Origin of the sequence: Nonomuraea sp. NPDC050790, assembly GCF_044456745.1 — a bacterium.
Lineage (GTDB): Bacteria > Actinomycetota > Actinomycetes > Streptosporangiales > Streptosporangiaceae > Nonomuraea.
The window spans coordinates 114796-169594 of record NZ_JBITGF010000017.1 but is presented as its reverse complement, the minus strand read 5'-3'; the positions used below and the strand labels follow the sequence as shown (position 1 = coordinate 169594).

Genomic DNA, 54799 nt, shown 5'->3' with positions numbered 1-54799 from the left:
CGCCCGGCCGGGCGGCGAAGGCGGCCAGCACGTCGCCCGGCGGCGGCAGCACCGCGGGATGGACCAGCGGGACCGCCGCCGTCACCAGCCACCACGCGGCGAGCGCGACCAGCAGCCCGAGCGCCGGCCAGGTCGCGGCGCGCACGGTGGTCAGGACCCCTTCACCAGGTTCGCGTCGACGACCTGCTCGGGGGTCAGCCCGGCGGGGATCGCCCCGGCGTCGCGCAGCGTGGCGATGCAGCGGGCCAGCCTGGCGGTGTCGATCGCGCCGACGTTCCCCGCGGCGGGTCGTACGAACGCGGCCATCAGCCTGATCTCGGCGGCGGCCGGGGCCGCGGCGGCGGAGGGCACGTTCTTGTTCAGGATCTGGGCGGCCTCGTCGGGGTGGTCGATGGTGTAAACGAGCGCCTTGGTCAGCGCCTGGCTGAAGCGGCGGACCGTGTCCGGGCCCTCCTTCGCGATCTTGGTGGAGGTGACGAGCACGTTGCCGTAGAGGTCGCTGATCACGTCGCTGTAGGGCAGGACCACCGCCTTACGGCCCTTGGCCGCCGACTCCACGGTCGGCCGGCCCACCACGAACTGGCCGATGCCCGCCACCGTCCCGCTGGCCAGCAGGCCGATGAGGTTGGCCGGAGCGCCGTTGACCCAGGTGACCTTCGCGGCGTCGATCCCGGCGAGCTTGGCGTAGGTGGGGAACAGGTTGCGCACCGCCGAGCCCGGCGTGTCGGCCAGCGTCTTGCCCTCCAGGTCGCGGGGCGTGGCGATCCCGTTGCCCTCCAGGGCGACGATCGCGGCCATCGTGCGCTGCTGGATGGCGGCGACGGCGACGGTGCCGCGCGCGCCGCCCTTGCCCCGGGCCAGCAGCAGGCCCGTCATGTCGACCGGGGCGAACATCGCGGTGCCCGCCTCGATCTTCGCGATGCTGTCGCCCGTGCCGCCGCCGGGCTTGATGTCCACTTCGAGGCCGGCCTCGCGGAAATAGCCTTTGTCCTTGGCGACCCACGCGTACGCGTCCCTGCCGAAGTTTCCGAAGGACGTTAAGTAGGTCACCATTGTGGACCCACCGGAATCACCGCATGCGGTCAAGGAAAGCGCCAGGACAAGAACGGCGAGAACTCTCATCTGGATCACCGCCTTTTGACCTAGGAAACACGAGAGTAACGTCGAGGACAACACCGAGTCCGGGAGACCGTTCGATGATCCGACTGGCCGGCGTCAGCCGTACCTTCACCGGACGGTCGGGCACCGTCGAGGCGCTGCGCGAGATCGACCTGGAGGTGGCAGAAGGGGAGTTCGTCGCGGTGATCGGCCGCTCGGGCTGCGGGAAGTCGACGCTGCTCAGGATCATCGCCGGGCTGCTGCCGGCCACGCGAGGCGAGGTCACGGTGGGTGGGGAGCGCGTCACCAAGGCCAGGCGCGACATCGCGATGCTCTTCCAGCGGCCCGCGCTGCTGCCCTGGCGCACGGTGCTCGACAACGTGCTGCTGCCCGTGGAGATCTACGGCCGGCGGCCCGCCGAGCACCGCGAGCACGCGCGGAAACTCCTCGACATGACCGGCCTGACCGGTTCTGAAAAACGCCTGCCGCACGAACTGTCCGGCGGCATGCGGCAACGGGTGGCGTTGTGCAGGGCGCTCATCGGAAATCCGCGCGTGATGCTGATGGACGAGCCTTTCTCCGCGCTCGACGCGCTCACCCGGGAGGAATTGTCGGTCGAACTCCAGCGCCTCCACATGGAGAACTCCGCCACGGTCGTCTTCGTCACCCATTCGATCGACGAGGCGGTCCTGCTGGCCGACCGGGTCGCCGTGCTCACGCCGCGCCCCGGCAGGATCCGCGAGGTGGTCAAGGTCGGCATCCCCCGGCCGCGCTCGCTGGGCCGTAACGCCCACCTGGCCGACGTCGCCCGGTGCAGCGCCGACCTGCACGAACTGCTGGTACGCCGATGAGCACGCGGATCGGCCTGTTCGCCGAGCCGCACCGCGGCGCGACCTACGACGACCAGTCGCGCATGGTCAGGGCGGCCGAGCGGTGCGGGTTCGAGAGCTGGTTACGCGCCGACCACTACCAGACCACCGACGTCGGCGTCCGCGGCGAGCCCGGCCCCACGGACGCGTGGGTGACGCTGGCGGGCCTGGCGAGGGAGACCTCGCGGATCAGGATCGGCACCCTGGTCTCGTGCGTGACGTTCCGCCCCGCGAGGGCGCTGGCGATGCTCGCCGCCCAGGTGGACCGGATGAGCGGGGGCCGCGTCGACCTGGGGATCGGCGCCGGATGGTACGAGCGCGAGCACCGCGCGTACGGCATCCCCTTCCCGCCCAGAGCGGCCCGCTTCGACATGCTGGAGGAGCAGTTGGCCACGATCACCCGGATCTGGCCCTCGGCCACGCGTCCGCCGATCATCGTGGGCGGGCGCGGCGCGCGGCGCACCCCCGAACTGGCCGCCCGCTACGCCGACGAGTTCAACATGCCGTTCGCGAGCGTGCCGCAGACCGCGCGCGCCTTCCGGCGGGTGGAGGAGGCGCGCGGCGGGCGGCCCCCGCTGGTGCTGTCGGCCGGGATCGTGGCGGCGGTCGGGCGGGACGCCGCGCAGATCAGCCGCCGGGCGGCGCCGCTGCACGCGCCGAGCGCGCTGCCGCCCGAGGACCCGGTGATCGGCCCGCCCGGCCTGCTCGTGGAGCGGATCGGCGAGCTGGCCGCCGCCGGCGCCACCCGCGTGTACGTCCGGCTGAGCGACCCGGCCGACCTCGGCCACCTGGAGCTGATCGCGGCCGAGGTCCTTCCCCAGGTGAGCTAGCTGTCACAACCGGCCCCGCCGTCCCGTCCTTGGGATGTTCACCTAGGAAAGGGCGGGGTTCGATGAAGGTTCTCCTGGCGGGCGCGACCGGTGCGATCGGGCTGCCGCTGCTGTCGGCGCTGGCCGCGTCGGGGCACGAGGTGATCGCGCTGGTCCGCGATCCCGCCAAGCTGCACCTGGTCACGGAGCGCGGCGCGGTCGCGGTGCGGGCCGACGTGCTCGACCGGGAGGGGCTGCTGCGCGCGGTCGACGGCCTGGCCGCCGACGCGGTCATGCACCAGGCCACCGCGCTGCGCGACGCCCCGCGCCGGCTGACCCCCGCCGACCGCACCCTCGCGCTGCGGGTCAGCGGGACCGAGCACCTGCTCGCCGCCGCGCGGGCGGTCGGCGCGCGCCGCTTCGTCACCCAGTCGCTGATCACCGGGTACGGCTACCGCGACCACGGCGGAAGGATCCTGACCGAGGCCGACCCCTTCGGCGTGCGCGTGGGCAGCGTGGCCGACCTGGTCACCGACGCGAGCGCGGCGACGGAGGAGCAGGTGTTCTCCGCCGCCGGGATCGAGGGCATCGCCCTGCGCTACGGCATGTTCTACGGCAGGAACGCCTTCAGCGACATGTTCGCCGCCCTGATGAGGAAGCGGGCGCCGATCCTGCCGCGCGGCACGACCGGCACGACCTCGTTCGTCCACGTGGACGACGCGGCGGCGGCCGCCGTCGCCGCCATGGAGAGGGGGCGGGGCGGCGAGGCGTACAACATCGTGGACGACGAGCCGGTGAGCTGGCGGGAGTTCCTGTTCGAGGTGGCCAGGGCGCACGGGACGCCGCGTCCGGTGGTGGCGCCGCAGTGGGTGGTCCGGCTGGCGGTGCCGTACCTGGGACATCTGCTGATCGACACGACGCTGCGGGTCTCCCACGCCAAGGCCACGGACGAGCTCGGGTGGTCGCCGAGCCACCGCACGCTCAAGGACGGGCTCGCTACGGCTTGCGGGCCACGGCCCCGTGGGCGTCGATGAACGGGCCGTCGGCGTCGCGCCACTGCGAGATGGGGGCCAGGCCGGGCTCGACCATCTCCAGCCCCTCGAAGCAACTGGCCATCTCCTCGAGCGAGCGCAGGTAGTAGGGGACCGCGCCGGTCTCGGCCAGCTTGTCGCTGCCCTCCGCGACGGCGTCGCCGGTGGCCGTGCCGTCCCAGAGCACGAGGTAGCTGCCCGAGGGGACGCTGTCCATGACGCGGTCCACGATCGAGCGCATGAGCGCGAAGTCCTCGACGTAGCCCAGCACGCCCATGAACATCACCGCGATGGGCTTGGTGAAGTCGAGGACGTTGTGGGCGTCGGAGACGATCAGCTCGGGCTCGTGGTAGTCGCCGTCCACGTACGCGGTGACGCCCTCGGGCGTGGTGTTGCGCAGCAGGGCGCGGGCGTGGACGAGCACCAGCGGGTCGTTGTCGACGTAGACGATGCGCGAGGCCGGGTTGACCGACTGGGCGACCTCGTGGGTGTTCTGCATGGTCGGCAGGCCGGTGCCGATGTCGAGGAACTGGGAGATCCCGGCCTCGGCGGCCAGGTGGGTGACGGCGCGCACCAGGAAGCCGCGCGACTGCACGGCCATCTTCACGATGTCGGGGTAGACCTGGGCCACCGCGTCGCCGGCGGCGCGGTCGGCCTCGAAGTTGTCCTTGCCGCCCATCCAGTAGTTCCAGATGCGGGCGGCGTGCGGAACCTCGGGCTGGATCTTCGCGGCGAGGTCGGAACGCTCGTGGGTCATGGCAGTGCTTCCTGTGAGGGGTCGCGTGGGAAGATCGTACGGCGGCGCCGTTCAGCGGTACACGGCGACCGCCGCCTCCCCGATCATTGTCTCGACCAGGCCGACGAGTTCCTTCACCTGCGGCGAGTGCTCGTCGACGAGGGTCCGCAGGGTCGTGGTGAGCTGGGCGGGCGACTGGCCGATGTAGAGCTCGGTGTGCACCTGGAGGGCCAGGACGAGGCCGCAGAGCGCGGCACCGCGGGCGTCCATCTCCCGCCAGCCGCTCACGGCGGAGCGCACGTCGGTCGAGGCGCGCACGATCGAGGCCATGTCCGCTCGGTAGCGACGGTACGGCAGCATGCCCAGCCGCCGCCCGGTCACCTCGACGAGCAGGCCGATGCGGACGAGCTGGCGCCTGGCCCGGTCGTAGCTGTCGGCCGCGACCGTCTTGGCCCAGGTCACGGCGTCCAGGTTGGTCTGGCTGCGCAGGAACGCCGCCGCGTACGCGTCGACGACCGGGTCGCCGGTGGGCGTGCGGTCGGTGACCGCCACGGCCCTGCCGCCGACGAGCCGGACGCGCCCGTACAGGGCCAGGTCGATCAGCACCGCCCCGGCCAGCCCGAGGGAGATGGAGGAGCGGTGGATGAGCGGCTTGCCGTTCTCCTGGTGGCACACGACGAACAGGTCCTGGTAGAGCGGGGGCGGCACGTCCGCGCTCACACCGGCTCCTTCACCAGCGGGGTGGGCCGCAGGGAGGGAGGCCGGCCGAGCAGGTAGAGCGCGCCGAGTACGACAGCGCCCACGCCGAGCCAGATCAGTCCGACGACCTGGGCCATCACGTTGGCGTGGATCACCACGAAGACGAGCACGCCGAGCCCGATCAGCGGCGCGAGCAGGTGCGACCACGCGTTGCCGGAGCGGCCGCGGATCGTGTAGTGCACGATCACCGACAGGTGCAGGACGATGAAGGCGACCAGCGCGCCCATGTTGATGAGGCTGCTGAGGAGGTCGACGCCGTCGGGGCGGGTGGCCATCCACAGTCCGAGGCCGACCGAGAGCGCCGAGACGAGGAGGATGGCGTTGGCGGGCACGGCGTTCCTGACCGAGATCCTGGCCAGGAACGAGGGGAGCTGGCGGTCGCGGGCCATGGCATACAGCAGGCGGGAGACCGCGACCTGGGCGACCAGCGTGTTGGCGATGCCCCAGGAGACGGCGGTGGCGGTCGAGGTGACCTGCCTGAGCCACTCGCCGCCGGCCACGGCGGCGGCGTCGTAGAAGGCGGTGCCACTGGCGCTGGTCAGCAGACCCTGCGGATCGGGTACGAGCAGCGCCGCCACCCAGACCTGCGCGATGAACAGCACACCGGCCAGCAGGAGCGCGATCCGCATCGCCTTGCCCACCTGCGCGGAGCCGCCGGTGGACTCCTCGACGAGCATGCTGATCCCGTCGAAGCCGAGGAACGACAGCACCGCCACCGACACCGCGGCGAACACGATCGGCCAGGAGAAGGTGTCCGGGTTGAACAGCGGCGCCAGGCTGAACCCGCGCCCGTACCCCTGCGTCAGCGCCCACACCCCGGCCGTCATGAACAGGGCGAGCACGGCCAGCTCGGCGACGATCATCACCTTGGTGAGCGAGATCGTCATGCGGATGCCGCGCAGGTTGATCACGGTGTTGAGCGCGACGAAGAAGACGAGCCAGGCCCAGACCGGGATACCGGGCAGGCTGGCGTTCATGGCGATCGAGGCGACCAGGTAGAGCAGGCTCGGCACCAGCAGGTAGTCGAGGAGGATCGCCCAGCCGGTCATGAACCCGACGGGCGGGGCGATGCCGCGGCCCGCGTAGTTGTAGACCGATCCGGACAGCGGGAACGCCCGTACCATCTGGGCGTAGGAGGCGGCGGTGAACATCAGCGCCACCACGCCCACCAGGTACGCCATGACCGGCATGCCGCCCGAGCGCGAGTAGACGAGGCCGAAGATGGCGAAGGGCGCGATGGGCACCATCATCACCAGCCCGTAGAAGACCAGGTCGGCGAGCCCTACCCCGCGGCGTAACTCCTGCTGGTAACCGAAACGGTCGATGCCGGCCTGGGGCTCCACAACAGCCTCCTCGCTGCTGGTCTTACGTAGTTGTGTGATCCTTCCGTAGCTCTGGGTCGCATCGCAAGACGTATCGGCCCGCTTCGCCCTCACAGAACCTCGACAACCTGGGTCATCCGGACACCTGTGCGGTACGCCGAAGCCGGGCGTCAAGCTTCGGCCACCGCGACAAAGCCCGCCGCCCGCCCGGAGTGACACGCTGCGACAGGGCCAACGGAAGGAGAACGTTCAGTGCGGGTTTACATCTCCATCGACATGGAGGGCATCTCCGGCATCGCGACCATGGACCAGATCGTCCGCGGCGGGCACGGGTATCCGCGCTCGCAGCGGCTGATGACCGCCGAGGCCAACGCCGCGATCGAGGGCGCGTTCGAGGCGGGCGCCGACAGCGTCCTGATCAACGACAGCCACGGCACCATGGACAACCTGCTGCACGAGGAGCTCGACCCCCGCGCCCGGCTGATCTTCGGCAGCCCGAAGCTGGACTGCATGGCCGAGGGCGTCTCGGCCGAGCACGACGTGGCCATGTTCCTCGGCTACCACGCCGCCGCCGGCTCGCCGGGCGTGCTCTCCCACACCTTCTCCTCGCACTTCTACGAGGTGCGGCTCAACGGCAGCCCGGTCTCGGAGGCCGAGGTCAACGCGTTGCAGGCGGCCGCGGTCGGCGTCCCGATCGGGTTGCTCACCGGTGACGACGTCATCTGCGGGGTCGCGGAGAAGGTCTTCCCCGGCGTGCGCACGGTCGCGGTCAAGGTGGCGCACGGGCACACCGCGGCCGACAGCCTGTCCCCGTCGGAGGCCAGGCGGCAGATCAGGGAGGCGGCGGCGGCGACCGTGCGCGGGGCCGGGGAACTGGCGCCGCTGCGGCTGCCCGAGACGCTGGAGCTGGAGATCGACATGCCGAGCACGCCCGCGGCGGAGCTGGGCGCGCTGATCCCGGGCGTGCGCAGGATCGCCGACAAGACGCTGGCCGGCACCTTCGCCACGCCCGCCGAGGTGCTCGGCTGCGTGACCGTCTGCTACCACCTCGCCGCCGACGCCATGATCAGCCGGATGGCGTTGTTCGGCCGTCGAGGGTAGGCACGACCATCGGCGTGCCGGTCACCGGGTCGGGCACGACGACGGCGGGCAGGTCGAAGACCTCCTTGATCAGCGCGGCGTCCACGACGTCGGCCGCCGCGCCCTCGGCGACGACCCGCCCGTCCTTCATCGCGATCAGATGGTCGGCGAACCGGCACGCCTGGTTGATGTCGTGCAGCACGGCGACGACCGTGCGCCCCTGCTCGCGCAGCCGCGCGAGCAGCGCCAGCAGCCGGTACTGGTGCGCGAGGTCCAGGAACGAGGTCGGCTCGTCGAGCAGCAGGTACGGCGTGCGCTGCGCGAGCACCATCGCCACCCACACCCGCTGCCGCTGCCCGCCGGACAGCTCGTTCACCGGCCGGTCGGCCAGTCCTTCCACGCCGGCGGTCGCCATGGCCTCGCCGACCGCCTCCTCGTCCTCGGCCGACCACAGCGACAGCAGCGGCTGGTGCGGGAAGCGCCCGCGCCCGACGAGCTGCCTGACCCTGACGTCCTCGGGCGCCAGCGGGTCCTGGGGCAGGAACCCGAGCGAGCGCGCCAGCGCCTTGGCCGGGTAGGAGCCGACGTCGCGCCGGTCGAGCAGCACGCTGCCGCCGGCCGGGCGCAGCAGCCGCACGAGCGCGCGCAGCAGCGTCGACTTCCCGCACGCGTTGGCGCCCACGATCGCGGTGAACGCGCCGTCGGGCACGTCCAGGCTCAGCCGGGTCGAGACCACCCGGTCGCCGTAGCGCAGCTCCAGGTCCTGGGCGCGCAGCCGTACCTCGCTCACGTACGCCTCACCTCCTTGGCCAGCAGCCAGATCAGATAACAGCCGCCGATCGCGGTCGTGACGACGCCGACCGGCAGGGATTCCGGGGCCAGCAGCATCTGCGCGGCCAGGTCGGCGGCCTGCAGCAGCACGGCGCCGGTGAGCGCGGCCGGCAGGAGCGGAACCCCGGCCGCTCCCGCCAGCCGGCGCCCGATCTGGGGGGCCGCCAGCGCGATGAACGCGATCGGCCCCGCCACCGAGGTGACGGTCGCGGTGCAGCCGACGCCGACCAGCACCATGAGCAGCCGCAGCCGGCGCAGCTCGACGCCGGTGGCGCCCGCGACCGCCTCGCCCAGCGCCGCCTGGTGCATGGCGTGCGACCAGGCCGCCATCACGACCAGCAGCAGCGCGATGATCGTGAAGGGGAGCGGCAGGTCGGCCCAGTCGACGCCGTTGAGCGAGCCCGCGTTCCAGCCCACGGCCGCGATCGCCACCTCCAGCTCGGCGCGCAGCACGATCCAGGAGTTCAGGGCGGTCACGATCGCGCTGACCGCGATCCCGATCACGACCAGGCGCAGCCCGGACAGCCCGCCGCCCGAGGACAGCAGGTAGATCACCGCGGCCACGGCCAGCCCGCCGGCCACCGAGCTGGTGGCCAGCACGACCGATCCGCCGGAGAAGACGGTGAGCGCGACCAGCGCGCCGGTGTACGCGCCCGCGTCGAGGCCGATCACGTCGGGGCTGCCCATGGGGTTGCGGGTGAGGTTCTGGAAGATCGCCCCCGCCACGCCGAGCGCGAGGCCGAAGACCATCCCGGCCAGCACCCTGGGCAGCCGCCAGTCCCTGATCACCACCACGGACTCGCCCCGCCCCGCCAGCGCCGCCAGCGCCTCGCCCGGCGTCGCCCACGAGGCGCCGTGGCACAGGCCGAGCAGCCCGGCCCCGAGCATCGCCGCGACCAGCGCCGCCGTCAGCACCAGCGTGCGGCGCTCGACCCTGACCCACCGGCCCGCGGCCCGCAGCACGACGACGCTCACAGCGTCCCCGCCCCGTAGCGCCGCACGGCCCAGATGAGCACCGGGCCGCCGAGGAAGGCGGTGACGATCGCCACCGGCACCTCGCCCGTCGGCAGCAGCACCCGCGAGCCCATGTCGGAGACGAGCAGCAGGATCGGGCCGAGCACCGCCGCGTACGCGGTGAGCCACGGGACCGAGCCCCGGGCCAGCGGGCGCACCACGTGCGGCACGATCAGGCCGACGAACAGGATCGGCCCCGCCGCCGCGGTGGCCGCTCCCGCCAGCGCGGTGATGCACAGGAGGGCGGCCAGCCGTACCCGGGTGACGCTCGCGCCGAGCGTGCGCGCGACCGTCTCGCCGAGCGCGACCGCGGCGAGCGGACGGCTGAGCAGCAGCGCGCCGGCCACGGCCAGGACGATCAGCACCAGCGCGAGCGCGAACGGGTCCTTCTCCCGACCGGCCAGCGAGCCGATCGACCAGAAGCGGAAGCGGTCGAAGACGTCGGGCAGCATCAGCCGCAGCCCCAGCGACAGCCCGGCCAGCACCGCGCTCAGCGCGACGCCGGTCAGCACGAGGCGCAGCGGCGAGGCGCGGCCCACCGAGTACACCAGCAGCGCGGCCAGCGCCGCGCCCCCGCCGGCCAGCAGCAGTTCGGCGACGGGCGCGGCGGCCAGGCCGAGCGCGGCGCCCACGGTCATGGCGAAGCCGGCGCCGGCGGTGACGCCGAGCACGCCGGGCTCGGCCAGCGGGTTGCGCGACAGGGTCTGGATGAGCACGCCGGCGACCGCCAGCGCGGCGCCGACGCCGATGCCGAGCACCGCGCGCGGCAGCCGTACGTCGCGCACGATCGAGTGGTCGGGCGAGCCGTCGAAGGACAGCAGCGCGCGCACCACCTCCTGCGGCGCGACGGCGTGGGCGCCGACGCCCACGCTGACGACGGCGACCAGCGCGAGCAGGGCCACCCCGGCGACGAGCACCGCGCCGCGCCCGGTGCGCAGGGCGAGCGTCACTGCGCGGCCAGCGGCGCCAGCGACTTGTCGAGCGCGTCCAGGGTGAGCAGCGCCTGCCCGTAGGTGGCGGCCTCGGTGTAGCGGATCGCGAAGGACTTGCCCGCCTTCACCGCGGGCAGGCCCTTCCACAGCGCGGAGTCGAGCACGTACTGGACGGCCTGCAGCGGCGCGCCGTCCGGGCCGACGGAGTAGGTGATCGCGTCGGCATCGCCGAGCGCCGTGGGCAGCTCCTCGATCGACGGGTACTCGCTCACGTCCTTGCTGCCGCCGCCCTTGACCTTCACCTGGCCGTAGTAGGTGGCGCCGATGTCGTTGGCGATGTTGGTGCCCCACGAGCGGTCGAACTCGCGCTGGAAGGTGCCCTTCCCGACCTCCCCGTACGCGCCGACGTGGGCGAGCTTCAGCCCCGGCAGCACCTTCTCGTACTTCTTCCTCAGCTCGGCCGCCCTGGTCTCGTAGGCGGTCTTGGCGGTGTCGAAGCCTTCCAGCGCGCCCGCGGCGTCGGCCTGGCGCTGGGACAGCTCCCGCCACGCCGAGGGGACCGTCGGCCCGATCGCCACGACCGGGGCGATCGCCTGGAGCCGCTTGAGGTCGATGTCGGCCAGCACCGGCGTCGGCACGCCGATGACGATGAGGTCGGGCTTGGCGTTGGCGATGGCCTCGTAGTTGGTCTCGGCGGCGGTGTCGCCGGCGACCTTGGGCAGCTTGTCGTAGGCGGCGCGGGTCTTGGCGTCCATGAGCGGCACGCCCCGCTTCCACGTCGAGATCCCGGTCAGCGGCGCACCCGCCTCGATCAGCACGGGGACGGCGTAGCCGGTCGCGACCACGCGCCGGGGGTCGGCGGGGATGGTGATGTCGCCGTTGGCGGCCTTGAAGACGCGGGTGGCGCTCCTGCCTTCGGCCGGGGCGTCGCTCCCGGCGTCCGCGGCGCAGCCCGCCGTGGCCAGGGCGAGTGCGAGCATGGCGAAGCCGAGCATGCGGCCAGTGGACATGGGTGGTTCCTTACCGTGGGTGGATCAGTGTTCGTGGTCGTCGTAGTCGGCGGCGCCGCGTTTCCAGTAGCCGGTGATGTCGTGGTCGTCGGCGCCGAGCCCGAGGTGGTCGCGGACCCAGCGGCGCAGCGGCCTGAGCGTCTCGGCCTCGCCCGCCATCCAGGCGAAGATCCGTTCCCCCTCGGGGACCGTGATCTCCTGGACGGCGGGGGCGAGTTCGCCGTTGCGCAGCCAGCGGACCTCGACCCCGGCGGGGGCGTCCAGCTCGATCCGCTCGCCGTCGTCGGCCACCTCTACGAAGGCCCATCCGGCGGCGGTCCGCGGCAACTCCTCCAGCCAGCGGGCGATCGCGGGCAGCGCGGTGAGGTCGCCGGCCAGCAGGTAGCGGTCGTAGGAGTGCGGCACGATGAGCCCGCCGGGCGGGCCGGCGACGTGCGCGGTCGCGCCGGGGGCGGCGTTCCTGGCCCAGTCGGCGGCGACGCCCTTGCCGTGCAGGGCGAAGTCGATGTCCAGTTCGCCGGCGGCCGGGTCGTAGCGGCGCACGGTGTACTTGCGCGTGGTGGGGAACGGCCGGGGCCAGCTCAGCATGAGCCCGTCCGGCTCGGGCAGGCGCAGGCCGCCGTCGGTCTCGGGGAAGATCAGGCGGACGTGCTCGTCGGGGGAGTGGGCCTCGAACCCGGCCAGGCCGGGGCCGCCCAGCGTCACCCGGATCAGGCCGCTGCCGACCATGGCGGTGCGCAGGACCTCGACCTCGCGGATCCGGATCGGGTAGGCCACCTTGCGGGCGACCGTCCCGGCTCTGACCTCCGCGATCCGTTCCAGATACCGCTCACGGTCGTCGATCCGCTTCACGAAGTACATCCCTTCTGGGTGAATTAGGCAAGGCTAACCTAATCACACATCATGGGAACGGCCGCGCCCGGGGCAGGCCGGGCGCGGCCGTCGTGCGGAGGACCGGTCAGGGGGCGTCGTAGCCGAGGGTGTAGGCGCCGGCGCCGCTGTAGGCGTGGACGCGGTAGCGGTAGTAGCCGGCGGTGCCGGAGTAGGTGAGCGTCTCGTCGGCGCCGGCGGTGGCGCCCTGGGCGACGTTCGCCCAACTGGAGCCGTTCCACTTCTGCAGGTACAGGTCGTAGTCGGTGCCCGCGGGCCCGTCCAGGCAGGCGCGGTGCGGCCCGGTCACGGTCGTCTGGAAGTACTGGCCGTCAGGCTGGTACTGGCTGGCGCCGCTGGTGAGCGAGCCGGTCTTGGTCGTCTCGAATCCCGGGCAGCCCTGCGGCGGGCCGCTGCCGAGGGTCAGGGTGAAGGTGGCCGAGCGGGTCACCGACGCGCCCGTGCCCACGACGGTGACCGTGTAGCTGCCGGTCGCCGCCTGCGCGGTGGTCGAGAGCGTCATCGTCGAGGACGCCCCGGCCTGGATGACCGGCGGCGCGAACGAGGCGGTGACACCCGAGGGCAGGCCCGCCGCCGCGAGCGTGATCTGCTGCGCGCTCCCGCCGGTCACGGCGCTGGACACGGTCGAGGTGGCCGACTGCCCCGGCTGCACGGTGGCGGAGGTGGGGGACAGGGCCAGCGAGAAGTCGTTGCCGCCGGTGGGCGGGTTATTGTCGATCATGCTGGAGATCTCGTTGTAGACCTCGGTGATCCGCGTGCCCCAGTTGGGGCAGCCGCCCAGGTGGTGCAGGGCGATCACCTTGTGGCTGGAGCCGGCCAGCACCGGCGAGCCCGAGTTGCCGCCCGAGGTGTCGCAGCGGTAGCCGGTGTTGACGCCGGAGGACACCACGTCGATCTTGCAGGTGGCGCCGCCCTGGGTCTCCTCGAACAACGACAGCCGCTTGGGCCGCGCGTCGCCGTGGCCGGGGATGTAGATCCGCTCGCCGGCGACGGGCGGGCGCGGGTCGAGGTACAGCGTGCCGTACTGCTGGATGGCGGCGAAGTCGGAGACGCTGAACAGCGTGTAGTCGAGGGCGTTGAGCCCGCTGGTCTTGAGGAACTGCCCGCCGCCCACCTTGGTGCCGGCGCGCGGGTCGTTGCCGCCGCAGGTGGCGCACTGGTAGTCGAACTGGAACTCGCTGCTGGCCAGGTCGGCGGCGTTCTCCATGCAGTGGTTGTTGGTCAGCATGCGGTTGGTGTTGCCGACCCGCCACGCGGTGCAGTGGCCCAGGCCGTCGAGGAGCTGGCGGGCGACCGCGTTGCCCCTGGCGTACTCGGTGGGGTGGCTGTCGCGGTAGCACACCACGTCGCGCCGGGCGTCGGTGCCGCAGACGGAGAAGCTCTTCGGCGCGCGGGCGGCGGCCTCGTCGCCGGTGAATCCTCGGTAGTAGCGGTCGATGACGGCGCCGTAGCCCTGCCGGGTGAGCCGGTCGGCCGCGCGCGCTCCTGTCGCGTGCAGGGTGACCACGGCGGTGTCGCCGTCGACCGACAGGGCGGCGAAGCCCGGCGTGCCGTGGACGGTGTGCCCGGAGCCGCGCGCGCCGCGGGTGGGATCGCCGTAGTAGGTGTGGACCTCGCGTCCGTCGGGGCCGGCGACGGTCACGTAGTCGCCGGGGACGAGCTTGAGGGCGGCGAAGTGCACCTTGATGTAGCTGGAGCCGGGTCGCCTGATCTCGGTCGTGCGCTGGGCCGCGCCGTAGCGCAGCGTGAGGTCGGCAGCGTGCTGCTCGCCGGCGGGGGTGACCGGGTCCGCCTGCTGCTGTGCCGGTGGTGGGGTCGCTGACTGCTGCTGGGGTACGGCTGCCGCGGCCGGAACGACCACGGACGCCGCAGCCGGAACGGCTACGACTGCCGCGGCCGGGACGGCCGTCGCGAGGATCGTGGCTAAGGCCGCGATCGCAGTCCAGGGCTTGTGACTCATGCCGATGACACCTCCGCCTGGGGGGAAGACGGTTGGCCGAGGCTAACCCCGGAGGTGCTACGTACCGGTATCCGTCATCGCTACTGAAACGTGGCTCTCACCAGTTGGCGGGCAGGCCGGGGACGTTGGCGGGCAGCCGGTGGCCGGGCGGGCGGATCACGTAGGCGATGCCCGCGCTGCTGGAACTGCGCAGCCACACGTTCTCGAACGCGGCCCTCGGGTAGACCCGGCGCGCGTCGTCGTTCGTCGGCGCGTTGGCGGGGTCGTTGACGATCACGTTGCCCGCCCGGGTGAACCCGATGACGACGAACAGGTGGCCGTCGGTCCCGTACCCGGCGCCCGGCAGCTCCTCCTTCTTGAACGACTGGGAGGTGATCACCGGGATGCCGGCCTTGATGAACCGCTCCAGCTCCGTCAGCGACCGCAGCCGCGTGACGAAGCCGTCCAGCCCGTACCGGCCGGCGTAGGCGGTGTTGAACGGCCAGTTGCCCGCCCCCTCGTAGGCCAGGTCGTAGACGAAACGGGCGGCGTAGTCGACCTCCGGGCTCGGGTCGCTCGGGTCGACCCAGGCCAGGTCGGCGGCGCTCGGCCCCTTGCCCCAGTAGCCCAGCACCATCGCGGTCGAGGTGGGGCTGCACCACGCCTGGCCGCCGCCGTCCCACTCGGGGTAGTGGCCGAGGTGGATGCCCTGCGAGCGCCGCGGCACCTTGAGCTCGACGCCCCACGCCCCGCCGCCCGGACTGACGGGCACGCTCGCCCGGTTCGGCACCGCCGACGCCATCGCCCCGAGCGTGCGCACCGTGGGCCCGCCCGCCTGGCCCGGCTTGCGGTACAGGGTGACCCGGAGCTGGTAGGAGTCGACCGGCCGGCCCTTCGCGGCGGCGAAGGTGTCGACGTTGACGGTGCCGTCCGCGTCGGCCTGGCCGGGCACGGAGGTGCGGCGGATGTCGGCGTCGCCGTAGGCCCACCGGCCGAGCACGTACCACTTGGTGTCGGGCGCGGTGCCGCGCAGCTCGATCTGGATCCAGGTGCCGGCGGGGGTGTCGGCGGTCCAGGAGCCGATCAGCTCGGTGGCGCCGAATCCGACCCGGGTGTCGGGGCCGGTCCAGCGGGCGTACTCCCAGCTCGCGCCGGCGTACTCGGTGACGCCCGCGGGGGCGGCGAAGGTGAGGGCGGCGCCGGGGGCGACGCCCTCGGGCGTGCCCGCGCCGAACGCCGCCCGCTGGTAGACCACCGGGGGAGGTTTCGCGACCGCCGCCGCGTGGAGCGGAGCGGTCGTCATCACGAGCAGGGTCACGAGCAGCACAGCCAGCTTGCGCATCGGGCCTCACCTCCCGCGGAAGGTAACACCGGGATTGACACCGCCACATCGGACGAGTTACGTACTTCGCCTCACAGGGTGTCGAGGAAGTCCTTCAGGATCCGGTTGCAGTCGGCCGGCCGTTCCATGTTGGGGTGGTGGGCGGCGTCGGCGATCGTGACCGCGCGGCCGTGCGGGACGCTCGCGGCGAGCCGTTCGGCCATCCCCACGAGGTCGGGCGAGTCGAGCGCCCCGCTGATCGCGAGCACCGGCACCTCGATCTTGGCCGCCCGCTCCCACGTGTCGCGCACGGGCACGAGCACGTTGGGCTCGCCGGCGGCGTGCTTGGACATGGTGCCCGTGGCCATCGCGCGCAGCCGCCGCGCGACCTCGGGCCCGAGCCCGTCGGGCCCGAGGTGCGGGCCGGCGGCCAGCGTCATGAACCCCTCGACGGAGCCGCACAGGTCCCCCTCCGCCATGGCGGCCTGCCACGCCGTCAACTCCCGGACGGTCCACGGATCGTCGTAGTACGGCTCGCTCGTCCCCGCGCCGCTGACCACCACCGCGCTGACCAGATCGGGATGCTCGATCGCGGTGTCCACCGCGATGCCCGCGCCCATGGACACGCCGGCCAGCACCGCGGGCCAGGCGCCGAGACGCCGCAGCAGCTCCGCGAGGTCGTCGGTCTGCCGGTACGGCCCCGCCGCGTTGGCCGAGCACCCGTGCCCCCGGGCATCGGGCGCGACGACCCGGTGGCCGGAGGCGAAGACCGGAATCTGGTCGTCCCACATGTGGTGGTCGAGGAAGCCGCCGTGCAGCAGGACGAGCGGGCGGCCACGGCCCTGGTCGGTCCAGAAGATGTCATTCATGACACCTAAGGTGTCATTCTTGCGACAAGATGACAACCTAGGTGTCATCATGGGCGGGTGAGCGAGACAGACAGGGCCGAGCGGCTCGTGGCGGTGTTCGACCTCGTCGGCCCCCTGTACCGGCGGGCCTGGCGGCAGGTCGAGCAGGACGCGCCCGTCGAGGGGCTGACCGTGGGGCTGCGGGCCGTGCTCAGCCTGCTCAGGCAGCACGGGCCGGCGACCGTCCCGCAGCTCGGCAGGACGCTGGCGCTCAGCCGCCAGTTCGTCCAGCGCACCATCAACGACGGCGCCGCCCTCGGCCTGGTGGAGCCCGTGCCCAACCCGGCGCACCGGAAGTCCTCGCTCATCCGGCTCACCGACCGGGGCGGTGCCGCCATGGACGCGCTGGTCGGCCGCGAGCGCGCGGTCCTGCGGGAGGTCGGCCGCGACCTGAGCGACGACGACGTCGAGGCGTGCGTCCGCGTGCTCGCCCGCCTCCTGCGCCACCTCGACGACATGGGTCACTGAAGCGGGTCCGGCGAGGCGTGCTCACCACCCCGGCTCGGTGGTGGAACGGCGTTGGTTGGAGGGAGGGCATTCCCGCAGGTCGGCGGAGGGATGCCGGGGGGCTGGGTCGTCATTCGGCCATGTGCCGGACCTCGCATTCCCTGTCACATCGCCCGAACGACGCGTGGACGACAACGAACCGAAGGGAACACCAGGATGAGCGTCAACGACTACACCGCCCAGCTCGACCGGCCGCTGCGGGAGATCGCCGAGAAACTGACGGAGCTGATCGACGCCGCGCTGCCCCAGCCCGGGGCGGTCTGGCACGGGCACCCGGTCTGGAGCCTCGGCGGCGCGCCCGGCAGGACGCCGGTCGCGTTCTTCAAGGCCTACAAGAGCTACGTCACCTTCGGCCTGTGGCGCGGGCAGGAGATCGCGGATCCGTCCGGGCGGCTGGAGAAGGCCAACCGGCAGATGGCGGTGGTGAAGCTGCGGAGCGTGGAGGAGATCGACGCGGTGCTGTTCTCCGGCTGGATCGAGGCGGCTCGCGCGCTTGAGGCATAGCACGCGGGTTATAGCTGGTTGCGCATTGTTGGGGGCGGGCGGCCGCCGTACCGTCGGAGGTATGGCGTTACGGAGCATCACCGTGAGCCTTCTGCTGGGCTTGGGGCTCATCACCGCACCGGCGGCCTACAGTGTCCGAGGTGGCGACGCGTTCTACGTCGGGTCGTCACGCTGCTCGATCGGAGCGGCCGTTCAGGGCGGCTACGTCACCACCGGCGACTGCGGAAGCGCGGGGTCGGCGGTGACCGGGTTCAACCGGATCGCCCAGGGCACCGTCCAGGGGACCGTCTTCCCCGGCAAGAACATGGGCTGGGTCCGGGTGAACGCGAACTGGACGCCGCGCGGCGTCGTCAGCGACGGCCGGGGCGGCGAGGTCCGGGTGATCGGCGCGCAACAGGCGCCGGTCGGCGCCACGGTCTGCCGGTCGGGCTCGACCACCGGGTGGCGCTGCGGGACGCTGCTGCGGCGCAACGTGTCCGTCACCTACCCGCAGGGGACCGTCCACGGGCTGATCGAGACCAACATCTGCGCCGAGCCCGGCGACCGCGGCGGGCCGCTGATGTGGAACGGGCACGTCCAGGGCGTCCTGGTCGGCGCCACAGGCAACTGCACCAGCGGCGGGCGCACCTTCTACCAGCCGATCATCCCGATCCTTCAGACCTACGGCCTGACGCTCCTGTCGTCGTGAGCTCGCGGGTGACCAGGACGTCCAGCTTGGCGGTCAGTGCGGCGAGCTCCTCCCGCACCGCCCTGAGCTCCTTCTGGGTCTCGGCCTCCGCGGGGGAGGCTTCCGCCTCGTTCATGGCGTTGACCACCACCGCGATGAAGAGATTCAGGGCGACGAAGGTGGACATCAGGATGTACGCGATGAAGAACACCCATGCCCACGGCTTGTGATCCATGACCTCCTGGGCGACGTTGCCCCAGTCGTCACCGGTCATGATCTGGAACAGCGTGAACAGCGAGCGCGGCAGCTCGTCGAAGCGCTCGGGCATGATCTCGCCGAACAGCTTCGTGGAGATGACGGCGGCGATGTAGATCAGGAGCACCAGCAGGCCCATGATCGAGGCCATTCCCGGCACCGCCGCGAGCAGCGCGTGCACCACGCGGCGCATGCTCGGCACCGCCGAGATCAGCCGCAGCGCCCGCAGGATGCGCAGCGCGCGCAGGATGGAGGTCGGGCCGCTGGCCGGGATCAGCGAGACGACCACGATCACCGCGTCGAACCAGTTCCACGGGTCCTTGAAGAACGAGCGCCCGTTCGCGTAGAGGCGGGCGGCGATCTCGACCGTGAAGATCGCCAGTGCGACGTGGTCGATGGCGACCAGGACGCCGCCGATGTGCCGCATCAGGTACGTGCTGGTCTCGCAGCCGATGGTGACGGCGTTGATCACGATGACCCAGACGATCGCCCGCTGGACGATCCGTCGTTCGAGAAAGGCGCGCACCTGCGCTCGCCTTGTCACCTGTTCCGCTCCAGGGGTAGGAAGAATGCCGCGAAGATCATCCCAGGGCGGATCCCACGATGTCCGGAAATCAGGCGACAAGCAGGTGTTAGTCGCGTACGTGTTCGGGGCGCACGCCCAGCCCGATGAAGCGCCCCGCCAGGTGGCGCAGCGGCGGCAGGGCGCGGAACAGCGAGAAGACCGCGGGCACGTGCCCGGTCGTGTCGTCCGACAGCCGCTTCGGATACAGCTCGCGCAGGATCGAGGTCTGGAACGCCTGCGTCACCTTCGCGGGGAACTGCCTGCGCGCCTGCACCGCCGCCAGCGCGGACTCCGGGGGCGGTCCGGTACGGCCGCGCAGCACGGGCCCGACCAGGTTCGCGGTGGCGACCGCGTCCTGCACGGCCAGGTTGATGCCCACGCCACCGGCCGGCGACATGGCGTGGGCCGCGTCGCCGACGCACAGCAGGCCGGGCCGGTGCCAGCGGCGCAGCCGGTCGACCCGGACGGCCAGGTGGTGCACGTCGTCCCAGCCGAGTCGCGTGACCTGCTCGCGCAGGTCCGGGACGAAGGCGGCGATCCGCTCGTGGAAGGCCGGCAGGCCGTCCGCCTTGAGCAGGTCGTAGGCGCCGGGCGGGATCGTGTAGGCGAACTGCCAGAAGTCGCCCCGGTCGATGGCCACCAGCGCCCCTCTGCCGCCCTGGAAGAACGGCACCCGCTCGCCCTCCCGTCTCGGCAGCCGGAACCACAGCACGTCCATGGGCGGCGAGCCCGCCACGGGCCGCAGCCCGGCCTGTTCGCGCAGCGCGGAGTGCCGGCCGTCGGCGGCTACCACGAGGTCGGCCCCGATCTCGATCGGGCCCTCGGCCGTCGTGGCCCGCGCACCGGCGACCCGGCCGTCCTCGACGATCAGGCCGGTCGCCTCCGCGGAACGCATCAGGCGGAAACCGGGGTAGGCGGCGGCCTTGCCGTACAGAAAGTCGAGAAAGTCCCACTGCGGCATGAACGCGATGTACGGATGACGCGCCTTCAGCCGGGAGAAGTCGGCGATGGTGACAGTCCGGCCGCCCATGCGCACCGACACCTCGCGCATCCTGTCGTGCGGCAGTGCCAGGAACTCGCGGCTCCAGCCCAGCTCGGCGATGATCTCCAGCGTCGAGGGGTGGACGGTGTCGCCGCGGAAGTCGCGCAGGAAGTCGGCGTGCTTCTCCAGCACGGTCACCTCGACACCCTGCCGGGCCAGCAGCAGTCCGGCCATCATGCCGGCGGGCCCGCCGCCGGCGACGAGCACTCTGGTACGCACACGCCTCACCTTTCCTCGGGATAGAGCAGTTCGACCAGGGCGGGGACGTCGATCGGCGAGCCGGTGGCCCGGTTGACCGCCACGGTCGCGAACAGGGTCCTGGCCGCGGTCCCCGTGTCGTGCGGCGGCAGTTCGCCCGCCGCGACCCGATCGTCCAGGAACGCGCCGATGAGCCGCTGACCCTCGCCGGTCAGCTCGGCCAGCGCGGCCCGCGCCCTGGCGGCGCTGAAGAAGACCGCCATCAGCTCGGCGTTGCCGGCCAGCAGCGCGTCGAAGGAGACGAGCAACTCGACCAGAACCTGTCTGGCCGGTCGCCCCGAGCGGTCCGCGGTCAGCAGCTCGCGCAGCCGCGGCATGAACCCGCGCTCCCTCAGCACGGTCTCGACCAGCGCCTCCTTGCTCACGAAGTACCGGTAGAGCAACCCGGGCGTCACGCCCGCCGCCTCGGCGAGGTCCTTGACCGACGCGCCGTCCACGCCCTTGGCGGCGAAGACCCGCAACGCCGCGTCCAGAAGCTGCTCGCGCCGCCACTCCGCCTGTTCTTTGCGTGTCCCCATGATCTCCGCAACTCATTGAATAAACGTTTACTCAACGAAATCTAGAGCATCGGGTACGGCTCCGCAAGCCGCACGTCATTCCCCCGCCCCACACCGGAGAAACGACGGTTCCGGGGACTGGAACGCCACATTTCACTTTCGGTAGCCGGGAGATAACTTCGCGTCGCACTCCTTCTCCGAAAGGCAGGCTTCATGTCCGTGGTCATCACCAGCCCGTACCAGCACTCCGTGGCCGACTACTGGAACCGCGAGAAGAACGCCGTCAACCTCCGGCTCGGGGAGGTCTCCGGCACCTACCACCACCACTACGGCATCGGCGCGGTCGACTGGTCCGTGCTGGACGAGCCGGAGGAGACCCGCGAAGAGCGGATGATCGCCGAGATGCACCGGCTCGAGACCGCACAGGCCGTACTGCTGCTCGACCACCTCGGCCCGGTCCAGCCCGCCGACCGGCTGCTCGACGCCGGATCCGGCCGCGGCGGCACCAGCTTCATGGCGCACGAACGCTTCGGCTGCCGCGTGGACGGCGTCTCGATCTCACAGAAGCAGGTGGACTTCGCCAACGAGCAGGCCCGCCTGCGCGGAGTGCAGGACAAGGTGGAGTTCCACTTCCGCAACATGCTGCAGACGGGCCTCGAACCCGGCACCCTCAGAGGCATCTGGAACAACGAGAGCACGATGTACGTCAACCTCTCCAAGTTGTTCGCCGCACACTCCCAGTTGCTCGTTCCCGGCGGCCGGTACGTGACGATCACCGGCTGCTACAACGACGTGTACGGGCTGCCCTCCAAGGCCGTCAGCGAGATCAACGCCCACTACATCTGCGACATCCACCCGCGCAGCGCCTACTTCAAGGCCATGGCCGACAACAACCTCGTGCCGATCGACGTGATCGACCTGACCGAGGCGACCATCCCCTACTGGGAGCTGCGCGCCCGCTCCTCCGTGGCCACCGGCATCGAGGACGCGTTCCTGTCGGCGTACAAGGACGGCAGCTTCCACTACCTGCTGATCGCCGCCGACCGCGTCTGACCCCTCCGCCCAGCGAAAGGAACGTCATGCCCAACCCCTCCGCGTTCCTGCCCGGACCCTCCGGGCTCGGCACCTCCGCCGCCCGCCTGTTCGCCCAAGGGGCGGGCGGCCTCGCCGTACCGCAGGACCTCGGGTGTGTGCCAGGTCCACGGACCGTCAGACAGCCGCCGCTGGTGTTCACGCAGCGGCCCTGGGCCGACGGCAGCATGCCCCCGCTGTACTGCCCGCTCGCCGTGCGCGTGGACCACGCGCTCGGCGAGGTGGTCAACGAGCGGCTGGTGGAGTGGGCGGAGAAGATCGGCCTGCACGAGGGACGCATCGAGACGTTCCGGCAGACGGGCTTCGGCCACCTCACCACGCTCGCCCACGCCGACGTCGACGACCCCGACCGGCTGCTGCTCGCCGCCCAGATGAACGCCGCCTGGTGGGCCTGCGACGACTACTACGCCGACGAGACCGAACTCGGCGCCGACCCCCAGCTTCTGGCCAGCCGCCTGGCCCTGGCGATGTCGGCCCTGGACGCGCCGCCGCCGGCCGACGAGTTCGGCGACGAGCTGGACGTGCAACTGACCGGCGACCCGGTGCTCGTCTCGCTGACCTCGGCCCGCGAGCACGTGGCCGTGCACTCCACGCCGTCGCAGCTCGCCCGGGTCAACCTGACGTCGTTCCAGATGTGGGTGAGCTGGAACGCCTACGGCGCCTGGCGGCAGAGCGGCGAGCCCGTGGAGTCCTGGCGCTACCTCGCCGCCCGCCAGCACGACAGCTTCTACACCTCGATGACCCTGGCCGACATCGTGGGCGGGTACGAGGTGCCCGGGAACCTCTTCTACGAGCAGCGCGTGCACCGGGCCGCCATGCGAGCCGGGACCGCGGCCGTCATCGTCAACGACCTGCACTCGGCGCTGCGCGAGGCGGCCGACGAACTGCCGGACTGCAACCTGGTGCTGCTGGTGGCGGCCGAGCGTGGCTGCAGCCTGCGCGAGGCGGCGGAGCGCGCGGTGGCCCTGCACAACGACCTCGTCTCGGCCTTCGAGGCCGACTGCCACGAACTGCGGGGGCTGCCCTCGCCCGAGCTCCACCACTTCCTGTGGGCCCTGGGCGCCTGGCTGGGCGGCGGCCTCGAATGGCACAGCACCACCAACCGCTACACCACCACAGAACCCTAACCCCACCCCAACCCCCGACCCCTTGACCCGCAACCCCCGCGACCCGCAACCCCCGCGACCCGCAACCCCCGCGACCCCGCGACACCCCTGACCTGCGCCCCCGACCCGCCACCCCTGCGACTCCGAGCGACGCGCGACGCGATGCGCGATGCCGCCGGGCCCTGACCTGCGCGACCCCCCTGACCCGCGTGCCGCGCTCCCGACCCGGCACCCCCGCGACTCCGAGTGACCCGCGACGCGATGCGCGCTGCCCCCGAGCCCTGACCTGCGCGACGCCCCCGCCTGCGCCCCGCGAGGCCCCGCGCCGCGCCCCAGCTCCCGATCGCGGCCCAACGCGGTCCGCCCTGGCCGGGTCTAGCCGCCCTTGGCCCGGCCCGTGTGGGGCCGCCTTCCGATGGTCGAGCGGTAACCGGGTCAGGCCCCTGGGCGGGCTCGTCCTCAGTGCCGCCTGCTCATGGGGATGCACGCGTTCCCAGGTGCTTCCCGGGTGTGGGAGTGCGGCCGGTCCCAGCTTGCCGCTCCTCGGGCCGTCGGGGTGGGTCTGGGTGTTTGGGGTGTGGTGCCGGGTGGTGGGCGGGAAGTAGTGGGTGGTCAGGGGGTGAGGGGTGGCAGGGGCATTGACCGGCTTCTTCTAGAGTCTGGGTGGCGCGCCACGACGACCCCACTCGTTCCGAGGGGTGGATCTTGTCGTATACCTCCATACCTGGATCGCCGGAATGTGATGTGGGATCGATGCCATGAAGAACGCGGGAGACCTGGCGAGGGTGAGCGTGTTCGCCGCGCTCATCGCCGTGCTCGGACTACCGGGCACGCTCAACGTTTTCGGCAACGCCGTGCCGATCACCCTGCAGACCTTCGGCGTCATGCTCGCCGGAGCCATCCTGGGCACCTGGCGGGCGGCGCTCGCCGTGGGCGTGCTGCTCGCGCTCGTCGCGGTCGGCCTGCCGCTGCTGGCGGGCGGGCGGGGCGGGCTGGGGGTGTTCGCCGCCGCCTCGGCCGGCTACCTGGTCGGCTGGATCCCGGGCGCCGCCCTCACCGGCTGGATCGTGCAGCAGGGCGGCCGCAACCCGGGCATCGTCCGGCTGCTGCTGGCCTGCGTCGCGGGCGGCATCGGGGTGGTCTACCTGTGCGGCGTGCCCGTGCAGGCGCTGGTGACCGGCATCCCCCTGGGCAAGACGGTGCTGCTCAGCACGGTGTTCCTGCCCGGCGACCTGATCAAGGCGGTCCTGGCCGCCGTGGTCGCGCGGGGTGTGCAGCGGGCCTATCCCGACGCCGTGCCGGCCGTCTGGCAGGAGCGGCACGCGTGGCGGTAGCGGCACACGTCCTGGAGCACGCCGCGCGCAGCCCCGGCCGGGTGGCGCTCGTCGGCCCGGAGGAGGAGGTCACCTACGCGGAGCTGGCCGAGCGGGTCAAGGCGCGCGACGTGCGCGCCGCCGCCGGTCCGGCCGTGATCAGCGTGAAGGACCCGGTGGCCGCGCTCACCCAGGCACTCGCCGCGGACCTGGCCGGCATCACACCGCTGGTCTGCGACGACCGCGCTGCCCGCCTCCTGGACAGCACGTCGCCCTCCGTAAGCCTTGGGCTGCTCGCGGAGGGTGGGTGGGCTTGTTTCACGTCCGGCAGCACCGGTCGTCCGCGTGCCGTGGTCCGGTCGCGTGCCTCATGGACCGACTCCTTCCGGCATCTCGACCGGCTGTCCGGCATCGGTCCCGGCGACGTGGTGCTGATCCCCGGCCCGCTCGTCACCTCCCTGTACGCCTTCGCCGCCGCCCACGCCCTCGGCACCGGCGCGACCGCGATCGTCCCCGGCCGGTGGTCACTGGAGCACCTGGACAGAGCCACCGCGGTCCACCTGGTACCGCACCAGCTCCCCGCCGTCCTGCCCAAACCCGCCTCCCTCCGCGTGGCCGTCGTAGGCGGCGCGGCACTTGACCCAGCGGCCCGCGACCGCGCCACCCGGGCAGGTCTGCGCGTGCTGTCCTACTACGGTGCGAGCGAGCTGTCCTTCGTCGCCGCCGACCCCGACGGCACCGGGCTGCGCGCCTTCCCCGAGGTGGAGATCGAGGTCAGGGCGGGCGAGGTGTGGGTGCGCTCGCCGTGGCTGGCCGACGGCTACCTGGCCTGCGCCTCCGGCCCACTGCGCAGGGACGCCGCTGGCTGGGCGACGGTGGGCGACCTGGCGGAGCCGTACCGGCCGGGCGGGGTGTTGCGGGTGCGCGGCAGGGGGGACGGCGCGATCCAGACCGGCGGCGCGACCGTCGTGCCCGAGGACGTCGAGGCGGTGCTGCGGCGGGTGCCGGGCGTGGCGGACGCGGTCGTCGTCGGCGCGCCGCACCCCGACCTGGGCGCCGTCGTCTGCGCGGTCGTCGAGGGTCCGGTACGGCGGGCCGCCCTGGAAGCCGCCGCCCGCGAAGGGCTCGACCGGGTCCAGCGGCCCAGACGCTGGTACGCAGCGGAGTCCCTGCCCAGAACCCCCTCGGGCAAGCCCGCCAGAGCGCGGATCGCCGAGACGCTGACCGGTTTCCGGAGGCTGGCATGAGTGTGCGGCCGGTGGTGGTGGCGGCCCGCCGTACCCCGATCGGCACGGCGGGGCACGCCTTCAAGACCCTGACCGCCGACCGGCTGGCCGCCCCGGTGCTCGCGGCGGTGCTCGCCGACGTGCGCGAGGCAGGCGGGCGGCCAGAGGTGGACGACGTGGTGCTCGGCAACTGTATGGGCCCCGGCGGGAACCTGGCGAGGGTCTCGGCGCTGGCCGCCGGGTTCGGGCACGAGGTGCCCGGCCTGACCGTGGACCGCCAGTGCGGCAGCGGCCTGGCGGCGATCCTGCTGGCCGGGCAGGCGGTGGCCGCCGGTGAGGCGGAGCTGGTGCTCGCCGGCGGGGCCGAGAGCGCCTCGACCGCTCCGCTGCGCACGCATCGGGGGGCGGCGGGGCCGTACGAGAGGGCGCCCTTCACCCCGGACGGGCATCCAGACCCCGATATGGGACCCGCGGCCGAGGCGCTCGCCCGCGCCCGCGGCGTCACCCGCGAGCGCCAGGACGCCTACGCCATCGACAGCCACGCCAAGGCGCTGGCCGGGGACTTCACACGGGAGATCGTCGCGGTCGGCGAGCGGGACGGCGACGAACGGCCGCGCGTCCTGCGCGAGCGCTCGCTGGCCAGGCTGCCGGCGGCGTTCGTGCCCGGCGGCACGGTCACCGCGGGCAACTCCTCGCCGATCAGCGACGGCGCGGCGGCCGTGGCCGTGGCCGACGAACGGCTGGGGCTGCCCGGCCTGCGGCTGGTGGCCGGCTCGGTGGTGGGGTGCGACCCCGAGCTGCCCGGCTGGGGGCCGGTGCCCGCGGTGCGCAGGGTGCTTCAGCGCGCGGGGGCGGAGATCGGGCAGGTGGCGGCGGTGGAGATCGTGGAGGCGTTCGCCGCGCAGGTGCTGGCGGTGACCGACGCGCTCGGCCTCGACCCGCTGGGCGAGGACCGCGCCCGGGTCTGCGCGGACGGCGGCGCTCTCGCCCTGGGCCATCCGTGGGGCGCCAGCGGCGCGGTCGTGGTTACGCGGCTGTTCAGCCGGCTGGTCGGCGCGGGCGCGCCGCGTGGCACGCTGGGGCTGGCGAGCGCCGCGGTCGGCGGCGGGCTCGGGGTCGCGGCGTTGTTCGAGGTGGTTTAGGTGATCGAGCTGACCGGCGTCGGCGTACGGCTGGCCGAGCGCGACGTGCTGGACGACCTGACGCTGACCCTGACCGAGCGGCGCGTCGGCGTGGTCGGCGCCAACGGCTCCGGCAAGAGCACCTTCGCCCGCCTGCTGAACGGCCTGGCCCTGCCCACCTCCGGCACCGTGCGCGTCCTGGGCATGGACACCCGCCGCGAGGCCGCCAAGATCAGGCGCCGGGTGGGGTTCGTGTTCACCGACCCCGACGCGCAGATCGTGATGCCCACGGTCGCCGAGGATGTGGCCTTCTCCCTGCGCAGGAGGGGCCTGGCGAAGGCGGAGGTGGCCGCGCTCGTGGACGAGGTGCTGTCCCGTTACGGCCTGGCCGCCCACGCCGACCACCCGGCCCACCAGTTGTCCGGCGGCCAGAAGCAGTTGCTCGCCCTGTGCTCGGTGCTGGTCCTCGAACCCGACATCCTGGTCATGGACGAGCCCACCACCCTGCTCGACCTGCGCAACTCCCGGCAGGTGGCGCGCATCCTGCGCGAGCTGCCGCAGCAGCTCGTGGTCGTCAGCCACGACCTCGCGCTGCTGGCCGACTTCGACCGGGTGCTCGTGCTCGACCAGGGCAAGCTGGTCGCCGACGGCCCGGCGCGCGAGGCGCTCGACCACTACCGGGACCTGATGGCGTGACCGGGCTCAAGCTGCTGGGACTGGCCGCGGGATGCACCGTGCTGGTCCTGCTCCAGACCCCGGCGGCACTGGCCGGCGCGGCCTTGGTGGTGCTGGCCCTGTACGCCGTGGCCAGGGTGCGCCCGGCCGCGGCGTGGGCGCAGGTGCGGCCGGTGCGCTGGTTCGCGGTGGCGCTGTTCGGCACCCAGCTCCTGCTGGCCGACCTGCCCGCCGCGACGGTCACGACGATGCGCGTGGTGCTCATGGTCGCGCTGGCCGGGCTGGTCACGCTCACCACGCCCGCCTCGGTGATGCTCGCCGCGCTGGAACGCGGGTTGCGGCCGGTGCGGCTGCTGGGGGTGGACCCGTTCCGCGTCTCGCTCATGCTCACGCTCACCCTGCGCAGCGTGCCCCTGCTCACCGACCTCGCGCGCCGGGTGAGGGAGGCGCAGCGGGCGCGCGGGGTCTCGTGGAGCGTGCGGGCGTTCGCCGTACCGCTGGTGGTGGGTGCGCTGCGGCACGCCGACGCGCTCGGCGAGGCGCTCAGCGCCCGCGGCCTGGACGACTGACCCCCTACCGCGCCAGCGGGAAGACGGCGCGGAACTGCGCGCCCGGCCCGTGGCCGGTGACGGACAGGCTGCCCCCGTGCACGGCGGCGATCTGCCGCGACAGCGCCAGCCCCAGCCCGCTGCCGCCCTGGTCCCGCTCGCGCCCCTCCCACCGACCCGCTCCCGCCCGGCGGCCTGTCCGCGCGCCAGCTCGCCGAGGTCCACCCGCTTCCTGTCCGGTACGGCTCCCGCGTCCAGCCTGGCCATCATCAGCAGCTCGTCGATGATGCCCGCCAGCCGGTCGGCGGCGTCCAGTGAGCGGGCGGCCACCCCGGGCCAGTCGGTGTCGTCCGGGTAGGCGACGGCCAGTTCGAGCTGGGTGCGCAGCGCGGTGATGGGGCTGCGCAGCTCGTGGGAGGCGTCGCTGACGAAGTGGCGCTGGGTCTCGCTGGAGCGTTCGAGGCGGGTGAGGGTGTCGTTGGTGGTGGTGGCCAGGGCGGCGATCTCGTCGCCCGTCCCCGGCACGCTCACGCGCCGGCCCAGGTCGCCGGCGGTGATGGTGGCGAGCTGGGTGCGGATCCGCTTCACCGGGCGCAGGGCCTGGCCGACCGCGCTCCATGCGGCCAGGCCCACCATGAACAGCAGCGTGGGCAGCGCGACGGCGAGCGTGAAGTAGAGCAGGCGGATCGCCTGCCGGGTGGCCGAGACGTCCTCGGCGGCGTAGACGGTGACCAGGCCGCTCGGGGTGGTGGTGCTGAGGGCGGCGATCGCCGGCCCCCGGCATGACCTTCATGGGGAGGTCGTTGCCGTGGCCGGTTCGCGGCAAAGCCAGCAACGCTGCCGCATTCGCCAAAAGCGGCCCCCTGACGCCGGTCGCCGCCGCGGCGACCGGCCCAGGTGCGGCGCGCTACGCCTTGGGCTTGTAGACCTGCACCTGGACGCCGGACTTCAGCGGCGTCGACCTCACGAAGTCCAGGTGGGTGAGGTCCACGCCCTCGAACAGGCGCTGGCCCTCGCCGGCGACGACCGGCATGATCCAGAAGTGGAACTCGTCGACCAGCTTGTGCTCCAGCAGCGTGCGGTCGAGCTCGCCGGTGCCGTACTTCAGGATGTTCTGGCCGGGCTCCTGCTTGAGCCTGGTCACCGCCTCGGCCACGTCGCCCTCGATGAGGGTGGCGTTCCACGTGGTCTCCTTCAGGGTCCTGGAGGCCACGTACTTGGGCAGGGCGTTCATCCGCACGGCGTACTCGCCCTGGGACGACTCCATCAGCGGCCACACCTCGGCGAAGCCCTCGTAGGTCTCCCGGCCCAGCAGCAGGGCGTCGGCGCCGTAGAGCAGTTCGCTGGCGTAGCCGGCATAGGCGTCGTCCCAGTAGGGGGCGCTCCACTTCTCCGGCGAGCTGATGACTCCGTCGATCGTCATGAAGGTGGATTCGATGAGCTTGCGCATGTCCGGCGTCCTCTTTCGGGTTGTTCGCTGTCGATGAGGTAACTCTGCCGGATCGGTCTTACCGTTTCTTTTCCGTCCGCACGTAACGTGCCGGTAGTCAGAGGCCGCGCAGGACCTCGCGCAGCCGTACGGCGAAGCCCTCCGCGTCCTCGGTCCAGGCCACGTGCCCGCCGGGGAACATCGTGGGCTCGGTGCCGAGCGCGGCGGCCAGTTCCCTGGAGGCCCGGTCGCAGAGCTCGCCGGCGGAGTCCTCGCCCAGCCCGATCAGCACCCGGACCGGCCCGTCGCGCAGCGCGGCGACGTCGGGCTCGAAGCGGACGGTGCCCCGCATCATGTGCAGGAACGCGTAACGCTCGTCGGCCAGGTCCTGCGGGTCGCGCTCGGCGGGGAACATGTGCTCCAGGGCGCCCTCCGGCAGGTGGATGTTGGCGTTCTCCATGAAGATCGCCCATGCGGTCCTGGTGTCGCCGGCGGCGTAGGTGGCGACCATGTCCTCCATCCTGGCGTCGAGCTTGTCGCGATCGGGCAGCCGCGTGTAGTGGGGCGGCTCGTGGGCGATGACGGCGCGTACCCCCTCGGGGTGGTCCTGGGCGAGGGCCAGCACGCTCACGGCGCCGCCGCTGCTGCCGAAGACGATCGCGGGGCCGGCGTCCACCTCGGCGAGGAGCAGCGCCAGGTCCCGTCCGCGCAGGGCGGGCGTGGAGTCCTGCTCGGGGTCGTCGAGCACGCTGCGGCGGATGCCGCGCGGGTCGGTGGTGAGCACGGTGTGGTCGGTGGCGAGCAGGTCCGCCAGGGTCTCGAACGCACCGGCGTTCATGGGGGCGGCGAACAGGACGACGAGCGGGCCCTGGCCGCGCAGCTCGTAGTGCAGCGTGCCGTCGGGGGTCTTCAGCGTGGCCATGTCGTTTTCTCCTCAACTCGGGTACTGGACGGTACAGTACTGGATTGGGTACTGGACAGTCTAGTACTATTTCTTCATGGACATCCCTCAGCAGGACGGGCGCACCGCCAGGAAGCGCCACGCGATCGTCGACGCCGCACGCACTCTCTTCCTGCGCAACGGCTACGCGGGCACCAGCATGGACGAGATCGCCGCGCTGGCCGAGGTCTCCAAGCAGACCGTCTACAAGCACTTCGCCGACAAGCAGCGGCTGTTCACCGAGCTGATCACCCTCGACATCTCGCAGATCGACGTCGAGGCCCACCCGCTCGAAGCCGCCATGCCCGACACCGACGACCTGGAGCGCGACCTGCGGGAGTACGCGCGGGCGCATCTGGCCGTGGTCATGCGCCCGCACCTGCTGCGCATGCGCCGCGTCCTCATCGGCGAGGCGGACCGCTTCCCCGACCTGGCGCGAGCCTGGTACGAGAACGGGCCGATGCGGTCGAGCGAGATGTTCGCCGGCTGGTTCGAAGCGCTCGGCCGGCGCGGGCTACTCGACGTGCCCGACCCGATGCTGGCCGCCCAGCACTTCAACTGGCTGGTGCTGTCGATCCCGCTGAACCGGGCGATGTCGGTGCCGGTCGAGGCGGCGCGCTACGACGAGAAGGAGCTGAACCACTACGCCGACGAGGGCGTGCGCGTCTTCCTCGCCGCCTACGGCCGTCAGGACAGCGGCACCGCCGCCTCCGCGGTGAAGGGCAGGAAGGTGAACGACTCCTGAAGGTAGAGCGTGACCGTGTCGGCCGTGTGCGTCAGGTATCCGATCGACAGGTCCTGGCCCAGGTGCAGGTCGTAGTCGCCGCCGCGGGTGGTCAGCACCAGCGCGCCGGCCAGCGCGGGCGCCCAGATGATGTCGCCGTCCACCATCCGCTCGATGTGCGAGCGCACCGGGTAGCCGTGGTCGCTGGTCTCGGTCACGCCCGTGTACGCCTCCGGCCCCAGCAGGACGGTGTACGGGCCGTCCACGCCCGCCACGCGCAGGGTGCTCAGCGCCTGGGCGATCGCCTCCGGGTAGCCGGTGAAGTCGGCGGGCAGCGGGATCGGGCGGTGCGAGCTGGCCGGGACGATGCCGGTGATGCCGGCGGCGCCGTACCCCTGGAAGATCGCGCGGTCCTCGGCGATGGCGAGGGCGGTCGCGGCGTCCTTGGCGGGCTGCCAGTCGGAGTCGCCCGAGCCGCGCTCGACGTCGTCGATCGCCTCCCTGCTCAGCTCGAACGGCCGGCGCAGCTCCACCAGCGCGGCCACCCCCCGCTGACGGGCCTGGACGCCGTCGCCGGGCGGCTGGATCACGGTGACGTGGCCGGTGCCGACGGCCGAACTGGCCTCGCCGCTCGGGCCGTGGGTGTCGACCACGCGGCGGCCGGCGAGGTTGCGCTTGAACGTGCGGGCCACCTCCTCCTCGATCTGCGCCCAGGCGGCGTCGGAGATCGGGGCGAGCTCGCGGTGCAGGTTGTTCATGACTGCGGGACTCCTTTGAGGCTGCCGATCTCCAGGGCGCCCGGCGCCGGCGGTTCCGCCAGCCGTTCGAGCAGGTCGGGCGTCGGTACGAAGTAGGTCGATCCGGTCAGGGCCGTGGAGAAGTCCAGGATCCGGTCGTAGTTGCCGGGCGGGTCGCCGGCGAACATGTTGGTGATCATCCGGTCAAGGACGTCGGGGGTCCTGGAGTAGCCGATGAAGTAGGTGCCGAACTCGCCGGCCGCCGCGTTGCCGAACGGCATGTTGTCCCGCACGATCTTCAGCTCCCTGCCGTCCTCCTCGATGACGGTCAGTGCGTTGTGCGCCCAGGTCGGCTTGGTCTGGTCGTCCAGCTCGACGTTGGCCAGCTTGGTGCGCCCGATGATGCGCTCCTGGTGCTCGACGGGCAGCGCGTTCCAGGCCGCCAGGTCGTGGACGTACTTCTGCACCGTCACGTACGTGCCGCCGGCGAACAGCGGGTCCTCCTCGCCGATCAGCACCGAGTCCGCGGCCGGCTCGTCCTCGGGGTTCTCCGTGCCGTCCACGAAGCCGAGCAGGTCGCGGGCGTCGAAGTAGCGGAAGCCGTGCACCTCGTCCACGTCCGACAGCACGCCGGACAGCCGGTCCATGACCAGCGCGGCCAGCTCGAAGCACAGGTCCATGCGCTCGGCCCGCAGGTGCAGCAGCAGGTCGCCGGGGGTCGAGGGCGCGTGGTGGACGCCGCGGACCTCCGGCATCGGGCGCAGGCTCGCCGGGCGCGGCAGGTCGAACCACCGGTCCCACGCCTCGGCGCCGATGCCGAGCACGCAGGACAGGTTGCCCTCCAGGCTGCGGAAGCCGACCGTGCGCCGCAGCGCCGCCAGGTCCCCGCAGAGCGACCTGACCGCCTCGCGGCCCGCGGCGTCGTGCCTGACCGTCGCCACGGTGAAGACGGCCGCCCTGCTGAGCGGCCCGAGCACCGCCTGCAGTCCATGCTGTCGTGAGCTCACCTGTCGAGCCTTGCCGCCCGGCGGTAAGGCCAATCTCACGGCTGGGCCAACGGAGAGAATGTCAGGTTTCCGCAGGTCTGTGGCGGACAAGGGGCCAGCGTGAGACGACTGCCCGCCCTGGGTGTCTGCCTGACGGCCGCGTTCATGTCCGGTCTGGACGTGAGCATCGTCAACGTGGCGCTGCCCTCCATCGAGGAGAGCCTGCAGGCCGACGAGGACGGCCTGCAGTGGACGCTGTCCGGGTACGCGCTCACGTTCGGGCTGCTGCTCGTGCCCGCGGGCCGGCTCGGCGACGCACGCGGCAGGCGGGGCGTCTTCATCACCGGCGTCGCCCTGTTCACGCTGGCCAGCACCGCCTGCGGGTTCGCGCCCACCATGCACTTCCTGATCGCCGCCCGGCTCGTCCAGGGCCTCGCCGCCGGCATGCTCAACCCGCAGGTCTCCGGGCTGATCCAGCAGATGTTCCAGGGACAGGAACGCGGCAGGGCCTTCGGCGCGTTCGGCGCCACGATGGGCATCGCGACCGCCGCCGGGCCCACGATCGGCGGCGCGCTCGTCACCGCCTTCGGGCACGAGGCGGGCTGGCGATGGGTCTTCCTGGTCAACCTGCCGATCGGCGTCATCCTGCTGCCGCTGGCCTGGAAGCTGCTCCCGCCCGCGGTGAAGGGGCGGCAGGAGAGCATGGACCCCGTCGGCGTGCTGCTGCTCGGGGTCGGGGTGTTCGGGCTGCTCCTGCCGTTCGTGCAGCAGCACCAGTGGGAGGGCCAGGCCAAGTGGCTGCTGGTGCCGGCCGCGCTGGCCGTACTGGCGATCTTCGTGGCGTGGGAGCGGCGCTACAAGCGTGAGCCGCTGATCCAGCTCGGCCTGTTCGCCAAGCGCTCCTACAGCCTCGGCGCCGCCATCGCCCTGTTCTACTTCGCCGGCTTCACCGGGATCTTCTTCATCTACACCCTCTACCTGCAGAACGGCCTGCACTACACCCCGCTCCAGGCGGGGCTGGCGATCACCCCGTTCGCCATCGGCTCCGCGCTGGCCGCCGTCGCCGGCGGACGCCTGGTCGGGCGGGCGGGGCGGCTGCTCGTGGCGGCCGGGCTGGCCGTCGTCATCGCCGGGCTCGCCGCCACCATCGTCGTTACCGGCATTTTCACCGGTCCGGAACTCGGCTGGGCCAACGCGCCCACCCTCCTGCTCGCCGGGCTCGGCAGCGGGCTCGTCATCGCGCCCAACCAGGCGATCAGCCTGTCGGAGGTGCCGCCGGTCAACGGCGGCAGCGCCGCCGGCGTACTCCAGACCGGACAGCGGCTCGGCTCCGCCTTCGGCATCGCCGCCACCGGGTCGATCTTCTTCGGCGCGCTCCACGACGGGTGGCCCTCGGCGTTCCGGCACGGGCTCCTGGTGGTGATCGCCTTCGTCGCCGTCGCGCTCGCCGCGGCCCTGTTCGACCTCGCCCGCAGCAGGAGTACGGCCCGCCGCACCGGATAGCCGGATCTTGCAACCAACCCCCCGAAACCCACTCTGACCTGCGACTATCGCCGCGCGTTCCGGGCGATAGCGAAACGGTAGTGGGACGATGCCCGCCCGCTTGAGCCTGAGGCCAGTTGATCCACAGGAACCAGCCCAAAACGGGTGAGGCGAAGGAGACGCAGGCCATGTTCACCGCCAAATTGACTCGCACCCTCCGGCTTCTGGTATCGCGCTCCGCCAACAACCCGTGGGAATAGAGGTGTCGATCCACGTAGAGGTGCCGGCCTCCACCGGGGCGCTCGGAACCGGGCAGGCGTGCGGCACCTTCGGCGAACTCCTCCAAGGCGCACTGGCAGATCCCCAGGTCGACTTCCTGGTCACGCTGCCGATCGAGGCGGGCAGCACCGCCCGCTTCCGCTACGACCGGCGCACCACCGACATCCGGGTGGTGCCCGGAGACCGGGAGAAGGCCAGGTCGCTGGCCCGCTCGATGCTCACGGTCCGCGGCTACCGCGGCGGCGGCGACCTCCACGTCGACACCGATCTGCCCATCGGCAAGGGGCTGGCCAGCTCCTCCGCCGACCTCGTGGCCACCGCGTGGGCCGTGGGCAGGGCGCTGGGCGAGCTGCCCACGCCCGGCGAGATCGAGGAACTGCTGCGCGCGATCGAGCCCTCCGACGGCGTGATGTACCCGGGCACCGTGGCCTTCCGCCACCGCGACGTCCGGCTCCTCGAACACCTCGGCTACCTGCCCGACATGACCATCGTCGGCGTCGACGAGGGCGGCAGCGTGGACACGGTCGCCTTCAACCGCGGCCACCGGCGCTTCCCCGACTCCGCCCGGCAGGAGTACCAGCGGCTCCTCGACACGCTGCGCGTCGCGGTCCCGGCCGGCGACGCCGCCGAGATCGGCCGCGTGGCCAGCAGGAGCGCCGCCATGCACCAGCGGCTGCACCCCAAGCGCATGCTCGGCGCCGTCCTCGGCATCTGCGACGTCGTCGGCGGCCTCGGCGTCGTCACCGCGCACAGCGGCACCATGCTCGGCATCCTGCTCGACGAGGCCGACCCCGACTTCGCCGTCAAGCTGCGGAAGGCCATGGGCGAGTGCGCCGCGCTGGCGGGAAGCTCCCACCTCTTCCGCACCGCCCGCAGGCCAAGGAGGCCCACGTGAGTTCCCCCAAGCGGCGCGTCGAGCTGCGCAGCGACACCTTCACCCTGCCCTCGCCGCGGATGCTGGAGGCGATGGTGGCCGCCGAGCTCGGAGACGACGTCTACGGCGAGGACCCCACGGTCAACGCGCTGGAGGCGCTGGCCGCCAGGCTCCTCGGCAAGGAGGCCGCGTGCTTCATGCCCAGCGGCACCATGAGCAACCTGGCGAGCATCATGACCCACTGCCCGCGCGGCTCGAAGGTCATCGTCGGCGAGGAGTCCGACATCTACGTGTACGAGGCCGGCGGGGCCTCGGTGTGTGGGGGAGTGATCTACCACCCGGTCCCCAACAACCTCGACGGCACGATGGACCTCGACGCGATCGCCGCCGCCTTCCCGCCCGACCCCGACGACCCGCAGTTCGCCCGGCCCGCGCTGCTCTGCCTGGAGAACCCCCAGAACCACCGAGGGGGCAAGGTGCTGCCGGCGGCGTACCTGCGTGAGGTCACCGACTTCGCCCGGCAGAACGGCCTGACCGTGCACCTCGACGGCTCGCGGATCTTCAACGCCGCGCTGGCCGCCGACGTGCCCGTGTCCGAGCTGGCGGGCTACGCGGACTCCGTCATGTTCTGCCTGTCCAAGGGACTGGGCGCGCCCGTCGGCTCGATGGCCGTCGGGACCGGGCCGTTCATCCGCGACGTGCGCCGCCTGCGCAAGATGCTCGGCGGCGGGATGCGCCAGGCCGGCGTCCTGGCCGCGGCCGCCATCGTCGCCCTGGAGAACAGCGGCCGGCTGGCCGAGGACCACGACAGCGCCCGGCGGCTCGCCGACGGCCTGGAGACCATCCCCGGCATCGCCGTCGACCGCGCGGAACCCGGCATCAACATGGTCTTCTTCCGCATCCTCGCGCCCAACCTGGACAACCAGGCGTTCATCGCCGCCGCGCAGGCCCAGGGCGTGGCGCTGGCCGAGCTCGGCCACGGGCAGATCCGGGCCGTGACCCACTACGGAGTCGAGCCCGAGGACATCGGCTACGCGCTCGACGTGATCCGTTCGATCCTCACCGACTCCACCAGGAGGAGCCATGCCGATCACAAGCCAGTACTCGCCGGTTGACGTCCGGCCGCGGTTGTCGGCCGAGGAGTTCTACGCCGAGTACGTCAACAAGAAGCCGGTCCTGATGCCCGGCGCCCTCGCCGGCCTGCCCGCCGCCCAGCGCTGGTCGCTGCCCTACCTCGCCTCCATCGCGCCCGACCTGCCGGTCCGGCTCAAGACCGGGCGCGTGGCCGAGGGCAGGACCACGACCGTCCGGCTCGACGACTACTCCAAGACGGTCACCGCCTGGGAGCAGCGCGGATCCGACGACGTCGAACGGCCGGCGTACCTGCACGACGTGCCGCTGCTCACGTTCATCCCCGAGCTGCGGCAGGACCTGGAGCCCTTCCCCGGCCACCTGTTCCCCAAGTTCTTCCGCGACAACTGGTCCGTCTTCCCGCAGTTCTTCGTCGGCCCCTCCCAGGCCGTCACCACGCTCCACTTCGACACCCTGCTCACCCACAACCTGTTCTTCCAGCTCGACGGCAGCAAGCGCTTCGTCATGGTCGCCAACGAGCACCGCGACCGCTGCTACACCTACAACTGGCGCTGGGCCGAGGTGAACCCCGAGGACCCCGACTACGACCGCCACCCCGACTTCCGCGGCGTACCCGTCATGGAGGCGCGCGTCCAGGCCGGCGACCTGTTCTACATGCCGCCCGGCACCCTGCACCAGGTCTCGTCGCTCACCTCGTCGGTGTCGTTCAACATCGACTGGCACGACAAGGTCAGCGCCCTGCGCGGCATCGCCGCCGTACGGCACGGCATGCCGCGGCAGAACCTGCGCTACAACCTGCTGCTCGCCCTCGGCGTCCACGGCCGGGTGCCGCTCAAGGCGCTCATGCCGGCGCTCCGGTCGTACTTCACCTACATCTCCTAACCCCATGCTGTTCAGCCAAGACCTGATCCGCTCGCTGGCCACGGCGGTCGACCTGGTCAACACCCCCCTCGCCACCGTCGCCGACCTGGTCGCGCTCGTCGAACGCCGCCAGGTCTGCAACCCCGACGAGCTGACCGGGGCCGACCTCGAAGCCGTGCGCGGCTCGCGCGAAGAGTTCCACCGCGTGTTCACCGCGCCGGACCAGGGCGTCGAACGCCTCAACAAGCTGCTCGGGCAGACCACGATCACGATGCGCCTGTCCGAGCACGACGACCAGCGGCTGCGCCTGGACCCCACAGCCGGGCAGGCGCCGGTCGCCGAACGACTCACCGCCGACTGCGGGCTCGCGCTCGCGTACCTGTTCGTCCACGGCGAGCAGGCCCGGCTGCGCACCTGCGCCGCCGAAGGCTGCTCCCGGGTCTTCGTGGACGCCTCGCGCAACCGGTGCCGGGTGTACTGCGACAGCCGTACCTGCGGAAACCGCGCCCACGCGGCGGCACACCGAGCACGTCGCCGGACCTAGGGACGATATGAGCGCCCATGCCTTCCCGCCCTCGCCCAACCTGGCCCTCGACGAACTCGTCACCCGCAGACGTCGGGCCGGGCAGCCGCTGATTCACCTGGGGTTCGGCGAATCGCGGCTGCCCGTGCCCGACTTCCTCGCCGACCGGCTGCGCACCGGCGCCGCCAGGAACCGCTACGGCCAGATCGGCGGCGAGAGCGACTGCCGCGAGGCCGCCGCCGGCTACTTCACCCGGCGCGGCCTGCGCACCCACGCCGAGCAGGTCGTCATGGCCCCCGGCAGCAAGCCCGTCCTGCTCGCCCTGATGGCGGCGCTGCCGGGAGCCGTCGTGCTGCCGCGGCCCTGCTGGGTCACCTACGAGCCACAGGCAAGGCTGTTCGCACGCGAGGTCGTCGGCGTGTCCGCACCGCCCCAGTGCGGCGGGGTACCCGACCCGGACCGGCTCGTCCCCGCGTTGCGGGCGGCACGACGAGCCGGTCTGCGACCCCGTTCCCTCGTGCTCACGATGCCCGACAACCCGACCGGCACCCACGCGCCCGCCGCCGTCGTGCGGCGCCTGGCGGAGATCGCCGAGGACTGGGACCTGCTGGTCATCTCCGACGAGATCTACCGCGACATCCTCCACGACCCCGCCGACCGCGTCACCAGCCCGGCCGAGTACGTGCCCGAGCGGACCGTCGTCACCTCGGGCCTGAGCAAGAGCCTGGCGCTGGGCGGCTGGCGGATCGGCTTCGCCCGCTTCCCCGATACGGTGGACGGGCTGGCGTTGCAGAGCCGGGTCATCGGCCTGGCCAGCGAGATCTGGTCGTCGCTGGCCGGTCCCATGCAGGAGGTGGCGGGGTACGCGCTGTCGGAACCGCCGGAGCTGAGGCGCCACCTGGCGGCCAGCACGAGGCTGCACGGGGCGGTGGCGGCGGCGGTGCACGAGGTGGTGGCGGGGACAGGCGCGATCTGCCGCCCGCCGACAGGTGGCTTCTACGTATACCCGGACCTGACGCCGCTGCGAGGACGGTTGGCGAAGCTAGGCATAAGGGACTCCCAGACCTTGGAACGCCATCTCCTCGACCGGTTGGGTGTGGCGGTGCTGGGCGGCCACCACTTCGGCGACGACCCGGCGGCCCTGCGGTTCCGGGCGGCGACCAGCATGTTGTACGGCGAGAGCGACGAGGAGCAATGGCTGGCCCTGGAAAGTACGGATCCAGTGGCATTACCCCACATAGAACGCCTCCTGGACACCCTGAGCGACGCCTTCACATCGTTGACCGACCACACGGCCCGTCCCGCTGAAAAGGCAAGGCGTTCCGCTGCGCTCCACACGTTCTGCTGAAGGCCCGCCCGTGGCCCAGCCAAGTGGTTGGGCGGTTGGAGCCCACCCAAAAGGCATGGTGTTCCGCTGCGCTCCACCCGTTGCTTCCAGTCGAGCCGGGGGCTCGACCCCGCGTCGGCCCTCCCTCCGGTCGGACTGCTTTTTCGCCCGCTTTCGCCCTGGCAGGACCACCTGGCCTTTCGCAAATTTCGTGGTCATCGAGGGCGGGAGCCTGGGACCGTGTACCCGGTGGGATCGCTTGGTTGGGGAACTGGAGGCAGTTGTGGCCGAGCCCATCGCGTACACGGTCACCTTCGAGGAAGGCGGCTGGACCGCCCGGGACCACTCCAGGCGGGTCCGTGGCGTGGCCGTAGCCGGATGCCTCTGTGAACGAAGTCGAAGGGATGAGGCTTCGGCACATCCCAGCATTGAGCGCCTGTCGATGATCAGTGGCACGGAAGGAGATGTGCGAGTCGACCGGCGGCTGAGCTCTCAAACCGTAGGCACCCTGCACCTGTCGCTAGGCGCCGTGAGCCCGGCGACATCCCGGCCGCTAGGTGTTAACACCACGTGAGTATTGCCAATGCGCTTGTTCCTCATGCGCCACAAGGTCTACTCTTCCCGCGAAGGGTGTAATTCCGGGCCCGGAAATAGCCGTGCCCCGGGCGGCATGCTCAGTGAGCAGAGGCGGACCCGGGGCTTACCTTTTCACGTTATCACGTCGCGTTCCGGCCGAGCCTGCCCAGGAGCCCTAATGAACGCCGATCTGCCGCAGTGGATGCGCCGGGCGCTGTCTGATCCACGTCTGGCTCCCTACCTGCGCAGTTCTGGTGCCGACGCAGCTCAGGCCGAGCGCCTCTACTACTGGAATCTGGAAGCCGCCGCCGCGTTCTACGGGCCGCTGCATTTCCTTGAAGTCTCCCTGCGCAACGCGTTCCATCGAGCACTGTGCGTGAAGTACAGTCGTCCCAACTGGTGGGAGGCGGCGCCGCTGTCGTCGCATGGCGCCCGCCACGTCCGCAAGGCCGCCGAGCATGCCGCCGACAATGTGGGCTCTCGGCGGCTTGTCGTGTCTGACGACATCGTCGCCGAACTGACCTTCGGCTTCTGGGTCTACCTCATCAGCCGCCGCTACGACCGCCATTTCTGGGTTCCGGCGCTGCATGCCGCATTCCATGACTGCTCCGAGACACGCCGGGATCTGCATGACGGTCTGACGTCACTCGTCCTGTTCCGGAATCGGATCATGCACCATGAACCGGTTCACAGCCGTGACCTCGCCGCTGACTACGCAAAACTCTGCCGCATGCTCGGTTACGTCGAGCCGGAGGCCGCCGGAGTTCTGCCGCAGATGGATCGGGTCGCCGAGGTTCTGAGCCGCCGCGCCGACGTCTGCGCTGGCTTGCTCACCCCGCGTCTCTAAGGGGGCATGGTGGACCTCGTATCAGCGGCCGACATCGCGAGAGCCTTGGGCGTCAGTCGTGCGGCGGTCAGCAACTGGCGGCGCAGACACTCGGATAGCTTCCCGCAGCCTATAGAAATGGAGGGTCGGCGTCTTTTCCGTGCTGAGGAGATCGAGGGCTGGTTGAAATCCCACGGCATCAGAACGTCGGGGTTCTTTCCGCACCGGCCGGACAATCGGCCTTCGGGTGACAGCGACGCGCGGAATCCGGCGATCCAACAGTTGACCGTTCGGTTGGCCGAACTGCTGAAGGCGCCAGGGTTTCTGGCGCTGGCCGACACACCCGCGGTAATCGTCGAACTGCTGGCGAAGCGCTTGCGAGACCCAGTTGCCTGGGACAGGCTCATTCAGAAAGCGGCGAACCCTCCCGCTGACGCAATCGCCTGTCTCCTCGTGTCTCATGGAGTTGATCCATCCACTGTGAAGGACGACGTCGCCTCGCTCAGACATTTGCTCACCAAGCTGGATGATCTGCCGTCACCCCAGGGCGACGTCGAATGGGCCGAGCTTGCTGAAAAGCTCATGGCATTGTTGTCGAAGCATGCGCCGCGAGCAACGGGCGAATTCTACACGCCTCGTTCAGTCGTCAACCTGATGGTGTCGATCACGAAAGTCAAGGCTGGCGAAGTGGTCCTCGATCCCAGTTGCGGCGCAGGGAGTCTGCTGGCCGGGGCGGCAGAGGTCGTGGGAAACCGAGTTCAGGGCAGCGCGCAAGGGAACGAGTCTGCGGCTATGGCGCGTGCCTTGTTCGGACTACGGGGAATTCCTGTGGACATCGCCGAAAAGCCGACACTTGAGGCTGAACCGACCAAGGTTTCCGTTGTCTTGTCCAATCCTCCATTCGGGCGCCGGCTTAGTGCTCCCCGAGACTCCTGCTTCGGGCGCATACCTGCGACCACCGCGGATTTCGCTTGGCTGTGCGAGGCGTACGAGAGGCTCGAGAAGGGTGGGCGTGCGGCTATCCTGATGCCGAATGGCACCACCTTCCGCCGTGGCGCAGAACGCCACCTCCGAGCCGCGATGGTGGAGTCCGGAGCGGTCGAACGGATTGTCGCCCTGCCCGCCGGGTTGTTCGCTCCCTACACCGGGATTCCGGTGACCTTGTGGGTACTGCGGCGCGACGCTGCTACCAGGAACGTCGTCATGGTGGACGGAGTCGACCTCGGACATTGCGCCGACGGGCCTCGCCGTGTGCTCAGCGAGAATGACATTTCGTTGCTCGTGTCGACCAGGCCAAGGGGCCGGGTGAGAGTTGTCTCGCCAGAAGAGATCGAGCGGAACGGCTATGATCTGACGCCCGCCAAATACGTGGCCCGCGAAGTGGCGTCGGCTGAGGACACACTCACGGAACGGATGGACGCCCTGGAACGCGCGGAGCGTTCGGCCCGACTGGCCGATGCCCGTGTACGCGAACAGTTGAAGAAGGTAATCGGGAGCGTGCCATGACCGAGGCATTTCCACGGGAGTGGCCGCGAGTCCCTCTCCGGGAGATCGCCGACATCCAGGCCGGCCCGTCCAAAATTGCCGCGTCTTTTCTGCCGCTCGGCGAGCGAGGCGTGCCGGTATTGTCGCCCGGAGAGATCCGCTGGTTTTCGGTGAAGACACAGGCGGCGCGGGCCGTCGCACCCCAGTCCGCCGCCGAACTTCATCGTTATCGGGTCAGAACTGGGGATCTGGTGTGTGTGCGGACCGGCGATATGGGCCGTGGCGCGGCCGTTCGCGCAGAGCAGGACGGGTGGGTGCTGGGTACTTCGTGTTTGCGACTACGCTTGAGTCGGCCCATCAATTCTGGGTATTTGCTCCGTTACCTGGCTCACCCCGAGACGCGCGGCTGGATTCGTGCCCACGCGCCGTTTTCCGCCATCCCCAGCCTGAGCACTCAAGTGCTCGGTGACCTTCCTGTTGTGCTCGCACCCGACCACGTTCAGTCGATGGTCGACGACGTCCTTGGCTCAATCGAGGACAAGATCGCCGCTCATCGGGAGGTGGTCGCCGAGACCGAGCGACTGCACGCCTGGTTGCTGCCTCATTTGATGGCAGGGCGTTCAGCGAAGGACGCATAGGGGCCGAATCTGAGAGGTGAGACACCGCCTGCCAGGCGGACAGTCATCCTGAGCCCGTAACGAGACGTGCGGGGCGTTCAAGGGCCGGGGCGCAGTATGCCCTCAGCGTCTGCTGCACGCGTCACGTGTCGTGCGGGCGTGGCGGGGTGCTTGCCGGTTTCCTGCCTTCCCTGCAGGCGCGTTACTTGGAGGTGCGTCCTGAGCTTTTGTAAGGCCGGTCCCTAGGGTCTCGGCCATTGGGTTCGAGACGTGAGGAGACTCACCTACCTTTCGATGACGCCGCCGGGCGGGCCGAGGTGGAAGCAGTGGGGCCGTGGGAGGGTGCTGCTGGAGTATTTCTAATAGGGGTCGGTGTTTCTGCTCTCGGTACCTGTCATGGTTCTTCTGCTGGTTCTCGGGTCGGTTCTGCTGCTGCCGGAGCACCGTGATCCGCGGCCTGCACGGCTGGATGTGGCGAGTGCGGTGATGTTCGTTGGTGGCGGCGCTGGCTTTGGTGTACGGCATCAAGGAGATCGCCATGGACGGCTTCACCTGGGGCCGGTGGCCGCCGGCGTTGCCCGGGGTGGACGGTGGTGTGCTGTTCGTGGTGTAGGCAGCGGCGGATCGATTGGCCCCTGCTGGACCTTCCGTTGTTCTCCAGCCGGAGCTTCACCGTCTCGCTCGGCACGCTGGCCGTCACCGTGATCTTCATGCTGGGCAAGCAGTTCGTCATGGCCCAGTACATGCAGATGGTGCTGGGGCTGTTCCCGGGCAGGCTGTCAGTCGTTCACGGTGAGGCCCATGGAGCGGGCCGTGCCGGCGATGATGCGTTCGGCTTTGTCGAGGTCGTTGGTGTTGAGGTCGGGGAGTTTGGCCTGGGCGACCTCGCGGAGCTGGGCGCGGGTGATGGTGCCGCCGCTGACGTGGCCGGGGCGGGGGCTGCCGCCGGGCAGGCCCGTTACGCGGCGGATCAGGGAGGCTGTGGTCGGCTGCTTGGTGGCGAACTCGAACGAGCGGTCCTCGTACACGGTGATGACCGCGGGGATCACGAAGCCGCGCCGGTCCTGGGTCTGGGCGTTGTACTGCCGGCAGAACTCCATGAGGTTGATGCCGAGCGGGCCGAGGTCCTTGCCCACGCTCGCCGGGTTCGCGCCGCCGGCCTCCAGGTGCATGGTGACGACTCTGGCCACCTTGTTCTTCGCCATGTCGGGTACGCTAAAGTCTCCAGTAACTGGAGACTCAAGGGAATTATGAGCTACACGATCGGACGGCTGGCGAAGCTGACCGGGATGTCGGTGAAGACGATCCGGTTCTACTCCGACTCGGGGGTGCTGCCGGAGCGGGAGCGTACGGCGTCCGGGTATCGGATATATGGGGATGAGGACCGGGCGCGGCTGGAGTTGATCCGCACGCTTCGGGAGATCGGGGTCGATCTGGCCACGATTCGTTCGCTGGGAGATCGGCGGCTGAGGAGCGTACTCGATCTTCATCTCAAGGCGGTCGAGACGCAGCTCAAGTCGCTTCAGCGGACCAGGACGGTGCTCAGGGCGGCGCTCGCCGGGGAGGGGGATCCGGCGGAGGACGATCTGCGCAGGCTGCATGCGCTCAGCCGGATCGGGGCGGTGGAGATGGGGATGCTGCTCGACGAGTTCGTGGACGAGGTGGGCGGCGACATCGAGGCCAGGCACACGTGGCTGGCGCAGATGCGGGATGCCATGTTTCCCGAACTGCCGGAGGAGCCGACCACGGCTCAGCTCGACGCGTGGCTCGAACTGGCCGATCTGCTGGCCGACGAGGACTACCGGGCGAGTCTGCGGCGGCAGAGCAGGGAATTCTGGGAGGGGGACAGGGACTTCGAGGCCTGGGCGGAGATGAACGTCCAGATCATGCGGGAGGGGCTGGCCGCCGCGCGGGGCGAGGTGGAGCCCGGGTCGCCGGAGGGGGCGGCGATCGTCCGGCGGATTCTGGGGATCATGGGGCAGACCCGGGATGAGGTGCTGCGCACGTTCGAGGAACACGATCCTCGGGCGGCGCGGCAGTGGGAGCTGGTCTCGATCATCCAGGGGACGCCCTGGCCGTCGGAGCAGACGATCGCCTTCGAGTGGATCGGCGCCGCCCTCTGCCACCTGCCCCCCACAACCCCATAACCCCTCCACACCTGGCCAACGGCATCCGCCGACGAACCGATCCCCAGCATCGGGCCCACGGCAAGGGCCAAGGCGGGAAGCTTGCGGCGAGGGGGGCCAAGGCGTGGGGTGGGTGGGGTTGGCACGGTGGGGAACGGGGTGGAACGCCTTCTGAGTGACATCAACCGGAAAGGACATCGCATGTCACTCAAGAAGCTCCTCGTCGGCCTGGCCGTCACCGCCGCCGCCCTGGGCACGGCCGCGATCCCGGCACAGGCCCAGACCCAGGCAGCCGAGACGTTCACGGGTCACGGCTCCGGGCTCAAGCCTCCGCCCGCCCGCTCCATGGCCCGTGCCAACGCCTACGCCGACGCCTCCGCCGCCGGCTACGGCGCGCACCGGTGCCACGCCATCGACTCCTCGCTCACCTTCGAGAACGGCATCTACGACGCCACCCTGACGATCTCGTGTAGCTGAGCGGCTCAGTCGAGCCCGCGTACGCAGACCAGCCCGGTCAACGCGACCAGCGCCATCACGGCGAACAGGGGCCGCAGGCCGATCTGCTGGGCGAGCAGGCCGCCTGCCGCGGCGCCCAGCGGCATGGTCCCCCACGCGATCAGCCGGTAGCAACTGTTGACCCGGCCCAGCATCGCGTCGGGGGTGATGCGCTGGCGCAGCGAGACCATGACCACGTTGGCCACCACGATGCCGATCCCGCCGACGACGAAGCCGGCGCCGACCAGGTATGGGCTGGTGGTGATCGCGGGGGCGCCGATGAGCAGCGTGCCCGCGGGCACGGCGAGGAAGAGTGTCCGGGTACGGCCCAGCCGCCGCTCCACCCAGGCGCCGACCAGCGAGCCCACCAGGCTCCCGGCGGCGATGGTGCCGAGGAGCAGGCCGTACCCGGCTTCGGGCAGGCGCATCGGGCCGGTGGCGTAGAGGACGAGTACGGCGGTGGCGGCGTTGCTCGCGAAGTTGAACAGGCCGGTCAGCGTGGCGAGGCGGCGCAGCACCTTCTGGCGCCAGAGGTAGCGCAGGCCGGCGGCGATGTCGGCGCGGAGCGTGGCGGGCTCGGCGGGTCGCTCCACGCGGTAGGAGCCGCGGATGAGGAACAGCGCGGCGAGGGCCAGCAGCCACAGGGCGGCCGGGGTGGCGAAGGCCAGGGCGGCTCCGGTCGCGGCCAGCAGGCCGGCGAGGGGCGGGCCGGCGAACTGGTTGGCGGTGAGCTCGGCGGCGAACAGGCGGCCGTTGGCCTGGGTGAGCCGTTCGCGGGGGACGATCTGGGGCACGATCGACTGGGCCGCGGTGTCGTAGACGGTCTCGGCGGCGCCGATGAGGAAGGCGGCGCCGTACAGGAGATAGATGGAGCCCCAGCCGAGCAGGACGGCTGCCGTGACGGCGGCGAGGAGGGTGGCGCGCGCCAGGTTGGCGGCGAGCATGGCGCGGCGGCGGTCGAGGCGGTCGACGAGGGCGCCGGCGGGCAGCGCGCACACGAGCCAGGGCAGCGTCACGGCCACCGCGAGGCCCGCCACGAGCGCGGGCGAGCGGGTGAACTGGACGGCGACCAGCGGCAGCGCGACCTTGAGTATGCCGTCGGCGAGGTTGGACAGGGCGGATGACGTCCACAGCCGCCAGTAGGCGCGCGACACCGGTGCAGGCTTTCACGAAGATCTCCGGTCGTGCAATGGCCGGGCGATAGGGCGGCAATAGCGACGTTTGGCGTAGTGGCCTCATCACGGGATGGAGGCCGGCCTTGACAGAAGCGACCGCGGCATACCAGAACCCCCGCCTGGTGCGACTGGGACCGAACCTGTGGGCGGCGTGCTTCACGCTGATGAAGCTCATCCCCGCGCGCTACATCCTGCGCAGGGCCGCCGAGCAGGGACTGCTGACACCGGAGACGGTGATCGTGGAGACCACCTCCGGCACGTTCGGGCTGGCGCTGGCGATGCAGGCGGTGCACCTGGACCGCCGCCTCGTGCTGGTCAGCGATCCGGCGATCGACGAGCGGCTGTACCGGCGGCTCACGGACCTGGGCGCGGTCGTGGACCGGGTGCCCAAGGAGGCGGGCGACGGGCCGGGCGGGTTCCAGACGGCTCGGCTCAACCGGCTGGCCGAGGTACGCGCGGGGCTGGAGCACTCCTTCTGCCCCGAGCAGTACACGAACCCCGACAACCCGCGCTCCTACGCGATCGTCTCCGAACTGCTCCAGGAGCGGCTCGGCCGGGTGGACTGCGTGGTCGGGCCGGTGGGCTCGGGCGGCTCGATGTGCGGGACCGTCACCCATCTGCGGCGCACCCACCCGCACTGCCGCGCGATCGGCGTGGACACGCATGGCAGCGTGCTGTTCGGCCAGCCCGAGGGACATCGGGAGCTGCGCGGGCTCGGCATGAGCGTGCTGCCCGCCAACCTCGACCACCGCGTCTTCGACGACGTCCACTGGTGCTCGGCCGCCGCGGCCTACCAGGCCACCCGCGACCTGCATCGGGGCCACGCCCTGTTCATGGGCCCGACCAGCGGCGCCGCGTACCTGGCCGCGCGCTGGTGGGCGCAGCAGAACCCGGACGCGCGCACGGTCGTGATGATGCCGGACGAGGGCTACCGCTACCAGGACACCGTCTACGACGACGCCTGGCTGGCCGAGCACCGCCACGACCGCCTGCTCCTGCCCGCGGAGCCCAAGATGGTCGACCTGGCGGCCGCGGCGGACGCCACCTGGACCGGGTTCGCCTGGGGACGGCGTTCCTACGGCGAGGTCGTGGGGTCGTGAACAACGACTCCGGGCGCATCCACGGCGAGCTCGGACTCAGGACCAGGCAGGTCGTGTACGGCACGGCCGCGCCCGACGAACTCCCGATGATCATGAAGGTGGACCGGGCCCACCTGGTGATGCTCGCGGAGCGGCGGCTCGTCGACAGGAAGGCGGCGGCGGCCCTGCTGCGCTGCCTGGCCGACCTGACCCCGGAGGAACTGAGCGGGCGCCCGGCCCCGCGCGGCGCGTACCTGATGTACGAGGGATACCTGATCGAACGGCTCGGCCCCGACGTCGGCGGCGTCCTGCAGACCGGCCGCTCGCGCAACGACCTGAAGGCCACCATCACCTCGCTCCGGTGCCGCGCCTGGCTGCTGGACTTCGCCGAGCAGGCCATCCGGCTGGAGGCGATCCTCCTGGCTCGGGCCAGGGCGCACCAGCCGGTGGTCATGCCGGTGTACACGCACTTCCAGGCGGCCATGCCGATCACCTACGGCTACTACCTCCTGGGAGTGGCGCGGGCGGTGGGCAGGGAGATCGACGCCCTGGCGGCCGCGGCAGGCGGGCTGCACATGTGCCCTCTCGGGGCCTGCGCCGTCGCCGGCACGGACCTGCCCATCGACCCGTCGCGCACCGCCGGCCTGCTCGGCTTCATCGACGCGAGCAGGCACGCCCTCGACGCCGTGGCCAGCAGGGACGCCGTGCTGCGCATGCTGGCCTCGGCCGCCGCGCTGAGCGTCGTGCTCAGCAGGCTGGCCACCGACCTGCAACTGTGGAGCACCGCCGAGTTCGGCTTCATCGCCTTCCCCGACCGGCTGGTGGGCGGCAGCTCCGCCATGCCGCAGAAGCGCAACGCCTTCCTGCTGGAGCACCTCAAGGCCAAGCCCGGCCGGGCGATCGCCGCCTGGTCCGGGGCCGCGGCGGCCATGGCGGCCACGCCGTTCACCAACACGATCGAGGTCGGCACCGAGGCCATGGAGTGCGTCTGGCCCGGTCTGGCCGCCGTCGAGCAGGCCGTGCAGCTCGCCCAGGTCGTGGTCAGCGGGGCCAGGCCGGACGCCCGGCGGATGGCCGAGCGGGCCGCGGGCGGCTTCACGACCGCGACCGCGCTGGCCAACCGGATGGTCCGGGACGGTGTGCCGTTCCGTACCGCGCACCGCAGGGTCGGCGCGGCGGTGCGCGAGGCGCTCGACGCGGGCGTCACCTCGCTGGAGGACCTCGACCTGGCCCAGGTCGTCCGCGAGCAGACCTACGGCGGCGGGCCCGGCGCCTTTGCCGAGCCGTACCAGCGCGCCTACGCCTCCTGGGTACGGCACCGCCGCTGGTGCCTGGACTGGCGTGACTCGCAGGCCGAGGCCGACGCCACGCTGGCGGCGGCCGTGACGAGGGTGATGGAGCAGCAATGAGCTGGTTCGTGCTCGTCGAGAGCAACACCACCGGTTCCGGACGGCTCTTCTGCGCCCGCGCCCGCGAGATGGGGCTGCGGCCGGTCGTGCTGGCCCGCGACCCCGCCCGCTACCCCTACGTCGCCGCCGACGGCCTGGACTCCAGGCAGGTGGACACCGCCGACCCCGCGCTCGTGCTGGCCGCCTGCCGCCGGCTCGGCGCCGAGATCGCGGGCGTGACCAGCAGCTCTGAGTACCACATCGCGACCGCGGCCGAGGTGGCCGCCCGGCTCGGCCTGCCGCACCCCGACCCGGGCGCGATCCGCGCCTGCCGCGACAAGGCGGTCCAGCGGGCCGTGCTGCGCGAGGCCGGGGTGCCGAGCGCCGCCTTCGCCCCCGCCCGCACCCCCGCCACCGCGGTCGAGGCCGCGCGGCGCATCGGCTTCCCCGTCGTGGTCAAGCCCGTCGCCGGGTCGGGCTCGGTCGCCACCCGGCTGTGCCAGGACGAGGCCGAGGTCGCGGCGGCCGCCGACCACGTGCTGAACACCGACGGGCTGCCGCCGCAGAGCGCGGTCATGGTCGAGGAATACCTGCGCGGCGCCGAGTACTCGGTCGAGACCTTCGACGACCAGGTCGTCGGAGTCACGCGCAAGCACCTCGGCGCGGAGCCGTACTTCGTGGAGGTCGGGCACGACTTCCCCGCGCCGCTCGACCCGGCCGCGCGCGCCGCGGCGGGCGAGCTCGCGCACACGGCGCTGAAGGCGCTGGAGCTGTGCTGGGGTCCCGCCCACGTCGAGATCAGGTACGGCGCGGCCGGCCCCCGCATCGTCGAGGTCAACCCCCGGCTGGCCGGCGGCATGATCCCGCGCATGGTCGAGGAGGCCACCGGGATCGACCTCGTCCGGCACACCGTCGCCAAGGCGGCGGGCCGCGACGAACCCCTGCGGGCCACCCGGGAGCGCGCGGCCGCGATCCGCTTCCTGGTGGCCGGCGAGGAAGGGACGCTGGCCGGCGTCGACGGCCTGGAGGAGGCGCGAGCCGTGCCCGGCGTGGTCGAGGCCGGCCTCATCAGGCAGCCGGGCCAGTACGTGGTGCTGCGCCGCTCGTTCCAGGACCGGCTGTGCCACGTGATCGCGGCGGCCCGTACGGGCCCGGCGGCCGCGCAGGCGGCCACGACAGGACTTCAAGCACTCAAGGCGCACATCACGCGATAGGGCGCCGATAGCGAGATGAAGGGCGGTCCGACCACCGTGAACGCAGCGAACGGAGGAGTGGTGAAGACGGTAACGGCGCTGGTGGAAGCGCGGGTGGCGGCCTCGCCCGACGCGATCGCGATCGTGGACTCGACCGGTGAGACGTCGTACGGCGAGTTGAACCGCCGGGCGGAGGCGCTCGCGGCGGGGCTGCGCGCGAAAGGCGTGGGTCCGGGCTCGATCGTCGGCGTCCGGCTGGAACGGTCGGCGGCGATGGTCGCGGCCTGGCTCGGCGTCCTGAAGGCCGGGGCGGCCTACCTGCCTCTCGACGGCTCCCACCCCGAGGCGCGGCTGCGCTTCATGCTCGAGGACTCGGGCGCCGACCTGGTCCTCTCCGAAGCCGACGCCCCTGGGACTCACAGGCCCGAGGCCCCCGGACCCGACGCGACCGCAGCGCGCGTCGGACCCGGGGACCTGGCCTACGTGATCTACACCTCCGGGTCCACGGGCCTGCCCAAGGGCGTCATGATCGAGCACGGCTGCATCGTCAACACCCTGGAGTGGTACGCCGGCGTCATGGGCATCGGCCCGGGAGACCGGGTCGGCCAGACGGCGGCGAGCGGGTTCGACATCGCCGGATGCGAGATCTGGGGCGCCCTCGTCGCCGGCGCCGAGCTGCGCATCGCTCCCGAGCCGGCGAGGAAGTCGCCGGAGGAGCTGTGCCGCTGGGCCGCGGACAGCCGCCTGGACGCGCTGTTCATGGTGACCCCGCTGGCCCAGCTCGCCATCGAGCACGGCTGGCTGGCGGGCTCGCCGCTGCGCGTGCTGGCCACCGGCGGCGAGCGGCTGCTGGTCGCGCCGCCGCCGGACGCGGGCTACCGCTTCCTCAACATGTACGGACCCACCGAGACCGCCGTGGTGGCGACCTGCACCGAGGTGGCGCCGGGAGCGGAACTGCCGCCGCCGATCGGGAGGCCGATCGCGAACACGACCGCGTACGTGCTGGACGAGGACGGCGAGCCGGTGCCGGACGGCGCCGAGGGCGAGCTCTACCTCGGTGGCGCGGGCGTCGGCCGCGGCTACCTGGGGCGGCCCGAGCTGACCGCCGAGCGTTTCGTGGTCCGCGGCGGCGAGCGGCTCTACCGCACCGGCGACCTGGTGCGCCGGCGCGCCGACGGCGACCTGTGCTTCGTCGGCAGGACCGACGACCAGGTGAAGGTCCGCGGGTTCCGCATCGAGCTGGGCGAGGTGGAGGCGCAACTGCGCGCCTGCCCCGGCGTGGGCGAGGCGGCCGTGGTCGTGTGGGAGCCGGAGCGCGGCTTCCCCCGCCTGGCCGGTTACGCCTGCGGTGACTTCGACGCCGCCGAGGTGCGCTCCCGGCTGGCCGAGCGGCTGCCCGAGCATATGGTGCCCGCGGTCGTCGTGCCCATGGCGAGCCTGCCGCTGACCCCCAACCAGAAGCTCGACCGCGCCGCCCTCCCCGACCCCGCCGACCACGTCATACGGCCCGCGGTCTTCGATCCCGCCCAGGCGGCGCTGGCCGAGGACTGGCGGCAGGCGTGCGGGGTCAGCGCGCGCGACGCCGGCGACAGCCTCGTCGTGCTGGGCGCCGGCTCCCTCGACCTGATCATGCTGCAGGCCCGCGTGGCGGCCAGGATCGGGTCGCCGATCCCCGCCGGGCTGCTCAACCTCTCCCAGCCGCTCCAGGAGCAGGCCCGTCTGCTGGCCGGGCTCGAACCCGGCGCCGCCGTACCCGAGCGGGCCGCGCGCACGCACGAGGGGCCGGGCAGCCTGGGACAGGAGGCGGTCGTCTTCCTGGAGGAGCTGACCGGCAGCGGCATGGGCTACCAGTACCAGATGATCCTGGAAGGCCCCGGCACGCCGGACGTCTCCCTGCTGGAGAAGTCGCTGCTGGCGGTCCTCAGGAACCAGGCCGCGCTGAGCTGCCGCTGGCGGATCACCGCCGCGGGGCTCGAAGGACGGCGCGAGGAACCCGACACCGTCCCGCTCGCCCTGCACCGGGTGGCGACGTCCGAGGTCGAGGCGCTGGTCGCCAGGCTCGTGGACCGGCCCTTCCGCTACGACGACTTCCCCCTCGTCGGCTGGGACCTGATCCTGCACCCGGGCGGCACCATCCTGCTCCAGCGCGAGCACCACCTGATCCACGACGGCTGGTCGGTGGGCGTCTTCCTCGGCGAGCTGCAGGCCGCCTACGACGGCACTGAGCCGCAGGAGAGCCGGTTCAGCTACTTCGACTGGGCCAGGGAGCAGCGCGCCTGGGCCGACGGCGACCGCAGCGCGGCGACCAGGGCCTACTGGCGGGAGCAACTGAAGGACTGGCGTCCCGACTCCGACCCGCCCGCCGAGCTGCGCACCCACCTGAGCCTCCAGCCGCTCGGCGAAGCGCGCTCGGCGCTGCTGGAGGCCACGGCCGCCCGGCTGGGCGTCACGCCGTACGCGCTGATGCTGGCGGTCTTCCGCCGGGTCACGGCGGAGAACGTGGTCGGGGCCAGCTTCGCCAACCGCGACGCCGACACCCAGGACCTGGTCGGCCTGTTCGTGAACGTGCTGCCCCTGGTCAGGGCCGGGCGCGAGGACGAGAGCCCGGCGCGGGCGGCCCGCGAGGAGATGGCCCTGGTCGTCGCGGCCGACCGGCACCAGCGGCTGCCCACGCCCGAGATCCTCAGGGTCAGCGCCCCCGGGGCCAGGAGCCCGCTCTACCCGATCATGTTCAGCCAGCACGACTCGCCGCTGCCCGAGCTGCGCCTGGGCGAGTGGCGGCCGAGCGTGCGCGAGCTGGGCAACGGCCGTGGCAAGACCGACCTCAACGTGATCGTCATGAACCGCGGCCTCCAGCACGGCAGGAGCACCGGCCGCCGTGCCGAGAGCGCGTACGCCCTGCGCTGGGAGCACGAGCTCACCCGATTCCCCGACCACGTGGTCACCGAACTCCAGCGGCGGTTCACCCGGCTGCTGGACCACGCCTGCGCGCACCCGGACCAGCCGTGGCCGCCCGCCGGCGACAACCGGAACGGAGAAGCCAGATGATCGAATCACAGGTCGCCGAGATCGTCCGCAGGCGCTGGTGCGAGGTTCTGGAGACCCCGCAGGTCGCGCAGGACGACGACTTCTTCCTCTCGGGCGGGCACTCGCTGCTGGCCGTGCGGCTGACCGCCGCGCTCAGGGAGGACCTCGCCGTCAGGATCCCCGTCTCGGTGCTGTTCGAGTCCAAGACCCTCGGCTGCTACGCCGGGCGGGTCGCCGGCTACGTCCAGGCGGAAACCTGAGCGATGGACGAGCTGACCACGGCCGTGCGGGCCGCCTGGGAACAGAGCCTCAACGTGTCCGTCGGCGACGACGCCGACTTCTTCCGCCTCGGCGGCGACTCGATGAAGGCCATCGCCATCTGCGCCAAGGTCGAGGAGTCGTGCCAGGTACGGCCCAGGCTCCGGGTGCTGTTCGACAACCCGCGCTTCGACGCCTACGTGAGCGCGGTCTCCGACATCGTGCGGGAGAAGCGGCGATGAACGACTTCGTGCCTTCGACGTCACCGGAGGAGATGCTCAAGGACCCGTGGGTCTCCCGGGCGATCCTCACCGAGGTCCTCGACTGGCTGCGCGCGCACGCGGCGCAGCGGCCCGAGCGGGAGCAGCGGGCGCTGGCCCGCGCCGCCGGGGTCGCCTCCGGGCTGTTCGCCGCCGAGTTCCCCGAGAAGTACGGCGGCTGGTCGCTGCCGGAGCTGGTCGTCGCCGAGCTGCGGGAGGAGGCGGCCGCGAGCGGCCTGCCGTACTCGCGTCACATCCTGTCCTGCCCGGACGGGCCGAGCAGGATCGTGCTGTGCGGCACCCCCGAGCAGCGCGAGCGCTGGCTGCGTCCGATGATCGAGGGACGCATGCGGCGCTGCCTGGCGATGACGGAGGAGAGCGGCGGCTCGGACGTGTCGGCCATGAGCACGACCGCGACCCGCACGCCCGGCGGCTGGGTGCTGAACGGCCGCAAGTTCATGATCAGCAACGCGGAGACCGCGGACGCCGCGGTCGTGCTGGCCAACGTCGCGGACGAGCGCGTGGCGGGGCCGACGTTCTTCATCTTCACCACCGACGTGCCGGGCTGGCGGATCGTGCGCAGGCTGCCGGGCATGGAGCCCGGCTACGACCCGTACGAGGTCGAGCTGGACGGGCTCGAAGTGGGCGAGGACGCGGTGCTCGGCGGCCCCGGCCAGATCGGCGGCGCGAACGGCATGGCCATCGAGTGGCTGCCCTACGGCCGGGTCTCGCTGGCCGCGCGGGCGATCGGCCTGGCCCGCTGGGCGCTCGGCGTCGCGCGCGCCCACGCCGCGCAGCGCAGGATCGCCGGCGGCAGGCTCAGCGACAAGCAGTACATCCGCGAGTTCATCGTGCGCTCCGACGTCAAGATCGAAGCCTCCCGCGCGCTGATCAGGCAGGCCGCCCGCGCCCTGGACGAGGGCCGGATCGCGGTGCGCGAGGCGGCCATCGCCAAGCTCCACGCCACCGAGTCGGCCTGCGAGGTCATCGACGACGCCATGCAGACGCTCGGCGGGCGCGGCTGGCTGCAGGAGTACGGGCTGGAGCGGGCCTACCGGGAGGCGCGCGTCTTCCGCATGGTCGACGGCGCCTCGGAACTGCTCAAGGAGACCAT

At 71.7% G+C, this 54799-nt stretch carries 57 protein-coding genes and 1 pseudogene (2 of these 58 running past the window's edge); 34 read left to right on the top strand and 24 right to left on the bottom strand.

The window, feature by feature from the left end; translation table 11 throughout:
* A protein-coding gene (locus tag ACIBEJ_RS50015; protein WP_397190108.1) for an ABC transporter permease crosses the window boundary here: on the bottom strand, window positions 1–145 show its beginning. Its footprint begins 614 nt before the window's first position; 145 of the gene's 759 nt are visible here — the first part of the coding sequence; the start codon lies at window positions 143–145; its stop codon lies beyond the left edge, outside the window.
* A gap of 5 nt (window positions 146–150) precedes the next feature.
* Entirely contained in the window at window positions 151–1053 is a 903-nt protein-coding gene (locus ACIBEJ_RS50010; protein WP_397190107.1) for an ABC transporter substrate-binding protein, read from the bottom strand.
* 143 nt (window positions 1054–1196) lie between these two features.
* Here ACIBEJ_RS50010 and ACIBEJ_RS50005 point away from each other — a divergent pair, with 143 nt between their 5' ends.
* From ACIBEJ_RS50005 to ACIBEJ_RS49995, 3 genes are all read left to right on the top strand, one after another.
* Complete coding sequence (locus tag ACIBEJ_RS50005; RefSeq protein WP_397190106.1) at window positions 1197–1949, top strand: ABC transporter ATP-binding protein; 753 nt, start codon at window positions 1197–1199, stop codon at window positions 1947–1949.
* The gene (locus ACIBEJ_RS50000) at window positions 1946–2797 is read left to right on the top strand and encodes an LLM class flavin-dependent oxidoreductase (protein ID WP_397190105.1); all 852 of its coding nucleotides are present in this window, start codon (window positions 1946–1948) and stop codon (window positions 2795–2797) included. Before ACIBEJ_RS50005 ends, ACIBEJ_RS50000 begins: the two co-directional genes overlap by 4 nt.
* A gap of 62 nt (window positions 2798–2859) precedes the next feature.
* Entirely contained in the window at window positions 2860–3810 is a 951-nt protein-coding gene (locus ACIBEJ_RS49995; RefSeq protein ID WP_397190104.1) for an NAD-dependent epimerase/dehydratase family protein, read from the top strand.
* Here the strand turns inward: ACIBEJ_RS49995 and ACIBEJ_RS49990 are convergent.
* From ACIBEJ_RS49990 to ACIBEJ_RS49980, 3 genes are read right to left on the bottom strand one after another with little or no spacing between them, the layout of a single operon-like run.
* Window positions 3773–4564: an SAM-dependent methyltransferase gene (locus ACIBEJ_RS49990; RefSeq protein ID WP_397190103.1), complete on the bottom strand. Its 792-nt coding sequence runs from the start codon at window positions 4562–4564 to the stop codon at window positions 3773–3775. The two genes, ACIBEJ_RS49995 and ACIBEJ_RS49990, sit on opposite strands and share 38 nt — an antisense overlap.
* A 51-nt stretch (window positions 4565–4615) precedes the next feature.
* Window positions 4616–5263: a GPP34 family phosphoprotein gene (locus ACIBEJ_RS49985; RefSeq protein ID WP_397190102.1), complete on the bottom strand. Its 648-nt coding sequence runs from the start codon at window positions 5261–5263 to the stop codon at window positions 4616–4618.
* Complete coding sequence (locus ACIBEJ_RS49980) at window positions 5260–6645, bottom strand: APC family permease (protein ID WP_397190101.1); 1386 nt, start codon at window positions 6643–6645, stop codon at window positions 5260–5262. The genes ACIBEJ_RS49985 and ACIBEJ_RS49980 overlap by 4 nt, the downstream gene beginning before the upstream one ends.
* A gap of 231 nt (window positions 6646–6876) precedes the next feature.
* On the opposite strand from ACIBEJ_RS49980, the gene ACIBEJ_RS49975 reads away from it, so the two are divergent.
* Window positions 6877–7725, top strand: coding sequence for a M55 family metallopeptidase (locus ACIBEJ_RS49975; protein ID WP_397190100.1), 849 nt, complete (start codon window positions 6877–6879; stop codon window positions 7723–7725).
* On the opposite strand, the gene ACIBEJ_RS49970 is transcribed toward ACIBEJ_RS49975, so the two are convergent.
* The 8 genes from ACIBEJ_RS49970 to ACIBEJ_RS49935 all read right to left on the bottom strand — a co-directional run bounded on the left by ACIBEJ_RS49970 (window position 7691) and on the right by ACIBEJ_RS49935 (window position 16511).
* Complete coding sequence (locus tag ACIBEJ_RS49970; RefSeq protein WP_397190099.1) at window positions 7691–8494, bottom strand: ABC transporter ATP-binding protein; 804 nt, start codon at window positions 8492–8494, stop codon at window positions 7691–7693. The genes ACIBEJ_RS49975 and ACIBEJ_RS49970 overlap by 35 nt on opposite strands.
* Window positions 8491–9510 (bottom strand): FecCD family ABC transporter permease, encoded by a 1020-nt coding sequence (locus tag ACIBEJ_RS49965; protein ID WP_397190098.1) that lies wholly within the window; start codon window positions 9508–9510, stop codon window positions 8491–8493. Before ACIBEJ_RS49965 ends, ACIBEJ_RS49970 begins: the two co-directional genes overlap by 4 nt.
* Complete coding sequence (locus tag ACIBEJ_RS49960; RefSeq protein WP_397190097.1) at window positions 9507–10499, bottom strand: FecCD family ABC transporter permease; 993 nt, start codon at window positions 10497–10499, stop codon at window positions 9507–9509. The genes ACIBEJ_RS49965 and ACIBEJ_RS49960 overlap by 4 nt, the downstream gene beginning before the upstream one ends.
* Window positions 10496–11491 carry an ABC transporter substrate-binding protein gene (locus tag ACIBEJ_RS49955; RefSeq protein ID WP_397190096.1) on the bottom strand — a complete coding sequence of 332 codons (996 nt, stop codon included), beginning with the start codon at window positions 11489–11491 and terminating at the stop codon, window positions 10496–10498. The genes ACIBEJ_RS49960 and ACIBEJ_RS49955 overlap by 4 nt, the downstream gene beginning before the upstream one ends.
* A gap of 24 nt (window positions 11492–11515) precedes the next feature.
* Window positions 11516–12343 carry a siderophore-interacting protein gene (locus ACIBEJ_RS49950; protein ID WP_397190095.1) on the bottom strand — a complete coding sequence of 276 codons (828 nt, stop codon included), beginning with the start codon at window positions 12341–12343 and terminating at the stop codon, window positions 11516–11518.
* 106 nt (window positions 12344–12449) lie between these two features.
* Window positions 12450–14342 carry a trypsin-like peptidase domain-containing protein gene (locus tag ACIBEJ_RS49945; protein WP_397190094.1) on the bottom strand — a complete coding sequence of 631 codons (1893 nt, stop codon included), beginning with the start codon at window positions 14340–14342 and terminating at the stop codon, window positions 12450–12452.
* Window positions 14343–14439: 97 nt separating this feature from the next.
* Window positions 14440–15663 (bottom strand): C39 family peptidase, encoded by a 1224-nt coding sequence (locus ACIBEJ_RS49940; RefSeq protein WP_397190093.1) that lies wholly within the window; start codon window positions 15661–15663, stop codon window positions 14440–14442.
* A gap of 71 nt (window positions 15664–15734) precedes the next feature.
* Window positions 15735–16511 carry an alpha/beta fold hydrolase gene (locus ACIBEJ_RS49935; RefSeq protein ID WP_397190092.1) on the bottom strand — a complete coding sequence of 259 codons (777 nt, stop codon included), beginning with the start codon at window positions 16509–16511 and terminating at the stop codon, window positions 15735–15737.
* 57 nt (window positions 16512–16568) lie between these two features.
* Here ACIBEJ_RS49935 and ACIBEJ_RS49930 point away from each other — a divergent pair, with 57 nt between their 5' ends.
* From ACIBEJ_RS49930 to ACIBEJ_RS49920, 3 genes are all read left to right on the top strand, one after another.
* Window positions 16569–17018: a MarR family winged helix-turn-helix transcriptional regulator gene (locus tag ACIBEJ_RS49930; protein WP_397190091.1), complete on the top strand. Its 450-nt coding sequence runs from the start codon at window positions 16569–16571 to the stop codon at window positions 17016–17018.
* A 195-nt stretch (window positions 17019–17213) separates the two neighbouring features.
* A complete protein-coding gene (locus tag ACIBEJ_RS49925) occupies window positions 17214–17561 on the top strand; it encodes a DUF1801 domain-containing protein (RefSeq protein WP_397190090.1) in 348 nt (115 codons plus the stop codon).
* Between the two features lie 61 nt (window positions 17562–17622).
* Window positions 17623–18249: a S1 family peptidase gene (locus tag ACIBEJ_RS49920; RefSeq protein WP_397190089.1), complete on the top strand. Its 627-nt coding sequence runs from the start codon at window positions 17623–17625 to the stop codon at window positions 18247–18249.
* Here the strand turns inward: ACIBEJ_RS49920 and ACIBEJ_RS49915 are convergent.
* The 3 genes from ACIBEJ_RS49915 to ACIBEJ_RS49905 all read right to left on the bottom strand — a co-directional run bounded on the left by ACIBEJ_RS49915 (window position 18203) and on the right by ACIBEJ_RS49905 (window position 20866).
* Window positions 18203–19027 carry an ion transporter gene (locus ACIBEJ_RS49915; RefSeq protein WP_397190088.1) on the bottom strand — a complete coding sequence of 275 codons (825 nt, stop codon included), beginning with the start codon at window positions 19025–19027 and terminating at the stop codon, window positions 18203–18205. The genes ACIBEJ_RS49920 and ACIBEJ_RS49915 overlap by 47 nt on opposite strands.
* A gap of 88 nt (window positions 19028–19115) precedes the next feature.
* A complete protein-coding gene (locus tag ACIBEJ_RS49910) occupies window positions 19116–20309 on the bottom strand; it encodes an FAD-dependent oxidoreductase (RefSeq protein WP_397190087.1) in 1194 nt (397 codons plus the stop codon).
* 5 nt (window positions 20310–20314) lie between these two features.
* A complete protein-coding gene (locus ACIBEJ_RS49905; RefSeq protein ID WP_397190086.1) occupies window positions 20315–20866 on the bottom strand; it encodes a TetR/AcrR family transcriptional regulator in 552 nt (183 codons plus the stop codon).
* A gap of 192 nt (window positions 20867–21058) precedes the next feature.
* Between ACIBEJ_RS49905 and ACIBEJ_RS49900 the strand changes: the two genes are divergently transcribed.
* The 7 genes from ACIBEJ_RS49900 (at window position 21059) to ACIBEJ_RS49870 (ending at window position 27947) form a co-directional block, all read left to right on the top strand.
* Window positions 21059–21898: a geranyl diphosphate 2-C-methyltransferase gene (locus tag ACIBEJ_RS49900; RefSeq protein WP_397190085.1), complete on the top strand. Its 840-nt coding sequence runs from the start codon at window positions 21059–21061 to the stop codon at window positions 21896–21898.
* A gap of 26 nt (window positions 21899–21924) precedes the next feature.
* Entirely contained in the window at window positions 21925–23064 is a 1140-nt protein-coding gene (locus tag ACIBEJ_RS49895) for a family 2 encapsulin nanocompartment cargo protein terpene cyclase (protein ID WP_397190084.1), read from the top strand.
* Window positions 23065–23801: 737 nt separating this feature from the next.
* On the top strand, window positions 23802–24377 hold the full coding sequence (locus tag ACIBEJ_RS49890; protein WP_397190083.1) for a biotin transporter BioY: 576 nt from the start codon (window positions 23802–23804) through the stop codon (window positions 24375–24377).
* The gene (locus tag ACIBEJ_RS49885; protein ID WP_397190082.1) at window positions 24368–25603 is read left to right on the top strand and encodes a class I adenylate-forming enzyme family protein; all 1236 of its coding nucleotides are present in this window, start codon (window positions 24368–24370) and stop codon (window positions 25601–25603) included. The genes ACIBEJ_RS49890 and ACIBEJ_RS49885 overlap by 10 nt, the downstream gene beginning before the upstream one ends.
* Complete coding sequence (locus tag ACIBEJ_RS49880) at window positions 25600–26724, top strand: thiolase family protein (RefSeq protein WP_397190081.1); 1125 nt, start codon at window positions 25600–25602, stop codon at window positions 26722–26724. Before ACIBEJ_RS49885 ends, ACIBEJ_RS49880 begins: the two co-directional genes overlap by 4 nt.
* Window positions 26725–27399 (top strand): energy-coupling factor ABC transporter ATP-binding protein, encoded by a 675-nt coding sequence (locus ACIBEJ_RS49875; RefSeq protein WP_397190080.1) that lies wholly within the window; start codon window positions 26725–26727, stop codon window positions 27397–27399.
* Entirely contained in the window at window positions 27396–27947 is a 552-nt protein-coding gene (locus tag ACIBEJ_RS49870) for an energy-coupling factor transporter transmembrane component T family protein (protein WP_397190079.1), read from the top strand. Before ACIBEJ_RS49875 ends, ACIBEJ_RS49870 begins: the two co-directional genes overlap by 4 nt.
* Before the next feature lie 4 nt (window positions 27948–27951).
* Here the strand turns inward: ACIBEJ_RS49870 and ACIBEJ_RS49865 are convergent, their stop codons facing one another.
* On the bottom strand, window positions 27952–28038 hold the full coding sequence (locus tag ACIBEJ_RS49865; protein ID WP_397190113.1) for a hypothetical protein: 87 nt from the start codon (window positions 28036–28038) through the stop codon (window positions 27952–27954).
* On the opposite strand from ACIBEJ_RS49865, the gene ACIBEJ_RS49860 reads away from it, so the two are divergent.
* Complete coding sequence (locus ACIBEJ_RS49860; RefSeq protein WP_397190114.1) at window positions 28024–28284, top strand: hypothetical protein; 261 nt, start codon at window positions 28024–28026, stop codon at window positions 28282–28284. The two genes, ACIBEJ_RS49865 and ACIBEJ_RS49860, sit on opposite strands and share 15 nt — an antisense overlap.
* Here the strand turns inward: ACIBEJ_RS49860 and ACIBEJ_RS49855 are convergent.
* The 3 genes and pseudogenes from ACIBEJ_RS49855 to ACIBEJ_RS49845 all read right to left on the bottom strand — a co-directional run.
* Window positions 28233–28562 (bottom strand): annotated as a pseudogene (locus ACIBEJ_RS49855) (HAMP domain-containing protein); the annotation flags it as partial. The gene ACIBEJ_RS49860 and the pseudogene ACIBEJ_RS49855 overlap by 52 nt on opposite strands.
* 271 nt (window positions 28563–28833) lie before the next feature.
* Window positions 28834–29376 carry a dihydrofolate reductase family protein gene (locus ACIBEJ_RS49850; protein ID WP_397190078.1) on the bottom strand — a complete coding sequence of 181 codons (543 nt, stop codon included), beginning with the start codon at window positions 29374–29376 and terminating at the stop codon, window positions 28834–28836.
* A gap of 97 nt (window positions 29377–29473) precedes the next feature.
* On the bottom strand, window positions 29474–30277 hold the full coding sequence (locus ACIBEJ_RS49845) for an alpha/beta fold hydrolase (RefSeq protein WP_397190077.1): 804 nt from the start codon (window positions 30275–30277) through the stop codon (window positions 29474–29476).
* Window positions 30278–30353: 76 nt separating this feature from the next.
* Between ACIBEJ_RS49845 and ACIBEJ_RS49840 the strand changes: the two genes are divergently transcribed.
* A complete protein-coding gene (locus ACIBEJ_RS49840) occupies window positions 30354–31040 on the top strand; it encodes a TetR/AcrR family transcriptional regulator (protein ID WP_397190076.1) in 687 nt (228 codons plus the stop codon).
* Here the strand turns inward: ACIBEJ_RS49840 and ACIBEJ_RS49835 are convergent.
* Window positions 30983–31777: a family 1 encapsulin nanocompartment shell protein gene (locus ACIBEJ_RS49835; RefSeq protein WP_397190075.1), complete on the bottom strand. Its 795-nt coding sequence runs from the start codon at window positions 31775–31777 to the stop codon at window positions 30983–30985. The two genes, ACIBEJ_RS49840 and ACIBEJ_RS49835, sit on opposite strands and share 58 nt — an antisense overlap.
* Window positions 31774–32763, bottom strand: coding sequence for a Dyp-type peroxidase (locus tag ACIBEJ_RS49830; protein ID WP_397190074.1), 990 nt, complete (start codon window positions 32761–32763; stop codon window positions 31774–31776). Before ACIBEJ_RS49830 ends, ACIBEJ_RS49835 begins: the two co-directional genes overlap by 4 nt.
* A gap of 99 nt (window positions 32764–32862) precedes the next feature.
* Between ACIBEJ_RS49830 and ACIBEJ_RS49825 the strand changes: the two genes are divergently transcribed.
* From ACIBEJ_RS49825 to ACIBEJ_RS49785, 9 genes are all read left to right on the top strand, one after another.
* Window positions 32863–34245 carry an MFS transporter gene (locus tag ACIBEJ_RS49825; RefSeq protein ID WP_397190073.1) on the top strand — a complete coding sequence of 461 codons (1383 nt, stop codon included), beginning with the start codon at window positions 32863–32865 and terminating at the stop codon, window positions 34243–34245.
* Window positions 34246–34486: 241 nt separating this feature from the next.
* Complete coding sequence (locus ACIBEJ_RS49820) at window positions 34487–35398, top strand: hypothetical protein (protein WP_397190072.1); 912 nt, start codon at window positions 34487–34489, stop codon at window positions 35396–35398.
* On the top strand, window positions 35395–36492 hold the full coding sequence (gene ltaE / locus ACIBEJ_RS49815; RefSeq protein ID WP_397190071.1) for a low-specificity L-threonine aldolase: 1098 nt from the start codon (window positions 35395–35397) through the stop codon (window positions 36490–36492). Before ACIBEJ_RS49820 ends, ltaE begins: the two co-directional genes overlap by 4 nt.
* Window positions 36461–37351 (top strand): cupin-like domain-containing protein, encoded by an 891-nt coding sequence (locus tag ACIBEJ_RS49810; protein WP_397190070.1) that lies wholly within the window; start codon window positions 36461–36463, stop codon window positions 37349–37351. The genes ltaE and ACIBEJ_RS49810 overlap by 32 nt, the downstream gene beginning before the upstream one ends.
* A 4-nt stretch (window positions 37352–37355) precedes the next feature.
* Window positions 37356–37874 (top strand): CGNR zinc finger domain-containing protein, encoded by a 519-nt coding sequence (locus ACIBEJ_RS49805; protein WP_397190069.1) that lies wholly within the window; start codon window positions 37356–37358, stop codon window positions 37872–37874.
* Between the two features lie 7 nt (window positions 37875–37881).
* Window positions 37882–39201 (top strand): pyridoxal phosphate-dependent aminotransferase, encoded by a 1320-nt coding sequence (locus ACIBEJ_RS49800; RefSeq protein ID WP_397190068.1) that lies wholly within the window; start codon window positions 37882–37884, stop codon window positions 39199–39201.
* A gap of 733 nt (window positions 39202–39934) precedes the next feature.
* A complete protein-coding gene (locus ACIBEJ_RS49795) occupies window positions 39935–40603 on the top strand; it encodes a hypothetical protein (protein ID WP_397190067.1) in 669 nt (222 codons plus the stop codon).
* Between the two features lie 6 nt (window positions 40604–40609).
* Window positions 40610–42088, top strand: coding sequence for an N-6 DNA methylase (locus ACIBEJ_RS49790; protein WP_397190066.1), 1479 nt, complete (start codon window positions 40610–40612; stop codon window positions 42086–42088).
* On the top strand, window positions 42085–42705 hold the full coding sequence (locus ACIBEJ_RS49785) for a hypothetical protein (protein WP_397190065.1): 621 nt from the start codon (window positions 42085–42087) through the stop codon (window positions 42703–42705). The genes ACIBEJ_RS49790 and ACIBEJ_RS49785 overlap by 4 nt, the downstream gene beginning before the upstream one ends.
* 758 nt (window positions 42706–43463) lie before the next feature.
* Here the strand turns inward: ACIBEJ_RS49785 and rplK are convergent.
* Window positions 43464–43889, bottom strand: coding sequence for a 50S ribosomal protein L11 (gene rplK / locus ACIBEJ_RS49780; RefSeq protein ID WP_397190064.1), 426 nt, complete (start codon window positions 43887–43889; stop codon window positions 43464–43466).
* Between the two features lie 45 nt (window positions 43890–43934).
* Between rplK and ACIBEJ_RS49775 the strand changes: the two genes are divergently transcribed.
* Together ACIBEJ_RS49775 and ACIBEJ_RS49770 are read left to right on the top strand one after the other, a co-directional pair.
* Complete coding sequence (locus ACIBEJ_RS49775) at window positions 43935–44831, top strand: MerR family transcriptional regulator (RefSeq protein ID WP_397190063.1); 897 nt, start codon at window positions 43935–43937, stop codon at window positions 44829–44831.
* Window positions 44832–45011: 180 nt separating this feature from the next.
* Entirely contained in the window at window positions 45012–45287 is a 276-nt protein-coding gene (locus tag ACIBEJ_RS49770; RefSeq protein ID WP_397190062.1) for a hypothetical protein, read from the top strand.
* 5 nt (window positions 45288–45292) lie between these two features.
* Here the strand turns inward: ACIBEJ_RS49770 and ACIBEJ_RS49765 are convergent, their stop codons facing one another.
* Window positions 45293–46459, bottom strand: a complete 1167-nt coding sequence (locus ACIBEJ_RS49765; RefSeq protein ID WP_397190061.1) for an MFS transporter — start codon at window positions 46457–46459, stop codon at window positions 45293–45295.
* A gap of 104 nt (window positions 46460–46563) precedes the next feature.
* On the opposite strand from ACIBEJ_RS49765, the gene ACIBEJ_RS49760 reads away from it, so the two are divergent.
* The 7 genes in view from ACIBEJ_RS49760 to ACIBEJ_RS49730 are tightly spaced (at most 60 nt apart) and all read left to right on the top strand, a layout consistent with a single transcriptional unit that may run on beyond the window.
* Window positions 46564–47580, top strand: a complete 1017-nt coding sequence (locus ACIBEJ_RS49760; protein ID WP_397190060.1) for a cysteine synthase family protein — start codon at window positions 46564–46566, stop codon at window positions 47578–47580.
* Window positions 47577–48968 (top strand): argininosuccinate lyase, encoded by a 1392-nt coding sequence (gene argH, locus ACIBEJ_RS49755; protein ID WP_397190059.1) that lies wholly within the window; start codon window positions 47577–47579, stop codon window positions 48966–48968. The genes ACIBEJ_RS49760 and argH overlap by 4 nt, the downstream gene beginning before the upstream one ends.
* On the top strand, window positions 48965–50161 hold the full coding sequence (locus ACIBEJ_RS49750; RefSeq protein ID WP_397190058.1) for an ATP-grasp domain-containing protein: 1197 nt from the start codon (window positions 48965–48967) through the stop codon (window positions 50159–50161). Before argH ends, ACIBEJ_RS49750 begins: the two co-directional genes overlap by 4 nt.
* 60 nt (window positions 50162–50221) lie before the next feature.
* Window positions 50222–53188, top strand: a complete 2967-nt coding sequence (locus ACIBEJ_RS49745; RefSeq protein ID WP_397190057.1) for an amino acid adenylation domain-containing protein — start codon at window positions 50222–50224, stop codon at window positions 53186–53188.
* Entirely contained in the window at window positions 53185–53427 is a 243-nt protein-coding gene (locus ACIBEJ_RS49740) for a phosphopantetheine-binding protein (protein WP_397190056.1), read from the top strand. The genes ACIBEJ_RS49745 and ACIBEJ_RS49740 overlap by 4 nt, the downstream gene beginning before the upstream one ends.
* A 3-nt stretch (window positions 53428–53430) precedes the next feature.
* Entirely contained in the window at window positions 53431–53667 is a 237-nt protein-coding gene (locus ACIBEJ_RS49735) for a phosphopantetheine-binding protein (RefSeq protein ID WP_397190055.1), read from the top strand.
* Window positions 53664–54799, top strand: the 5' portion of a protein-coding gene (locus ACIBEJ_RS49730) for an acyl-CoA dehydrogenase family protein (protein ID WP_397190054.1). 25 nt of this gene lie beyond the right edge of the window; the window shows 1136 of its 1161 coding nt (coding positions 1–1136); the start codon lies at window positions 53664–53666; its stop codon lies off the right edge, out of view. The genes ACIBEJ_RS49735 and ACIBEJ_RS49730 overlap by 4 nt, the downstream gene beginning before the upstream one ends.

Bases quoted from the DNA above. Each gene is read 5' to 3' on its own strand.
- ACIBEJ_RS49795 (WP_397190067.1), top strand. From the start codon at position 39,935: ATGAACGCCGATCTGCCGCAGTGGATGCGCCGGGCGCTGTCTGATCCA.
- ACIBEJ_RS49925 (WP_397190090.1), top strand. From the start codon at position 17,214: ATGAGCGTCAACGACTACACCGCCCAGCTCGACCGGCCGCTGCGGGAG.
- ACIBEJ_RS50010 (WP_397190107.1), bottom strand. From the start codon at position 1,053: ATGGTGACCTACTTAACGTCCTTCGGAAACTTCGGCAGGGACGCGTAC.
- ACIBEJ_RS49750 (WP_397190058.1), top strand. From the start codon at position 48,965: ATGAGCTGGTTCGTGCTCGTCGAGAGCAACACCACCGGTTCCGGACGG.
- ACIBEJ_RS49905 (WP_397190086.1), bottom strand. From the start codon at position 20,866: ATGGGGACACGCAAAGAACAGGCGGAGTGGCGGCGCGAGCAGCTTCTG.
- ACIBEJ_RS49945 (WP_397190094.1), bottom strand. From the start codon at position 14,342: ATGAGTCACAAGCCCTGGACTGCGATCGCGGCCTTAGCCACGATCCTC.
- ACIBEJ_RS49900 (WP_397190085.1), top strand. From the start codon at position 21,059: ATGTCCGTGGTCATCACCAGCCCGTACCAGCACTCCGTGGCCGACTAC.
- ACIBEJ_RS49840 (WP_397190076.1), top strand. From the start codon at position 30,354: ATGGACATCCCTCAGCAGGACGGGCGCACCGCCAGGAAGCGCCACGCG.
- ACIBEJ_RS49800 (WP_397190068.1), top strand. From the start codon at position 37,882: ATGAGCGCCCATGCCTTCCCGCCCTCGCCCAACCTGGCCCTCGACGAA.
- ACIBEJ_RS49920 (WP_397190089.1), top strand. From the start codon at position 17,623: ATGGCGTTACGGAGCATCACCGTGAGCCTTCTGCTGGGCTTGGGGCTC.
- ACIBEJ_RS49955 (WP_397190096.1), bottom strand. From the start codon at position 11,491: ATGTCCACTGGCCGCATGCTCGGCTTCGCCATGCTCGCACTCGCCCTG.
- ACIBEJ_RS49995 (WP_397190104.1), top strand. From the start codon at position 2,860: ATGAAGGTTCTCCTGGCGGGCGCGACCGGTGCGATCGGGCTGCCGCTG.
- ACIBEJ_RS50000 (WP_397190105.1), top strand. From the start codon at position 1,946: ATGAGCACGCGGATCGGCCTGTTCGCCGAGCCGCACCGCGGCGCGACC.
- ACIBEJ_RS49805 (WP_397190069.1), top strand. From the start codon at position 37,356: ATGCTGTTCAGCCAAGACCTGATCCGCTCGCTGGCCACGGCGGTCGAC.
- ACIBEJ_RS49790 (WP_397190066.1), top strand. From the start codon at position 40,610: ATGGTGGACCTCGTATCAGCGGCCGACATCGCGAGAGCCTTGGGCGTC.
- ACIBEJ_RS49940 (WP_397190093.1), bottom strand. From the start codon at position 15,663: ATGCGCAAGCTGGCTGTGCTGCTCGTGACCCTGCTCGTGATGACGACC.
- ACIBEJ_RS49735 (WP_397190055.1), top strand. From the start codon at position 53,431: ATGGACGAGCTGACCACGGCCGTGCGGGCCGCCTGGGAACAGAGCCTC.
- ACIBEJ_RS49935 (WP_397190092.1), bottom strand. From the start codon at position 16,511: ATGAATGACATCTTCTGGACCGACCAGGGCCGTGGCCGCCCGCTCGTC.
- rplK (WP_397190064.1), bottom strand. From the start codon at position 43,889: ATGGCGAAGAACAAGGTGGCCAGAGTCGTCACCATGCACCTGGAGGCC.
- ACIBEJ_RS49990 (WP_397190103.1), bottom strand. From the start codon at position 4,564: ATGACCCACGAGCGTTCCGACCTCGCCGCGAAGATCCAGCCCGAGGTT.
- ACIBEJ_RS49770 (WP_397190062.1), top strand. From the start codon at position 45,012: ATGTCACTCAAGAAGCTCCTCGTCGGCCTGGCCGTCACCGCCGCCGCC.
- ACIBEJ_RS49785 (WP_397190065.1), top strand. From the start codon at position 42,085: ATGACCGAGGCATTTCCACGGGAGTGGCCGCGAGTCCCTCTCCGGGAG.
- ACIBEJ_RS49895 (WP_397190084.1), top strand. From the start codon at position 21,925: ATGCCCAACCCCTCCGCGTTCCTGCCCGGACCCTCCGGGCTCGGCACC.
- ACIBEJ_RS49835 (WP_397190075.1), bottom strand. From the start codon at position 31,777: ATGAACAACCTGCACCGCGAGCTCGCCCCGATCTCCGACGCCGCCTGG.
- ACIBEJ_RS49845 (WP_397190077.1), bottom strand. From the start codon at position 30,277: ATGGCCACGCTGAAGACCCCCGACGGCACGCTGCACTACGAGCTGCGC.
- ACIBEJ_RS49775 (WP_397190063.1), top strand. From the start codon at position 43,935: ATGAGCTACACGATCGGACGGCTGGCGAAGCTGACCGGGATGTCGGTG.
- ACIBEJ_RS49880 (WP_397190081.1), top strand. From the start codon at position 25,600: ATGAGTGTGCGGCCGGTGGTGGTGGCGGCCCGCCGTACCCCGATCGGC.
- ACIBEJ_RS49810 (WP_397190070.1), top strand. From the start codon at position 36,461: ATGCCGATCACAAGCCAGTACTCGCCGGTTGACGTCCGGCCGCGGTTG.
- ACIBEJ_RS49850 (WP_397190078.1), bottom strand. From the start codon at position 29,376: ATGCGCAAGCTCATCGAATCCACCTTCATGACGATCGACGGAGTCATC.
- ACIBEJ_RS49890 (WP_397190083.1), top strand. From the start codon at position 23,802: ATGAAGAACGCGGGAGACCTGGCGAGGGTGAGCGTGTTCGCCGCGCTC.
- ACIBEJ_RS49740 (WP_397190056.1), top strand. From the start codon at position 53,185: ATGATCGAATCACAGGTCGCCGAGATCGTCCGCAGGCGCTGGTGCGAG.
- ACIBEJ_RS50005 (WP_397190106.1), top strand. From the start codon at position 1,197: ATGATCCGACTGGCCGGCGTCAGCCGTACCTTCACCGGACGGTCGGGC.